This is a genomic window from Pseudoflavonifractor capillosus (assembly GCF_016902575.1).
Taxonomy (GTDB): domain Bacteria; phylum Bacillota; class Clostridia; order Oscillospirales; family Oscillospiraceae; genus Enterenecus; species Enterenecus capillosus_A.
The window spans coordinates 111886-169556 of record NZ_JACSNZ010000001.1 but is presented as its reverse complement, the minus strand read 5'-3'; the positions used below and the strand labels follow the sequence as shown (position 1 = coordinate 169556).

Below are 57671 nucleotides of genomic sequence, written 5' to 3'. Positions count from 1 at the left end.
GCGCAGCTCCTCTTTCAGCAGCCCCACCGCATTCTCCAGCTGGTCGGAGCGCAGGGAATTGGAGCACACCAGCTCGGCAAAGCCTGTGCTGTGGTGGGCGGGGGTCATCTTGTGGGGCTTCATCTCATGCAGGGTCACCCCGATCCCCCGCTGGGCCAACTGCCAGGCCGCTTCGCAGCCGGCCAGACCGGCGCCAATGATGGTCACATTCATATATCGCGTTCCTTTATCTTCCCTCAGGCCTCTTCCGCCTGCTTGGCAGCCTTGGTCAAGGTTTTCTTCGTGGTGGTCTTTTTGGCGGTGGTGGACTTGGCCGTCGTTTTCTTGGTAGTGCTCTTCTTGGCCGTAGTCTTCTTGGCCGCCGTCTTTTTCTTGGGGGTCTCCTGCTCTGCTTGGGACTCAGCGGTGGCAGTGCCCTCCCCTTCCTCCGTCTTTTTGCGGAAGCCACCCCGCTTCTCCTCGGGCAGGAAGTTGGGACATTTCTCGTTGATACAGAAAGGTCGCTTGTAACCCCGCCCTGCCTTTTTGAACATGGTATGGCCACACTCGGGGCAGTAGTCCTTCACCGGCACATCCCAGGTGCGGAACTCACAGCGCCGACTCTCGTCCTTGCTGTTGAGGTGCTCGCAGCAGTAGTATGTGTACTGCTTGTGGGTCTTTTTGCTGGTGCCGGTGCGCTTGACCAGACGGCCGCCGCACAGGGGGCACTTGCCCGGCATCTCCACCACCAAAGGCATGGTGAAGTTGCACTCCGGCCAGCCGGGGCAGGCCAGGAAGCGGCCAAATCGGCCGGACTTCACCACCAGGTTACGTCCGCACTCGGGGCAGATCTCCTCAGAGACCTCGTCGGGCACCTTGATGCGCTCACCATCCAGCTCCGTCTCCGCCTTCTTCATCTCCTCATCGAAGTCGGTGTAGAAGTCGGACAGTACCTGCTTCCAGTTCACCTCACCCGTCTCCACCTTGTCCAGCCGTTGCTCCATCTGGGCGGTAAAGGCAGGATCTACGATGTCGGAAAACTTGTCCTTCATCAGACCTGTCACCACTTCTCCCAGAGGAGTGGGGCGCAGGTGCTTGCCCTCCTTAACCACGTACTCCCGGTCGGTGATGGTGGAAATGGTGGGGGCGTAGGTGGAAGGACGGCCAATGCCTTTCTCCTCCAGGGCCCGGATGAGGGTGGCCTCGGTAAACCGGGCGGGGGGCTGGGTGAAGTGCTGGGCGGGGCTGAGCTCGTCCAGACGCAGCGCCTCCCCCTCCTTCAAATCAGGCAGCGGAGACTGGGGTGCCTCGTCCTCGTCATCCCGGCTCTCCTCGTACACCGCAGTGAAGCCGGAGAACTTGATGGAGGAGTGGCTGGCCCGGAACTGATACCCGGCACTCTCCACCTCGATGGACACACTGTCATAAACGGCCTGTGCCATCTGGCAGGCCAGAAAACGGCTCCAGATCAGCTTGTAGAGCCGGTATTGCTCGCTGGTCAAATCCTTCTTCAGCTGCTCCGGGGTGAGGTTCACATCGGAGGGACGAATGGCCTCGTGGGCGTCCTGGGCAGAGTCCTTGGCCTTGAAGTGACGGGTCTTTTCCGGATAGTACTCCTTGCCGTACCGGGCCTGGATGAAGGTTTTGGCTGCTGCCAGCGCCTCCTCAGACAGGCGCAGAGAGTCAGTTCTCATATAGGTAATCAGACCCACAGTACCCTCTCCGGCGATGTCCACGCCTTCGTACAGCTGTTGGGCCACAGACATGGTGCGCCGAGGGGTCATGTTCAGCTTGCGGGAAGCCTCCTGCTGCAAAGTGGAGGTGATAAAGGGCGGGGCAGGATTGCGTTTCTTGTCCTGCCGCTTCACTGCACGAACAGTAAAGGTATCAGCCTTTACAGCATTTATAACCTCCTGAACCTCCTGCTCACTGCACAACTCCATCTTCTTGTCCCGGCCATAGAACTCGGCCCGGAATGCACCGATGTTGGGGGCGATACGGCCCAGGTCGGCAGTGATAGACCAGTACTCCTTGGGCACAAACGCACGGATCTCCTCCTCCCGCTCCACCACCAGGCGGGTAGCCACCGACTGCACACGGCCAGCGGACAGTCCCCGGCGAATCTTCTTCCACAGCAGCGGAGAGAGCTGGTAGCCCACAATGCGGTCCAAAATGCGCCGGGCCTGCTGGGCATCCACCAGGTTCTGGTCGATCTCTCGGGGGGAGGCGATGGACTCGGTGACCACCTTGCGGGTGATCTCATTGAAGGTCACCCGGCAGGTCTTCTCCTTGGGTACCCCCAGCACGGACTGCAAGTGCCAAGAAATAGCTTCACCTTCCCGGTCAGGGTCGGTGGCCAGATAGACACGCTGGCTGGCCTTGGCGGCCTTTCTCAGGTCAGAAATGGTCTCCTCTTTGTCCTTGATGTCCTGGTAGTCCGGCTCAAAGGTAGTCACATCCACCCCCAGCTTGCTCTTGGGCAGATCCCGCACATGGCCCATGGACGCCTTCACCTGGTAGTCCGGGCCAAGATATTTTCCAATGGTTTTCGCCTTAGCTGGTGACTCTACAATCACCAAATTCGTTTTTCCCATAGATAATTACTCCGTTTTCAGTCTCACCGTGGCCCGGAACTTCTTGTCCTTTTCCTGGGTCACGTATCCCTGCAGTTGCAGCATGGTCAGTGCCGCCAACACACGTCTGGCAGGCCGTTGCGTCTGTTCCACCAGCCCGTCCGTGGCTCTGGCACCCTCTTGCAGGGCCAGAAGCATCTCCTGCTCATCATCGGTGAGGTTTTTTCGGCACTCCTTCCAGTCAATATATTCCAAGCTTTCCCGATTGTCAACCTCTTTTTCCTGACTGGAAGACGATTTCACCGGCTGATCCAGCTGCTGCTCCTGCTCCAGATTGTGCAGCCGCTGCTCCACAACCTGGGGGTCCAGCGGGGGGTGTACCCCTAATTTGACCGGGAATCGGTCTCGCCATTCACACAAAATATCCTCCCCGCAGGTCACCAGCTTGGCCGCTCCCTCCTGGATCAAACGGTTGGTGCCCTCACTGGCCGGGGCATCTATGGCGCCGGGCACCGCATACACATCCCGGTTTTGATCCAGGGCATGGTTGGCGGTGATGAGAGCGCCCCCTTTCCGGGGACTTTCCACCACCACCACACCCAGAGACAGCCCGCTGAGTATGCGATTGCGGGCGGGAAAGTGTCCGGCCTTATGTTCCGTCCCTGGGGGATATTCCGAGAGGAGCAGTCCACTGGCCGCCACATCCTCATACAGATGACGGTGATAGCGGGGGTAGACCACGTCCATACCTCCCGCCACTACGCTGACCACAGTGCCGCCTGCCATCAGTGCTCCCCGCACGGCAGCCGCATCAATACCTTGGGCCATGCCGGACACCACCAGGGCGCCCCCATGGGTCAGCTCCATCGCCAATTTTCCCGCTACCCGCTCCCCGTAGGGGGTGCAGCTGCGGGTGCCCACCATGGCAATGGCCACCTCGTCGTCCAGGGCGATGGGACGTCCCTTGGCGTAGAGTACCAGAGGAGGCTGGGCAATGGCTTCCAACCGCTGGGGGTAGGCTGCGTCCTGCCGGGTCATCACCCGGATGTCCAGCTGGTCGCACCGATCCAAGATCCGATCCACACCCGCCATGGATTTGTCACGCAGGGAAGCCTTGACATACCCTTGCAGCCATGTCAGCTCATCCAGCTCTCGCCCTTGGGCAAAGTATACCCGTTCCACTCCGCCGAAATGATCCAACACCCGCTGCATGGACACACCGGCCAGCCCCTTCCGGGTGGATAGCCACAGCCAATATTTCAAGTGGGACACCCCACTTCCCCCTCTCTTTCTTCATAAAACAGGCCTCGCCATCTCCCACAGCACCACCGATGCCGCCACAGCGGCATTGAGGGACTCACACCGCTCCAGCATGGGGATTTTCACCGTCTGGCGGCACAGCTCCAGGGCCAGCTGGGACACGCCCTGCCCTTCGCTGCCGATGATGACTCCGCTGCGCCCCAAGGGCAGCTCCCGCACATCCCGGGTATCCTCCCGCAGGGCGGTGGCGTAGAGGGGAATGTCTGCCTCCCTCAGCCGTGCTGCCGCCTCCTCCAAGGTTGTCTCCCACACAGGCAGGCGGAATGCAGCCCCCATGGTGGCGCGCACGGTCTTGGGCCCCCAGGGATCTGCACAGCCCTGGCACAAAATCAGCCCGTCCGCCCCAAAGGCGTCGGCTGTGCGCCAGATGGTGCCCACATTGCCCGGGTCCTGCACCCCATCCAGGATGAGGTAACGGCTTCCTGTCAGCTTCTTGGGCAGTTCCATAGGGGGCGTCTGCCCGATGAAGACCACACCTTGGGGGGTCTGGGTCTGAGCCACTGCCTGGAGCAGCGAGTCGGGCACCTCCACCATTCGCACGGAATCAGGCAGGGCAGGCAGCTGGGTTCCGGTGGCGTAGATCACCGTCTCCAACGGCACCTGCCAGCGTACCGCCTCGCCCAGCAGCTTGGGTCCCTCACCCACAAAGACCCCTTCTTCCCGCCGGACTGCACGACGGGCATTGAGCTTGCGCAGTCGTGAAACCAGGGGATTGGAACGGCTGGATATGATCTCATGTCTCATTTGTCGCAGATCTTGGCAATGTCGTCGTCCCGGCCCAGTACCATGAGCTTGTCGTGGGTCATGAGCACATAGTCTGCACCCGGAGAGACATTGACGTCCTGGCCACGGCGCACGGCAATGACGTTCAGGGCGTACTTGGCACGGATGTCCAAACTCCGGATGGTCTTACCCTCCCAGTGGTCGGGCAAATCCACCTCCACAAGGCCGTAGTCATCGGACAGTTCAATGTAGTTGAGAATGTTGGAACGGGCCAGACCCTGGGCCACCTTGATTCCCATCTCGTGTTCTGGAAACACCACATGATCCGCCCCCACCTTTTCCAGCAGGCGCTGGTGGACATGACTCATGGCCTTGCACACCACCTTGGGCACTCCGGCCTCCTTGAGGCGCATGGTAATCAAAGCGCTGCTGCCCACATCGTTGCCCACGGCCACCACAGCACAGTCGTACTCCCCGATGCCCAGGGCGTTGAGCACCGCCGGGTCTCGGGCGTCGCCGGCCACCGCATGGGTCACCAGGTCAGCCACACTTTGCACCCGCTCCGGATCCACATCCACAGCCAGCACATCGTGGCCCACTTCAAACAATTCTCTGGCCACTGCCGTACCAAAACGGCCCAGCCCAAACACTGCAAAGTTTTTCACAAAAGCACCTCCATCAGCCGATCATAACATCACTTTCCGGGTAGATCACACGGCTCTGTTTCCCGCCCTGGGACAAAAATGCCACCGAGAAGGAGAGCACCCCCACCCGACCCAAATACATCATAGCCACCAGCAACAGGTGGGAGAACGTGGACAGCGTGGGGGTAATTCCGGTGGTCAAGCCCACCGTCCCCAAAGCCGAAGCGGTCTCATAGGCCGCCGCCAAATAGGACACCCCGTCCACCAGAGAGATGGCAATGGACGAGAACAGGAACATAGCAGACACCACAAGCACCAGAGTCACCGCCGAGAGCACCTTGGTCAGCGGAATGGTGCGTCCCCGGATGGTGACGTTGCTGCGTCCATGCAGGCCCGCCCGCATGGCCAGCACCAGCACGCCCAAGGTCACCGTCTTGATGCCGCCTGCGGTGGAGCCCGACGAGCCGCCCACCAGCATCAAGAGAATACACACAAGCTGGGACACCTCCCGGAGCCCGCCCTGAGAAATGCTCAAAAATCCTGCCGTGCGCAGGGTGATAGCTTGGAACAGCGCATTGAGTCCCTGCTGCCACCAAGGCATATTGCCCAGAGTCTGAGGATTTTTATGTTCCACCGCCAGGAAAAACAGGGCACCGCCCACAATCAGGGCAGCCGTGATCACCAGCACCATCTTACTGTACAGTGTCAATCTGCGGAAGGATCTCTTCCTCAACAATTCCTCCCACACAAAAAAGCCCAGACCACCGCTGACAATGAGGGTCGCCACGGTGAGCAACACCACCGGATTGTTGTCATAGGTGGAAAGGCTGCCCAGCTTGTCCGGCCCCAGAAGGTCAAAGCCAGCGTTACAAAAGGCGGACACCGCTGTAAAAATGCCCTTCCAAATGGCCTGTAACCCGTACCGGGGAAAGAAGCAGGCCGTGAGGATCACGGCACCAATGGCTTCCATGGTAAAGGTGAACCGAAAAGCATGTCCCACCATCTTGGCCACGTCGTGCATATCATTGAGGTTGAAGGCTGACACCATCATCAGCCGCTGGCTCAGGGACATGCGCTTTCTCACCAGGCTGGCCAAGAGGAACATCACACTCATAAATCCCAAGCCGCCCAGTTGGATGAGCACCAATATCACAACTTCTCCGAAAAAAGTAAACTGGGTCAGAGTGTCCACCAGAACCAATCCTGTCACACAGGTGGCAGACGTGGCGGTAAACAGCGCCGTTATAAACCCACAGCTCTCCCCTGACGCCGAGGAGATGGGCAGCATCAGCAGCAACGCTCCCATCAAAATGACCCCGGCAAACGAAAAGGCGATGACTCTGGTGGAGTTGACCACCCGTCTTCGCCGTCCTCCCCCGCTCATTGACGACACCTCTCAATTTCAGATACAAAAACATACCGACAGGCAGTTCTATCGGTATGAATTTGGGCCGATGTTTTCACCGTGCAGCTGTGGAAAATCCCTCGACGGACTCCCCACACGCTGGCACCGACGTGTCTCTGGCCACATTTGTGTATGCAGATACATTATACCTATTTCCCCTGATTTTTCAATACCCTATCTTTTCCCGGCCTATGCTGGCCGCTATCTCACATCAGAATCTCCACATGGCTGCCCTCTACGCTGTCCTTGCGCACCACGATTTGCTTGTCGATCCGTTCCTTGAGTTGGGCCACATGAGAGATGATCCCCACCAGGCGATCCCCCTGAGCCAGGTCACTGAGGGCCCCCATGGCCTGGGCAAGAGACTCCTCATCCAGGGAGCCAAAGCCCTCGTCCACAAACATGGTGTCCAGACGAATACCCCCAGCGGAGGACTGCACCTCGTCTGCCAGTCCCAGGGCCAGAGACAGGGATGCCTGAAAGGACTCTCCCCCGGACAGTGACTTGACGCTGCGCTCAGAGCCGTTGTAGTGATCCACCACGTCCAGTTCCAAGCCGCTCTGGCTGCGGTTATTCTCCGCCGACCTGCGGCGCCTGAGTTCATACTGTCCCCCGGTCATGGCCAGCAGCCGCAGATTGGCCCTTCGGAGAATGCGGTCAAAGTAAGTCATTTGAATGTAGGTCTCCAGGGCGACCTTCTCCTTGCCGGACAGGTTGCCGTTGGCGGTGTTGGACAGGGCACACACCCAGGTGTACCGCCCTTCCAACTCTCCCAGCGCCGCCGACTTTTCCTGAATATGCGCCAAAACTCCAGCATTGGTGGACATCCGGGTGTGCAGCTCCCGCTGGACGTTTTCGGCCAACTCCCGCTGCCGGGTCAGTTCCTCCCGGCGGGCCTGCTGGGCCTGCACATCTATGGCCAGTCCATGCTCCAGCAGCTGGGATAGCTCCTGGATGGCAGCATCCGCACCAGCCACCTCCAGTTTACAGCTGTTGACCCGCTCTTGGGCGGCCTTTTGTGCCTGATCCATGGCCTTGAGCTGCTGGGTGAGCTGGCTCAGCCGCTGTCTGGCCTGGGATGCCTCCGGATACCCCAGCTGCGTTGTCAAGGCTCTCAGCTGCCCCTCCAGCTCCTCTCTGCGGCTTTGCGCTCCGGCCAGGGACTCCCGAGCCAAGCCAATGGCCACCTCCAAGGCGCTGAGGCTCTCCTCTCTCTGGGGCAGGCAGCGCTCCAGCTCTGCTTTCCGCTTCAGGGCCTGATCCGCCTGGACCAGCTGGTTGTGTATCTGCTCCAGCCGCTGATGAGCCTGTTTCACTGCCTCCCGGATGGGCTGGGCCGCAGCCTCCAACAGGTGATCCGCCCCCAGTTTTTTGGCATCCACAAGCTCTGCCATCTGGGGCAACAGCTGCTGCTGACGCTCCTCCAGGGCAGTCTTCTTCTCCCCTGCCTCCACACTGCGCTGGGTGGCCATCTGTCGGGCAGATTCCCATACCCCTTGCGCCTGATGAAGCTGCGCCTCTGTGGGGGCCTCCAGAGAGAGGGGCGCAGGGGCAGGATGGTGGACAGAGCCGCACACCGGGCAGGGCTGCCCCTCCTCCAGGTTTTGAGCCAACAGGCCCGCCTGCTCGTCCAAAAATGCCCGATTTTTCCTCTCATAGTCCTCTTTGGCCTGCTCTGCCCGGTCTCTGGCTGCCCGATACTCCGTCTGGGCCTGCTCCAGCTCACTCTGGGCCTGGGTACAGCGCTGCAACAGCTCCTCCAGCCCCTCCAGTTTCCGCTGCCTGTCCAATTCCTGGGTCTGCTCTCCCAGCAGCCGTTGGCGCAGGGCCGGGGTCTGGGCCAGTTGGAAAAGTTCCTCCCTCCACTGTGCAAGCTCCCGGGCCTGGGCGTCCCGGGTACGTTGCTGCTGTGCCAAGGCCTGCTCCTGGCTGTGGATGTCCTGGGTCAGTTGGCCCAGGGTCGTCCACAGCTGCTCCAATCTCTCATAGCTGGGCAGCTGTGCCTCCAGGGCGGCTCGTTCCGATTCCACGGCCTCCCGGTGGGAGTTCTGTTCCACCTCTGCCTCCAGCTGCTTTTGGGCTAGCTCCAGCTTGGTCTGGGCCTCTTCCCGTTTCTCCCGGGCTGTTTTCAGCTTGTTTTGGGTCTTTTGTGCCTCCTCCGCCTTGCTCAGCAGCGCAGTCACCTCTTGCATCTCCTGCTCCAGCTTGTCCCACGTCTCACTCCAGTGCGCCTTGCTGCGTCCATCCCGCTCCAGCAGGGTCTGGAGCAGCGCCTCTGTGTCTGCTATGAGCATTTGCCCCTCTCTTGCCTGTTGGACCTGCTCAAAGCACTCGTCCTCAGAACCACAAAGGATTCCGCTCATATACTGCCGGAGGCTGGCCCGGGCCGCCTCACACTGCTTTTGCAAGGCCCCGGACTCACTTTTTAACTTCTCTTGAAACACCAGATAGGGACGGGTCTGGAACAGCTTGCGGAAGATCTCCTGACGGCTTTTGGTGTCCGCCAGCAGCAGCTTGAGAAAGTCACCCTGGGCGATCATGGCGATTTGACAGAACTGACTGCGATCCACCCCTATGATCTCCACAATTTCCGCTGTGACCTCCCGAGGTCTGGTCACCAGCCGTCCATCCGGAAGCTGCAATTCCGCCTCCGCCCGCTGCACCGTGGTGCCGGAGCCCCGCTTGGCCGGGCGCTCATATTCAGGGCTGCGCCGCACCCGATACACCTGATGTCCATAGGAGAACACCAGTTCCACCTGGGTGGGGGTATCCGGCCGGGCGTACTTGGAGCGAAACATGGAGGGATCCCGGTTATCTCCGCTGGGCTCCCCGTACAGCGCATAGGTGATGGCGTCAAAGATGGTGGTCTTCCCCGCCCCGGTGTCCCCGGTGATGAGGTACAGTCCCCGTCGGCCCAGCTGCTCCAGGTCCAGCTCCACCTGCCCGGCGTAGGGGCCAAAGGCGCTCATGGTGAGTTTCAGCGGTCTCATCTCTCGTCCTCCCAGATGGACTCCACGAGGCCACGGGCAAACTCCCGCTGTTGCTCCCCCATGGGCTGTCCATTTTGTACTTGATAAAACTCCTCCAGCAGCTCCAGAGGGGATTTTCTCTCCACATTCTCTGTCCCCTCCACCTGCTGCTGACTGCGGGTACGCTGATTGTCATAGTCCAGCTTCATCAGATAGGGATAGATGATACGCAGCTTTCCCAGACCGTCCGGAATGTCCTCCTCGTCGGTGAGGGTGATGTGGACATAGTCCTGCTGATAGCCGCCCTTCTGGTAAAATTCCCGCAGGCTCAGCTGGTCATAGCTGCCCCGCAGCTCTACCAAATCCCGCATGGGGGTGAGGGGCACTGTTCGGATGTGTATTGTCCCCTTCGCCTCCATCTCCACCACCGTGACGGATTTTTCATGCTTGGCCTCAGAGAAGGAGTATTTCAGCGGGGTGCCACAGTAGCGCACCTCCGCCCGCCCCACGCTCTGGGGACCGTGGAGATGGCCCAGAGCCACATAGTCAAAGGAGTCAAATACCGACACATCCACATTGTCTGATCCCCCCACCGAGCACTCCTCGGAGTCACACCGGGTGGCCCCGGTGACAAACTGATGGGTCACCAGCACATTGCGGACGTCTTCATCCACTCCCATGGCCTCAATGGCCGTGCGTACCCCATCCGTATAGCTGTCGATCTCCCGCTGAGGAAAATACCGACGCACATGGGCGGGCTTGACGAAGGGAAGCAAGTATACCCGCACAGGGCCGTAGGCATCCTCCAGGGTGTACACGGCGGTGTGTCCGTCGTACACCGGGGAGATGTGAATGCCGCTATGCTCCATCAGTCGCCCACCAAAGGCCAGCCGCTCCGGAGAGTCATGGTTGCCGCTGATGAGAAATACCTGAAGCCGCTCTTGCGCCAGTCGGACAAGAAACTCGTCCAGCAGCCCCACCGCCTCCGCCGTGGGCACAGCCTTGTCGTACACGTCCCCGGCAATGAGCACCCCCTGGGGCTGCTCGGCACGGATGATGGAGAGTATTTGCTCCAGCATATACCGCTGATCCTGGATCATAGAGAACTCATTGACCCGCTTTCCCAGATGCAGGTCGGATAGATGGATGAATTTCATATATGAATGTTACTCCTAACGTCTTTTGTCCCAATACTCTTTCTCCTATGATACACATCTTCCCGGCAAACATCAACAAAAAAGAGACCCATGAACTGCCGTTCATGGGTCTCTTGGTAGCCAATCAGCCTTAGTACAGCTTGGCGCCGGCGGGAATGTGGTCATCCACCATCAGCAGATGCAGCTTCTCCACGCCTTCCTCGTGGTGGACAGCGGAAATCAGCATGCCGCAGGAGTCGATGCCCATCATGGGACGGGGAGGCAGGTTGGTGATGGCGATGCAGGTCTTGCCCACCAACTCCTCGGGCTCATAATACTCATGAATTCCGCTCAAAATCACCCGATCGGTGTCGGTTCCGTCGTCCAGAGTGAACTTCAGCAGCTTCTTGGACTTCTTCACAGCCTCGCAGGAGAGCACCTTCACGGCACGGAAATCAGACTTGGAGAAGGTCTCAAAGTCCACGAAATCGGAGAACAGAGGCTCGATCTCCACCTTGGAGAAGTCGATCTTCTCCTCCACCTTCTCAGAGGCAGCAGGAGCGGCCACAGCGGTGCTCTCGGACTTCTTGGGCATGTCCAAGGGTTTCATTGTGGGGAAAAGTTTTCCCAACAATTCGTACATCGTCATATTCATTCAAATCCTTTGTTTTGCTTACTTTCCCGAACTTCATAATCTCATAAAAGAGGCCAGACAAACAACCGCTTGGGTTTATTCTGTAATCCGAAAAATTTGTGAGGCGAAGTAAATGTATTCAATAGCGAGATTACCTGAAGATGAGCGCAGAATTCTTTTTAGAAATACATAATTGTTGATATAGGGATTATACCGTCTAATTTTGTAGATTTTTCCGAGATTTTCCGTAGAATTTTCGTAGTCGGTCGCAAGTTTAGACAAGAACAAACAACAAAATGCTGTATAATGTCAAATTTTACCGCCCTTTGAATACTGCACCGTAAGAAAAGACTTTATGGCTCAAATAAATAGGGGAAACGACCTGCTATCAGGTCGTTTCCCCTATTTATTCCGTAATATCCTCAAAACAAAAGCCAACTTCTCGAACACAACGGATAGCAGAAGGTAAGCTGAGTGCTATCTCACGAAATTTTCTGCGCAGGCCGTATACATGACAGCTTACCGCATTGGCTTCATTTCCCATTGGATCTTCTCCCCATACAGCCTCATAAAGCTGCCTGTATGACAACACCCGCCCTTCATACAAGGCCAGTCGGTAAAGTAGTTCATACTCTTTTGTTGTCAGTAATACCTCCTGCTGATTATAGTATACCTTTCTTTTTCCTGTGTCAATTATGAGGTGGTTAAAAATCAATGTCGGTTCAACTACCATTTCAATCAGCTTCAAATCAGGATGACGCTCCAAAATCTTTGAAATTTCCTCTAAAGCAACGTTATCCTGGTCTGATAGTTCCAAAATCACAATTCGTTTGATAGTCCCACCTTCCTTCTAAAACGGCCGCCATCTGTCTGATGGCGGCCGTAAAATGTTAGATATTCTGTTCCTTTTTCTTTCTGCTGTAAAGCGTCATGCCATAGACGCCGGCTCCGGATGCAGCCAGAAGACCAATCCACAGCATCATGTTGCTGCCGTCCCCGGTCTGCGGAATAGTTGTATCGGAAGACTGATCGCCCGCGCCGGTCTGCTCTCCGTCCTGAACCGTACTGGTTTCAAACGGTGTGTTGGAGCCAAGGATAGCATACTGGCTCAGATGGGTAGTCTCAAACACCAGGAAGTCGCCTTCCGCCACCGCGTCAAAGCGTTCCAGCTCTTCGCCCAGATATACCGCCTGGTAGTATTTGTAGCCCTTCAGGTGGTCGTTCATCGGGATTTTGACCGTCATGGGGTTATCCTTGATTTCCAGAGCTTTACCGTCTTTTCTAACGCTGATCTCGTAAATGGACAGCAGGCCCGGCAGCTCCTCTTTCAGTTCCGGACGGCTTCCCAGCACGCTTTCCTGTGCAATGGTGTCGGCATAAAGCTCTGCACCCTCTGGCACTCCATCGGTCAGGGAGATGGAAACACCGGTTTCGGAAGCAGTCAGATCTTTGGCGCCAGTATCCTCACCAGGTTTTGTTCCAGGATCAGTGCCCGGATCCTCACCAGGTTTTGTTCCAGGATCAGTGCCCGGATCCTCACCAGGTTTTGTTCCAGGATCAGTGCCCGGATCGGTAGAAGTCCCGGACGGGGATACTTTGATCACATCATTGGTGCAGTAGTAGCTATACATGCCGGTCTTTACCACGTTGGTGGTATAGCCTGCCGGAATATCTTCTTCGGTCGCACCGCTGACGCCTTCTCCAGCCACAGGCACTACAATTTTTGTCAGGGTTGTCTGACCCCAATCCTCCGCAGTTACGTCATCAACGGCGGTCTGATAGACCAACCACTGGGAATGATTCGGGTCTACTCCCCAATAAAACCTCTGCCCGTCCTTGATCAGCACTGTCATAGAGCTGATATCGCCTATTTTGGCGCTGATGGTTTCCCCTGAGTCGGTATATCCCTCAGGCAGAGCGTCCTTTTCAAGTCCGTCAACGGTAGCAATTTGAACGGCAAGATATTCTTTTTGGCTAGGAAGTCCTTCCACCTTCACCAGCTCGTGGATATAGCCCACAGGCTTGCCGTTTGTTAAATCGCTGCCGGTGTAGATTGTTCCGTAACTAACGCCGTATTTCTTTCCGTCCTCGCCCTTGGTGAGAACCTTCCAGTCTTGAGCAACATAGTTACTTTCATATATGACATTTTCCCATTCGGTGGTCTCCCCCTCGATGCCGGAATTGGCGGTCAGGGCAAGCTCTGTTTCCAGATTACCTGTGAAGGGAAGGGTTGAGGATGTTGTCGATACAAAGGCCGCAGAATAAGTGTTTTCACCTGCGCTCTTATACGCTGTCACAGAAGCGTTTGAGCCGACCTTGAGCAGACCCTGTGTTCCCTCGGCCATAAAGCGGATCGCCGCAGTCTGAGACGTTTTGTTTTCATTAATGGTCAGGGAGCCGTCTCCGGTAATTTCCAGATTGCCGCCCCAGCCGAAGCCCCATACAACCAGTTCGGCGATATGATTGTCACCCACCAGATGAAGCTTCAAATCGTCGCCCATCTCGTTGGTGGCAAGGGTCATTTCCGGGTGGTTGTAGTTTGTCAGGGTGATGGTGTTGGTAGCCTTGTCATAGACAGCGCCCTCCACCGTGTCAGCCTCGCCGCCGTTGCTATAAAGTACATAACCAAAATAGCTGCCATCGGGTTCTTCTACACTGCTATCATACAGCTGCACCCATGCGGCGCTCATGTCCCCGGACGAGGGGCCGTTCTCCGCAAACGCCGGCACAGCCATTCCAACAGCCATACAAAGCGTCAGCAGTCCTGCAAGAAGTTTGCGCTTTAGTTTCATGATTGATTTTTCTCCTTTCAAGATAACATTTATGTGAATACACGGGTTTGATCATTCTTTTTGGTGTGTCACCCCCCTTTTTCTCGGTGTTCTATGCCATCCGTTCCCCGGTGCGCCGGTTCAGGCAGCCAGGGCGGAACGAATAACCTTCTTTGCCGCAGTTAAAGTTCTTTATGCTTTGGTGAATACCAAAGCATAAAGAAGGGATATTCCTTCTGCGTTTTCAGCTTTCCTGCGTCTCCCATTTGGCGTAGAGATCCATCGGCGCATAGGGCGCTTCCCTGACAGGGCGCTCTTTCAGCTCTTCAAGGATTTTAAGCCCTGTTACCGGGCCGGCGGTGCAGGCTTTATCCCTGTACCAGCCGGTGAATACCTTGCCGCTGCTCGTCGGTTTCAGGCAGGTAGCCTCCACATAGAAAAGCTCCTGGTCTGCAAATTCCAGCGACCGCGGCTTCATATACAACAGATCGGTCCCGTCCGCTTCAAAAGCCCCGCCGTTAGCATGCAGCCTGACGGCGTATCGGGGGTTCCCGTTCTCGTCATTCAGGGCATACTCATCTGCCATTTCCGAACGGAACGCCGCCGTGATGAGAACCTTACGCCGCTTGACTTTCTCCGTCTCCACGGCAGGCTTTACCGCTTTGGATGTGACGGGATCTTCCAGGGCCTTGTAGCCGCCGTTTCCGTCCTTTACCATCCATGCGGCAAAGCTTACGGTGACCGGCTCGGCACCCTCGCCGCCAGGGAAGTGATAGTCCACACCATCCGGCAGGGGGACAGAAAACTTATGCATATGCGCTTTTGCAAAGGCCATGGAGTCGACCACACCAATATCGGATGCCTTTGTCCGATGAAACACTGGACTCAGTTGATACAAATTACTCATCATAAAAACTTACCAGTAGATGTCCCTCGGGGCAGTGCTGATAGGCAGACTATAGGTAAAAGGCTGGCCGGAGAGGGTCATGTGGACGGCGCAGCTCAGGGCGGACTCCGCAGCCAGAGGCTGGGGCAGGGAGGCGGTGGCCACGGTGATGTAGGTGTATCTCGTCAGAAGCACATCTGGATTGTCCGAGGTGGAGTACTGGGATTCCTCGCGCACCTGGCTCAGGGCATAGGCCTCCGGCGGCAGGGGCTCCCCGTCCACATAGACGGTGACGCTTAGGGTGTCGCCCTCGGCCTGCTCCGGCGCGACGGGCACCACCTGTGGGAAGTCCTCCCCGTCGTCCCACCAGACCTTCATCGTCACGGTGTTGGTTGTTTCATCATACTCTCCCCGCAGCTGGGGGCATCGGCCCAAGTCGGCAGCGGTGTAGGTCTCCGTTTCCCCATTTACCCGTTCCACCGTCAGACGCATCTCAAAGGTGGGGTAGGTGTCCGCCCCCGCCTCTGCCCAGTAGTCGTCGAAATCCGGGGGATAAACCACATAGAAAGCGGTATACAGCCCGGCATCGATGTCCGCCCGGGGGATGCCCTCACCGAAAGTATCCTCATAAAAAGGACGCTGGGTGATGGTGTCAAACTGGGTGACCTTGGCCGAGGCAATGGTCTCTGGCTCCGGGAAGGCCACCTGCAAAAAACCCTCGGATCCGTTCATCATGGCCGAGAAAAAAGTGATGGGTTCCGGCGTCTGGACTGGGCCGGGGCTTTCCTCTCCGCCCGGAGGCGTGGTCTCCGGCGGCACCGTGGGGAGCGGGTCCCCGGCTGACGTCGGCGGCTCGGGAGAGGGGAGCTCCGCTGCCGGGACGGCGGCCGCTACTGTCAACAGAAGGGCCATGGCGACGGAGGCCAGTATCCGCCAGCCCCGCCGGCGCTCCCGATTCCGGGGCGCACCCCTGCCGCCGCCCTGAAACTCCGGGGGAAGCGGGGCCGCCTCCGCCCCGGGGCGGGGCTCCTCCGGGACGCCAGGCTCCCAGGGCAGGATGAACTCCGGGGGAAGTTTCCATTCCTTTGGCGGTGCGCTCCGCTCCATCGGCGGCGCGTTCCGCAGATTCTGCCCGCCCATGGCTCACATAGAGTGGACGTCCAGCTGGGGGAAGGGGCACTCCACACCCAGCTGGCGCAGGCCCAAGAGCAGATCCCGATTGAGGATCCGCGCACCGCCATAGATGTCCTTTTCTTTCACGCCCACGCAGAAACGCAGCACCACGGCGCTGTCAGCCAGCTGCTGCACCCCCAGGTAGACCGGCGTGTCCAACATGACGTCCGCACGCTTCTGCCGGATCTCCTCCAGCAGGGACGGGAATTTCTCCTCCAGTGCCTCCAGATCACAGGTATAGGGGATGGAGATGTCGCAAAAGGACTTGGACACGTGGTCGGAACGGTTGAGGATGTTCCGCATATCCGCATTGTTTACAATCTTGATGTTCTCGCTGGCGTCGGTGATAGAGGTGGTGCGGATGCCGATGTCCGTCACCACGCCCCGGAAGCCGTCCACCTCTATGATGTCCCCCACATTGTACTGGCTATCAAAGAGGATGAACACGCCCGTGACCAGGTCGGCGATGATGCTGTCGGCGGCAAAGCCGACGATTAAGGCCAAAACACCCAGGCTGGCCACAATAGCCAGAATATTCACACCCAGGAGGTGTAGACCCCAGCAGAGGATGACAATGGCTGCGGCATAGCGCAGGAGGCTACGGGTGATGGAGAGGATGGACCGGGCCCGGTGGGTCCTGGGCTTGCAGAGGGTCAAGAAGAACTCCGCCACCCACTCCGCCAGCAGCATCCCTGCCGCCATGGCCGCCAGACGCAGGATAGCCCTCAGGCTGAGGGTCCAGTCGGCGGTCAGGGCCGCCGTTTTCATGGCACCAGTGGCAAAGCCGGCGGTCAGGGCCACTGCCAGGATGACCGCCAGAATCAGGAACTTAATAATGCTTTGTTTTTCTTTCATCGTTTGTTTCCTTCCTTTCTGACAATGCTGTGTGCTTGTGTGGGACGGCCCCGATGGATGGTCAGGCGGAGTGACCAGCAGTCGCTGGTGATCTGGACCACGCTGCTGTGTATCAAAAGCTCGTTTTCCAGATACCGTACGATCCGCCACGGCGGTTATGGCTCACTCTTTTCCCTGTTTGGACAAGCCCTCGCAGGGCTGCAGCAGGGTGACCTTCAGCTCGGTACCCATCTCCTGCTCCTCAGCAGAGATGGAAAAGGTGCTGGGATTACCGTATGCCTCCGCTTTGGCCACAATGGTCTCCTCTCCCTTTTGGTAAGTCACCCTCTCGCCGTCCAGCACATCATAAATCACCAGGAGCACATACCGCCGGGCATATCATTCATTTTTCCTAAACAATCTACTAATCCAACTTTCCTTTCGTTCCTCCTGCTCAGTGCCGCTCCCATCAGATAGCTGTTGTTTAATAGTTCCCGCGTGAAGAGCCTAGCCTTCTGTGGTTTCGGCGCTCTGTACCTCCATCCCTTTGGCGGAGGACAGGAACGACGATACGGCGTTCGCCACTACCTGGGTACTCATACCGGCGGGCAGCCGGAATACTCTCGATTCATTTGCCATAGATATCCCTCCAGATATTCAGATTCATTGTCTGTTTATTCGCTCTGCCGGGAGAGCGGCGCCCCGCATTCCGGACAGAATTTCACGCCCGGGGCAGCGGACGCGCCGCACGAGGGGCATACCGTACCGTCAGGCGCGGCCGGAGTTTGTGCAGCAGTCTGCGCAGCCTTGGCCGCTTCCGCTTCCGCACGGATCCGGCCGATTTCCGCCTGTGCCTGCGCCGCTGTTCCCTATACGGCATAATGCCGGTCCGGCACGAAACAGCGGCGGTTGATCATCAGCTCGTTCTCAAGGTACTGGGCAACCTTATCGGCTACGGCGGTCACCGCCCGTTCCTCTCCCTGGGCCGACAGGCCGGGACAGGGTTCACGCATGGAAACCGTCAGTCCGGTCCCCACATCCTGTATCTCTGTCGAAAGGCTGAAGGTGCTGACGTTCCCGTAAACCGAAAGCCGGGCGACCACCGCGCCGCTTTCATTCTTCCAGTATTCCGCCCCCTCCGCGTCCAGCACATCGTAAACAGCCATCTGCACATACCGCCGGACATAGGGAAGGAGCCTTTTCACCTGACGCATTCCGTTTCCCTCCTTGTCATGTATTCCTTGTTTGCGGTTTTCCGCCGCTTCCCTATTCGATGTAACCGCTGATGGGCTCTGCATACATTTTGTTTTCAGTCACCGGCTTGTAGCGGTCACTGCCGGTGCTTTCATACCATCCGGCCTCCGCCCGGTAGATTTCGCCGGTCTGCGTGTCGTACACGCGCTCGTAGCCGCCGGTTTCGTCGCTCTGCATCTGGCTGGTGATGTCCTGCTCGACGTTCCGGTCCTCCCAGGCCGCCATGATGATTTCCAGCCTCTCGTTGGTGATGCGGCTGATTTCCTTTGACATCGCCACCTTTTCTTCACCGGCCTGCTCAGTGGCTTTTACGAAACTCTCAGAATAGGCGAGCGTTCCAAGGCATTTGGTGAGGACGCTCTCCCATTCGATGAAGGTATCCTTCGCGGCGGTGACCGCCATGACGTTGTATGCCATGTAGTAGCCGCCGTCCGCCCGGGGGATGATATATCCTACCGGCAGTCCTGCGGCAATATCAACGCTTCCGAAGTCCACCACCGACGCGGCGAACATCCCCTCGCCTTCCTTGCCGTTTTCGGTAAAGGACGCCCGCAGCGTCTCTTCTCCCAGAGCATACGAGGACAGGAGGCTGGCCGAGGCAAAGCGGTCGGTGACGGTAAAGCCGTCAAACCGGGGGAAGGTATAGCCGGCATAGCTCGGCTCCCACTGCTCTGCAAACACCGCGTATTCCGAAAACAGCTTGAAAAAGTTTTCGGTGGAGGGGGTTGTCAGCACCGGCGCCTGGGAAAGCATCTGCGCCCATGTGTTCCCCATGGTGACGTTATACGCATAGGCGTCCTTTCCCTCCTGGCTGTGCAGCAGGCCCTCCGCCTTCAGCAGGACAAACATCTGGTTGAGGGGCTGGCTGGGATCCTGCACCCGGATGGAATGGTACATGGCCGTACCGCCGCTGGTGACTGTCCAGCCCTTGGGGATCTGCAGGCTGAAATCCGCCGTTTCATACAGCTCGGTTTCGATGGACCTGGCCGCTGTCTCAGTGATTTTTACGTCGTTTTCTTCTTTCGTGATGGTCCCGTCGCTGTTGACGACAGGCTCCTTTCCGCCCGGCTGCCCCTGCCCGGCGCAACCGGCGAGGGAGAGCGCCAGCGCCGCCGCCAGCAGCAGGGATAATACGCTTTTCTTTTTCATAGCAGAATGCCTCCTGATCGATTTTTATTAATTTCAATAGTCATCCAGAGCGAGGAGCTTCTCCATCACATCCGGCGGGTATGCGATGTAGCCCGATTCATAGTCCTCGCCTATCGCCTCCGTGGCGGGGAGAAGCTTGTAGTCCGCCGTGATGATATAATCATGGGCGATGGTGAGCACGTCGCTGTAATACCGGCTCAGCAGCTCCAGCTTTACAAGCCGGTAGCGGTTGCCGCCGCCGAATTTTGGGAGATAGGCGGCGGGGGTGCCGTCGGCGTTGGTGGTCTTTTCCTCATAGCTCAGATCATTCTCGGAGATATCGTCGTACATGATCTGGTAAAACGCCTGATCGGTCGCCAGGATGTTCTCATTTAAGATGGCAACCGCTTTTTCTCCGTCCCCCACGGCCTCGTCCGCCACCTCGTAAACAATATAGCCGTCCTCACCGTCGTCAAAATAAATCCCTTCAAAGTTCTCGGAGGGGAGCTGTCGTTCTGCCGCCGCCTCCAGCTTCCCGTCTGCGATCAGCAGATAGCTGCCTCCGACGTGCACAATCCGCTGGGCTCTGTCCCGCAGCCCGACGTCCTCGGTCAGCGTTTTTCCGTCTGCGTTGTAGCGCCAGGCGTGCGTCAGGACAGGATGGAGATACTTGCTCTCCGTCGCAGTGTACGGGCCGTTGTTGCTGGCAGACTTGACCGAATACCGTTTGCCGCCCCGGTAGACCACCTCCAGGTCGGCGCCGTTGAAATCGTTGGCCTGGAGGTAGACGGGCTGTTCCGCAAGGGGCAGGGTTCCCACCTCCCGGCAGTTCTGTCCCCCCGGCAGGGTCGCGTCGCAGCGGTACTGATAGATTTTTCCGCCGGACAGGAAGACGCTGGACAGATTGCCGCCGGCCTTTTTGGGGTTGAGATCCGAAAAGACGGTTTGCAGGCTCAGCACGCCTTCTGCGCCGGTAAAGGTTTTGTAATCCGACTGGTCAAAGGCGACGCCCCGCTTTTTCAAAAGCTCCTGCTCCAGCGTTTCCGGCTCAGGTTCCGGCTCAGGCGCCGAAGCGGCAGGCGTGCTGCTGGCGGACGCTGTGGAGCTGCCTGTATCGGAAGACGGCTCCGAAGGCTCCGTCCCGCCGGAGCAGCCGACAAGCAGCAACCCCATCGCCAGCAGAAGCGGCAGCAGCCGCCTGCAGAGGCTTCGCTTTTTGGTATATTGAATCAAATCGGTTTGTTCGTTCATTCTCTTTCCTCCTGAAGCTGGTGTGCGGACAGCAGGGCTTTCTCAGCCCTCCAGTTTCAAAACCCCGCGGTTCACCTTCATGGCAAGGATCCGGCGCACACTTTGGTTGATCCGCTCTTCGCTGATTTCTCCCAACGCGACCGCTTCCTCCAAAGCGGAGACGGCCGCCTGCGGGTTTGACGGGCAAAGCAGGATATCTACCGCCTGCCGTGTGGTTTCTCCGGCCGCTGTTACACCGGAAACGCCGGTGAGCAGTTCCGGGCTGAGAACCAGCATCTGGCATATCTTATCGCGCAGAGACATCCCTGCCAAAATATCGTCTATACTGCTCCAGGCGACAGAGGGCCTGCCGCTCTCCGGCGGCTTGCTCTGACTTTCAGGAACGCTTGACGACGGGGCGGACGGTTCGTACGCACTCTCCGCCATCTGAGATGGAGCCTGTGTCTCAGACGTTTCCTGCGACGCCGGTATGCCGGATTCCTGGGAAACAGAACTGCCCGAAGAAGTGCTGGGATTTGCACACCCGCCGGATATGGCGATGAAAGCGCAGCACAAGGCGGCGAGCATTCTCTTCCATTTTATCCCCGTCATTTCTCACACCTCCTGTCCCCTGAAGCGGCGTTTTTTAAGCGTCTTCCTCCCCTTTCGTCATCAGGGTATTTTCCAAATGCCGGACGATCTGGTCCAGCATCTCCTGCAGAAGCCGGTACGCTCTCTGCTCCGGTATCCCGTCGCAGGGGCGGCGCAGCGAAACCGTCAGTTCGGTTCCAAACGCTTTTTCCTCCGCCGTTATGGAAAGGGAGACGTCTGTTCCGTCCTCTCTCCATTCGGCAATAACCCTTCCCGGCGCTTCCTCCCCAAAAGCAATCCCTTCCTGCCGCAGCATACCATACACCGAGCGCAGGACATAGGAGCGCACATAGGGAAGTTCTCTTTGAACGTATTCCATCATTTCTTTTCCTCCTGAATTTTTGGGGAATCGTGGCGGACGCCGGGAAGAAGTAGATTCCTACGCCCTCATTTTAGGTGAAAAGAGGCCGGATTGTCTGTGCGTAAACCCCGCCAATCGTATCAAAACAGGTGGCGGTGAACCGCCATTTTTCAAAAAACCGATGGCGGTCAACCGCCACTTGTGCATATTATATAAATCAAAGCAACTATTTCGAGGCTTTATATATGCATAACTTCTAATCGTTCCAAGTAGGGGATGAGGTGTGCTTTTCTTTCCTGATTTTTCCTTTCGCGAATGCCGAATGGCGTAAATTTCATTTTTCAGATGGGGAAAACGATATTTTTCATCAGGACAATTCGTTACCGCACACAAAAACACCCTGCCTCTCCGGAGAGAAAGCAGGGTGTCAGCCAGTATGTTAATCGTTGCGGTAAAGCAGGTACATAGTGATGCGGGATTTTGCGCCTGTCTTTTCGTACAGGGCGGAGATATGCCGTTCCACCGTCCGCTTGGACAGGAACAGGCAGTCGGCTATCTCCTGGGCGCTGCTGTCCGAGGAAATCATCTTGGAGAACACATCCCATTCCCGTTCGGTCAGCCCGTATTTTGCGATGAACGCCTCCCTTCGCTCTTCGTCCGACTTTTGGGAAGCAGGCGGCTCCTTGGGTTCTTTGACGGCGTTCATGCGGGCGGTATACACAGCCATAACAACGCTGACCGCCACGAACAGCACCAGGGCGATGACAATGGCGGCCAGGCTGTTGCCGGTGGACAGCAGCGCCACCGATCCGCTGGCGATCAGGGCGGCGCTCACGTTATTCATGGCGCGGCCCATGCCCGCCCACAGCGACGGCAGGCGCATATGCCGGGAAAGCTCCATAAAGCTCGCTGTAAAGAAGACAACGAAAAAGCCCGAGGACAGGTAAAAGACCACCAGTCCAATCAGGAACGGAGCGCCCAGGTTCAGTACCACAATGGACAGAACCGACATCATCATCACGCAGTACATGATAAGCCCCATATACTTCCGCTTTCGGATATCGAAGACAAAGCCTGCGGCGAGGCCGCTGAGCGCCAGCAGCAGGCGGGGCCACTGCCCGATATCCGTCCCGCTCGCATGGCGGAGAGTCACGGCATTGTCCAGTGTGCTGAACACGCAGGCCATCAGCACTACCAGCAGCGCCAGCATAACGCCCGCCGTCCGTTTTTTCCGGGTGAGGGAAATGTCTTCCGCAGGTTCCGAAGAGGCGCCCGCAGTCTCCGTCATTTCGATGCGGCTTTGGGCGGCCTGTCTCGTTCGGATGACCAGCAGGCTCAAAGCCGCCAGAAATACCGAAAGAAACGCCGCCTCCGCAACCTCCAGGTTGACAAGGTTGTTGTTTGCATACTGGAGCAGAATTCCCAGAGCGTAGGCGATCCCCGCCAGCCGTGCCAATGCATTGTCGCCGTCTATGGTGACGGCAGCCAGATAGTGGACGGCGCTGCCGAAAACGCCCAGCAGCAGGAAGAGCACCATCCCTGCCGTCATGGTCGCCGCATAGGAGATATGCTGCTGGACAATGAAGGTACAGATAATCGCACCCAGCGCCAGGATAAAGGTCAGCGCGCTTTTATAGCGCCTCCCGCCCCAGCGTTCCATGGCCGGATACAAGAAAAAGCCGACGGCGCTGGCGCCCAGCGCATAGTTCTGGGCAATGACAGTTCTCCCTTCCGTCACCGACAGAGAAATCATATTGACAAACAGATATTCCGCCCCTAAAAAGACAAAAGTAAAAATACCGATCAGCAGAATGGCGTTGACAGACGCCGGCTTTCTCAGTTCCCCTTTCATCGTACCACCCTTTCCACAGAAGCCGCTGCAGGCGTCCCGTTATTTCTCCGATTCTTCCGTCAGCTCCACTACATCCCCGATGTCACAGCGGAGCGCCCGGCAGATCCGCTCCAAAACCTCCAGGCTCACATATTCGTCCCGGTTCAGCTTTGCTATCGTAGAGGAGGACACATCTGCCAACTCTGTCAGGGCGGATTTTTTCATCTTTTTATCAATCAGCAATTTCCACAGCCGGTTGTACTGGACAGCCATACGCTTCATCTCCCGCCTTGTTTATGGAAAACAGTATAGCACGAAAATCGTGAAAAATCAATGGATTTTATGAGATGTCACATATTTTTACGAATGTTAAGCCAAAAGAAAGCAGCCGCTCCTTTTACAGGCTCCTTTTACAGCCATAGACATTTACCGCTTTTTATTTCCAACGAGGTGAAGAAGCTAAAATACAGGGGAAAGGAGTACGATTATTTTCTGTTTACTCTGCAATGTTTATTACCTCGACACCTTTGCTCTTAGCGTAGTTCACTGTATAAAAAGTTCCGCCCTTGTTTTCTGTGAGATAAGAAATACAAGCAGAACTGTTATCAACCAGATGGCGATTGCGTTTATGCATACAGCCCCTCGTGTACTCCTGAGAAGTATATACAACTTTATCGGCCTTCTGTTTGATGTCATCGTATATCTCTATATCTTCCTGCGACCATCCTCTCGTTTGAGAGAAGCAAGGAAGCACGAGGATCAGACGAATATCAGGATAACGTTCCTTCAATTTGAGAACCGCAAAGGCATTCGGTTTTAATTTTGTCATGACACAAGCAGACCTAACAAAAAAAGAGAACACCTTCTGAAATTACTTTCAAAAAGTGTTCTCTATACAGCAAGTACTGTATTGTGTTTTATCCTTACAACAATTCATTCTGCTTCACAATTCTTCAAAATTATATGAAAAATTGTTGTCAATTTGTTGTCAACTCGGATTTGAGATGCCGAAAACCCTTGATTTTACTGGATTTTTTAGTCCAGAGGCTTCATTGTGGGGAACACCCTTCTACCCTCTTCATCCGGTTTCATCACGCCTCGTACGGTCGAAAAAGTGCCGTTTTCACGAGGTTTTTCTAACTTTTTGGATTCCATAGTGTGTCCTCCTGTGCCGTCTGGTTCGGGGCAAAAGTTGTAAAAAAGTTGTAGAAAGTTGTAGGCCGATTTTCCGTCCTTTTTTTGAGCATTTTTACAAAAAGTCCCAAACAAAATTTTTTGCAAAATATTTCCAAAAAATCGACTGATACATTGTAGAGCAATGGAGAACATCCCAAATGCTGTGTGCCTTAGAACAACGAAAGCCATTCAGAGCAATCAGCTGAACCCAATCGACAAAGCCCCCAGCCGATTCTTTTTACAATACAATAATAACATAAGCCCCCAAGATGTTCAAGTCAACGATTTTTTCGTTGGCCCTTCCAATTTCATACCTTATATATAAAAAGGAGAAAGCCATGCCAACCTATCAATTACAAATTAAACAGGTGGTGGACTACCCACGCTGCCGGATCTACCGGCAGTTCGTCCGCTTTCTGATGGAGGACCGGAGCATTCGCGTAAGCGGAGGCTCCGGCCTTTTTTATTTTACGGTACTTTGCAGCTACGCAAACTTCCGCACCTCATATCGCCGCATCGACGGCATCAGCTATACCGTCTACCCTGGCGAATGGGTCTGCACCCTCAAGGAGCTGTCCCAATGGTTCCGTACCCGGTTCCAGTGCCAGGCGCTGGCCGTACTGGAACGGCTGCAGAAGCAGAACCTTATTTCCTTTCAGACACTGGGCCGCGGGAATGTAGTCCGCTATAAGATCTGCGACTGGGCGCGGCATAATACGGTCCTGGAGTACAATGCCCCCTGCCAGAAGGACACCGGCTTTTTCTTCCTGCCGGTTTCCGTTGCCACCGACCTCATCAGTTCAGACCGCTGCTCCGAGATGGACATTGTGCTGGACCTGTGGGTATCCGCCATCTACAACGACAATCAGGTGCAGGGGTCAGACCTGGGGCCAGTGGTCTATTTCCGCAACGGCACCGGCAATCCCCTTGTGACCTACACGGAGCTGGCTGCCCGCTGGGGGCTGTCCCGGGCGACAGTCGGCCGTATCCTGAAAAAGCTGGCTGCGCTGGACTACCTCTCCCTCATGTCCTTCCCGGGCCGGCATGGCAGCGTAATCTATCTGCAAAAATATCTGTCCACCATGTTCGAGATCTCTGACGTGATGGTGGACAAAGAGGAGGTCGCTATGACGCTTAACATTCGCCTGGAACTCCCGAAGGAGGACAGCGCAGGCCACGACGCCCCTGCCTTGGAGCATGAGGTCATCGTTTCAGATGAACTCGCCAGCGTTTCAAAATCGCACATTGAAATTATCCTTCAGAAAATGGCGCAAATCCTGATGGCACAAGGGATTTCGTGCTTTGGCTGCCCGCTCTCTCGCTACAAGTTATATCCCTTATCGGGCGACTGCCGGGAAGATTTACTACCCCGCGCGCGAGAGCAATCTCTGCTGCGTTTTGGCCTTGCTGTTCTGTGCGGGAACAAGCAGGTCGCCACTTTTGAACTTACACTCTCTCCCTCGGTGGAGAATTGAACAGGAGGTCTTACTATGAAGAAATTTGTTGAAAAAGATGTCGCAGAGAACCCTCTGTACCATGATACCTGGAAACTGCTGAAAAAATACCGCGACGTGATTTGGAGCTTGGAGATTTCCGTCCAGCATGTGCGGGCCAAGTTCGAGATTGAATACGGCACCTCCATCGAAGAATTTCTGGATTCCGTCTACCTGGCCGGCGCAGACCTGAACGGGAGCGACATTGAGCACCATGCCAAGTGCATTGAGCGCAGCCACAAGATGCTGAAGCTTCTGGATTCGGCCGTCGAATTGCTCCGCACCCGTCATAAGAACGGCGAGGCGTATTACTGGCTGCTGTACTACTCCTTCCTCTCTCCCCAGCAGCTGAAGAATGTGGAGGAAATCATCGAGAACCTGCGCCCGCACATCCGGGACATCTCCTTCCGCACCTACTACCGCAAGCGGCGGGATGCCATTGACGCCCTCAGTTCAGTGCTGTGGGGCTACACCTCCAAGGACAGTCTGGATATGCTGGAACAGTTCTTCCCGGAGCCGAAATCCACCGAGAAAAAGGCAGGCAAATAATTGGCACACTTCGGGATTGAAATTGGCGCGTTCCTGCCCTTGAGCCGTAAATCCCTATGTGTTAGACTGAATATGCTCAAACTTGTATCCAAAACTGAACGGGCAGCGAACAGCACCTTTTTCGAGGTGCTTTTTTGCTGCCCAAATGGTCTTTGGCCGGAGAAGGAGTCCACATCTGCACGACGGATGCGGGCTCCTTCTTTGCTTCTTTGAGCGACGAACATCACATTTGGATTGGAGGTCCGCAAATTGAAAAAACTGAAAATTCCTCAACAGCAGCGGCGGGAAGATGACAGCAGCCCGCCTCGTCGCGTTTCCATCGGCAGGATCGCCTACACGGCGTTCCTCTGTGTAACGATGGCGATGATGTTCTGCCAGCCGGCCTTTGCCGCAACCGATGTTTGGACGAAGGCCAAGGAAATCATGCAGGATGTCTACACGCAGATCCTCGCCATCTCCACCATTGCGGCCATCGTGACAGCCTCGGTGGCGCTTCTGCTTATGAACTTTTCGCGCTCCGGCCGGACAGTCGATGAGAGCCGGGCGTGGCTGAAGCGCATCTGCATTACCTGGGCCGTCCTCAATGGTCTCGGATTCATCATGGCTTATGTGACGCCTCTGTTCTCTGGTGGTCAGTGGACAGGCTGATGGCCGCCGCAATATACCCACTGGAAGGAGGCGTAAGCTATGGGTATCCTGGATGGCATCGTTGAATGGATCGCGGAGCAGGTAATGGCCGGCCTTGACCTGGTGACCACTTCGGTTTTGGGCGCTCTGGGCTGTGACATGGCTGTTTTTCTGCGGTACTTTCCCGCTGCCGAAACGATGTATAGCGTCTTTGTGGCGCTGGCTGTTGGCATTATCCTGCTGAATTGGGTCTGGCAGCTGTTCAAAAACTTCGGCCTGGGTGCAGGAATCGAGGCGGAAGATCCGGTCAAGTTGAGCATCCGGTCGGTCATTTTCATCCTGCTGGCGCTCTTTTCCGATGAAATCGTCAACATCGTCCTGACCATCGGCGGCACGCCGTACCGCTGGATCATGGATTCGGAGCTGCCGCCCCTCAGCTTTGCCGATTTTAACTCGGTCATGCTGGTGATCATCGGCGTCTGTGCCAATGGCGCTGTTGCGCTGATCACCCTAATCCTCGTCATCATCCTGGCCTGGAATTATCTGAAATTACTGCTGGAAGCGGCGGAACGGTATGTTCTGCTGGGCGTGCTGGTCTATACGGCGCCGGTCGCTTTTTCGATGGGCGCAAGCCAGACCACATCGAACATTTGGAAATCCTGGTGCCGGATGCTGGGCGGGCAGATTTTTCTGCTGATTATGAATGCCTGGTGCCTGCGCCTGTTTACGAGCATGGTTGGCTCCTTTATTGCCAATCCGCTCTCTTTGTAAGGAGGGGCGTTTTGAAAAAATTCAAGAAAATTTTGTTCCTTGCGCTGATGGTTGCTGCCCTCTCCTGCCTGTTTTGTCAGCCTGCTTTTGCCATCTCCGAGGAAGAGGTGCAGGCTCAAGTGGACGCTGTAGGTAAGGAGACGGTTTCCGGCAATGTCCTGATCTGGTTCATGTGCGCCATCGGATTCCTGAAAGTGTCGCAAAAGATTGATTCATTTATGGCGAGCTTGGGGGTCAATGTGGGCCACACCGGCGGCAGTATGCTGGCGGAGGCCATGATTGCGGCCAAGGGCATCGGCGGCTTTAAGAACTTCTCCAGCCACCACTTTGGCGGCGGGCGCAGCAGCAGCTTCACCCATGTCAATGCCAATGGCGGCGGTGGAAAAAGCGGTGCCGCCGGATTCGGCGCAGGCTTTGCCAGCGGCGGTCTGGCCGGCGTGATTAAGCGGAATGTCACGAACAACGCCGTCAAGACGGCCACAACGCCCTCGGACGCCAAGCCTTCCGGCCTCGGCGGTCTTGTGGGCGGCGCTGCTGGCGGCGTCGGCGGCCACATTTATTCTTCCTCGGTAAGCAAGGGCGGCGATTTCGCCAATCATGTCGTCGGCTCTGTGGCTACCGGGAACATCACTCAAATGGGCACGATCACCGGCGAAAAGGCGGTGGAAGCCCTGCACTCCTATATGGGCCACACGGCACTGGGGGCTGGGGCAGAGAATATCCCCACCTATCAGAATGTCGAGATCGGCGGCGGTCGCATCACCGGCACGGAGGTCACGCCGGAACACCCGGAGGGCATTGCCTTCGGTATGTACCATGCGGACCAGTATGTAGCGCCGGAGGGCCAGTACACGACGGTTCACGCCGCAGACGGCACCGCCTGGTATAAGCAGTATGCGGTGGACGCAGTGGACAAGACGCCCTACATGGCGCCGGACGGTTCGATTGCCTACAATGAGTCCATCGTAAAGAAGCTGCCGCCCACCCCCAAACGAAAGGATAAGATCTGATGGCTGAAGAACGCAAGGACAGCTTTGCTGAAACGGTAGACACTGCGGCCTCCACAGCGCACACGGTCAAAGGCGCCATCAAGGCCGGCAAGGCGATTTCCGGTGCGGCCAAGGGCGCTGCCGCCGGAGGCCCCTATGGGGCTGTGGCCGGGGCGGTCTGGGCCGGGCGCAAGCATATCGGCAAGATCATCGCCGTCATCATCATTCTGCTTTTGCTGCCGGTCCTGTTTATTTTGATGCTGCCCGGGCTGATTTTTGGCGGTTTGATCAATGCTTTTTCGCCGGCAGACACGGAGCAGCCTGTCCTCAACAGCGAAACTGCAATCGTGGAGAACGCCAACGACATCACTTTTACCATCAACTCCATCTTGGGCGAGGCACTGGACGATGTGATGGCCCGCATTGAAGCGGACTTTGCTTCTTCCGGCGCTGACCAGATGGAGGTTAAAAATCCCTATTCCTCCGGCCCTGTCTACAACGCCAACCTCATCGTCTCGCAGTATTGCGCTGCCCGGGATGAGGATTTTGAGAGCATTTCGCTGGATGATCTGGCCGCTGTCCTGCGGGAGAACAAAGAGCATCTCTACTCTTATACCAGCGTGCGGGAGAGCCGCGAGGTCACATCGGAAGACCCGGAGACCGGGGAAGAAACTACAACCACCGAGATCTGGATGGTCTACACCATCCGCTACAACGGCGAGTCCTATCTTGCCGACCATGTTTTCGCGCTTACGGATGAGCAGAAAGAGCTTGCCTCCGATTATGCCTCTAACCTGAGCATGTTCCTGGGGGACGGCCTGCTGCAGAACCTGACAGAATGGACTGGAAACAGCATCCCCTCCCTGGGCGATGTTACCTTTACAGACGGCGTGACGCCGGTGGTCTATTTCAACCAGCTGGACGAGCGTTATGCCAGCCAGCCCTACGGCACCGACAATATCGGCGGCTACGGGTGCGGGCCTACCGCTATGTCCATTGTGGTGTCCTCCCTCACGGACGAAACTGTGGACCCGGTGGCGATGGCCCAGTGGTCCTACGAAAACGGCTACTGGTGCAAGAGCAGCGGCTCCTATCACGCATTGATCCCCGCCGCCGCTGAAGCATGGGGCCTGCCGGTATCCGGCTGTACGACTTCCGAGCCCCAGCGGATATTGGACGCCCTGGCTGAAGGAAAGCTGGTGGTGGCGATTATGGCAGAGGGCCATTTTACTTCATCCGGGCATTTTATCGTTCTCCGTGGCGTGAAAGACGGTCAGATCATGGTGGCGGACCCGGCCAGCTACAAGCGCAGCGAACAGCTCTGGGATCTATCCATCATCCTAAACGAAGCAAGCCGCCGTGCTGGAGCAGGCGGTCCTTTCTGGATCATAGGCTGACCTGCCCCTCGGCTGCGGAAACGAGGTAATACATGAGCAACAAAAACGACCATGATACTTATATCATACCGCCGAATTTTATAGAAACAGGCACTTTTTTCGGCGGTATGTTCCGTGCGCGGAATGTAATCGAGGCCGGCATCCTGGTGTTTGCCATCGGGGCGCCGGTTTTTCTGTTCCTTCCGTTTGGGCTGACCACCCGCATCATCATTTTGTGCCTGACTGCTCTTCCGGTGGGGCTGGTCGCTTTGATCGGCATATCCGGGGAGAGCCTTTCGCAATTCCTGGTCATTTTTTTGAAATACCTGCGGAACCGCCGCGTTGTCGGCGGTGACGGTGCGCAGCCGGCGGAAAAAGCGGCGCCCTCCAAATCGGCAGGCAAGCATCTCAAACAGCGGCCTCCCAAGGAGAAAAAGCCCAAGGCCCCGAAACGCCGGCGGTCCGGTGAAGCGGATTTCCCGGCCGAGTTTGACGAAGTACGCGGCTATGAGATCCGTGAAAAGCTCCGGCCCAAGAAAAAAGCCAAAAAGGAGCGCCCCGCCAAGGCCAATAAGGCGAAAAAGAAAGCAAAGAAGCGCCCTGAAAAGGAACGCCTGCCCAGACGCCCTGCCCATGTCAAGGAGCAGAGGCCCGCCTGCCTCAATCCGGTGGCGGATTATCTGCCCATTGAGAAGGTGGAGAACGGCATTATCTACACCAAAGACCATCGGTTTGTCAAGGTGGTCGAGGTCGTCCCCATCAATTTCATGCTGCGGAGCGCAAGAGAGCAGAGGAATATCATCTACTCCTTCGTTTCGTACTTGAAAATCTCGCCCATCAAGCTGCAAATCAAGGTCCTGACCCGCCGCGCGGATATTAACCGCCACCTGGACACGGTTCGTCAGGAGATGGCCCATGAGGAAAACGAACAGTGCCGCTTGATGCAGGAGGATTACCTGAACTTTGTGCAGCAGGTCGGTTCCCGAGAAGCTGTGACTCGGCGGTTCTTCCTGATTTTTGAGTATGAGCCCTGGGCCAATACCCGGCGGTCAGAGCAGGAAGATGAAGCGATCCAGTCCCTCCAGAGCGCCGTCCATACGGCCTCCAACTACCTGCGCCAGTGTGGGAATGAGGTCATCGTCCCTGAAAATGAGGATGAGTTTACCGTTGATGTCCTCTACAATCTGCTGTGCCGGAACGAGAGCGCCGTCAAGCCGCTGTCGGTGCGGGCGCAGGAGGTGGTGGCGCAGTATATGGAGCATGGCCGGGAAAGTGAGATCGACCATATCCCGGCGGCGGAGTTTGCCGCCCCCCGAAGCATTGATTTTTCCCATGGGCGCTATATCTGCATGGATGGACTGTACTATGCCTATCTGCTGATCCCCTCGGACGGGTACAAAACGCAGGTGCCGGCGGGCTGGCTGAGCCTGATCGTCAATGCCGGTGACGGCATCGACATGGATATGTTCCTCGCCCGCCAGCCTAAAGAGCGCATCATCCAGCGAGTGGGCCAGCAGCTCCGTATCAACCGTTCTAAAATCAAAGACGCCAGCGACACAAACACCGATTTTGACGACATCGACGGCGCCATCCGGAGCGGATATTTCTTAAAGGAGGGTCTTGCCAACAACGAAGATTTTTATTACCTGAACCTGCTGATTACTGTGACGGCCCCCTCTGTGGAGGATTTGGAGTGGAAAGTCAGCGAAATGAAAAAGCTCCTGCTTTCGCAGGATATGAATGTCAGCGCCTGCCACTTCCGTGAAGAGCAGGCGTTTCTTTCTGCCCTCCCGCTGGTCTCTATGGAGAAAGGGCTTTATGAGCGCGGCAAGCGCAACCTGCTGACGGGCGGCGCGGCCAGCTGCTATCCCTTCACCTCGTTTGAGATGTGCGATGACAACGGCATCTTGCTGGGAGTCAACAAATATAACAGTTCCCTGATTATCGTGGATATTTTCAATTCCGCGATTTATAAGAACGCCAATATGGCGATCCTGGGCACCAGCGGCGCAGGCAAGACCTTTACCATGCAGTTGATGGCGCTCAGGATGCGGCGCAAAAACATTCCCGTTTTCATCATCGCTCCTTTGAAGGGGCATGAGTTCCACCGGGCCTGCGCCAATGTGGGCGGTGAGTTCATCCAGATCTCCCCGGCCAGCCCGCACTGCATCAATGTTATGGAAATCCGCAAGGTGGATCGGTCGGTCAATGAAATGCTGGACGGCCCCGGCATCCAGCTCTCGGAACTGGCGGCGAAGATCCAGCAGCTGCACATTTTCTTCAGCTTGCTCATTCCCGATATGAGCCATGAGGAACGGCAGCTTCTGGATGAGGCCCTGATCCGCACCTACAATGCCAAAGGCATCACCCACGACAACGCCTCTCTGGAAGACCCGGCCAATCCGGGCTGCTACCGGGAGATGCCGGTGCTGGGCGACTTGTATGAGATTTTGAAGGCCGCCCCGGAAACCACCCGCATGGCCCATATCCTTAACCGCCTGGTGAACGGCTCCGCCAGCACCTTCAACAAGCAGACCAATGTGCGACTGGACAACAAATACACTGTGCTGGATATTTCCTCCCTCACCGGCGACTTGCTGACTGTGGGAATGTTTGTTGCCCTCGATTTTGTGTGGGACCGCGCCAAAGCCGACCGCACTGAGGAAAAAGCCATTTTTATTGACGAGTGCTGGCAGCTCCTTTCCGGCGCCGGCGCCACGGGCACACGCCTGGCTGGTGATTTCGTGTTGGAGATTTTCAAAACCATCCGCGGCTATGGCGGATCAGCGGTCTGCGCCAGCCAGGACCTGAACGACTTTTTCAATCTGGACGAGGGCCGTTTTGGGAAAGGCATCATCAACAACAGCAAGACCAAGATTATCCTCAATCTGGAGGATGACGAGGCAGAACGGGTCCAAGAGACCCTGCACCTGTCCGACGCGGAAACGATGGAGGTCACCCACTTTGAGCGCGGCAACGGCTTGATTTCCACCAATAACAACAACATCATGGTGGAATTCAAGGCCAGCCCGCTGGAAAAGGACCTGATTACCACCGACCGCCGCGAGCTGCGTGAAATTTTGGAGCGCAAGCGCCGTGAGCAGGAATCTGCATAGGTTCAAATGATATATGCGAGGTGAATCCCATGTTTTGATGTGCTGCGCTGGGTGTGCGTCAATATGACGCCTTCCATGAAGAAAACGCCGCTTTGACGCCCGGATGGCGTCTTTCCGGCGTTCCAATATTTGATAAGGCGTTCCAATGACGCCTTGATGACGCCATTTGATAAAGGAGGTGAGCCACCATGAAGACCAGGGCTGAAATCTATGGAAATGAGGCTGCGGACTTGCTGCGGACAGTCACAATGTACCCTGGCCTCAGTGAACAGCAGCTTCTTTGTTTTCACCCTGGCAAAGAAGAAACGGCCAAGGCCCTGCTCTCCCACCTGGAGAGGCAGGGCCGCATTTTTCAAGCAGAGAGCGGCGGCTATTTCCCGGCCGGCCAGCCGGCAAAACTTGACCGGGCGCTTGTCCGGGCAGTATGGGTCCTGCTGGACTTCATTCAGCGGGCCGATTACCATGCTCCCGCTGATTTTCCTGTCAAGCTCGTTTTCTTTGCCGATGGCGAACTCTACGAAGTGGCCTGCGTTGAGGACGGGCAGGAGGCGCTTGTCTGCCATGCCCTGCGGGGCAATAAAGGTGACAGCCGCCGCATTATTCTGGTCGATTCACCGGCGCAGATCGCCAAAATCAACTGCCCCGGCATTTCCGGGTTCTGTACCGTAGAGGAAAACGGCCAGACACACTATTTCAAGAAAGCAGGAGGCACATGATTGGACCGAAAACTTATATCCCGCCGGATCGGGAGCATCCTTGACGATATATCCCGGCTGAGCAATGCGCTGTATGCGATGGATACCACCGACATCCAGCGTTATCCCGATAACTATGAGACCCTTTCCACCGATGCCGCGTTGCGGGCGGAACGGATCGCCTGCCGGCTGCGGCATTTGATTTATTCCAGTACGACCATCCGCAAGGGTGACTACCTCAAATCTGCCAGTGTGATGCACGGTATCAACATCACCTATGAGAACGAGGTGCTTGCGGTGACGCTGCCCAGCCTGCTGCCAAAACGCAGGCAGCGGCAGAGCGCCGAGTTCCTGCTGGACCCCCTCTATTTCGCCCTGGAGCAGTACGCCAAAGAGAACACTTTGCCCCACTACCGGGAATGTGTTGTCTGCTTCGCCCAGGTGTATGACCAGACGCTCCCCACCAGACGGGTGCGCGACTATGACAACCTGGAGGAAAAACAGATTTTAGATCTGCTGTCCTCTTTTGTAATGGCTGATGATACCGGGCTGTTGTGCGATGCCTATAACACCGCCGAACTGGGCGAGCAGGACTGCACGATGATTTTCGTCATGGAGAAGCACCGCTTTCCCGGGTGGCTTGCAGAGCATAAACCGGACCTGAAATCCATCTCGGATTTTTGAGCATTTTGGGCCCCTCACGGCCCGACATCCCGCGAAGCCGCTGAAAGCCCCGGATTTTCGGGGCTTGCGGCCATTTGGGTGAGGCTTTATTTTACCGAAGTTCTCAGTCATTACGGTAAAAATCCAGCACCGACAAAGGAGGTGATCCCTTGGGAAAAGCAGCCGCACTTTTCCACAGCCGGATACGCTCCCGTTCCGGCTTTTATCGCTGACCGCCATCTCTGGAGAGTTCCCAACCAGCCAGCTGAACCGTCTCCCGGCCAGCCCTTACTATTTGGAGGCGGTCGTGACCTCGCTCAAAAAAAGCGGGCTGCTGCGTACCTACTACCGCGACAGGCTCCGGGGCTATCGGCTGGGGGCAAAAGCCAAGGCCGCCCTGCTGGACGGCTGGCCGGAGCGTTTCTCTCCCTACCTGACCGGCGACACCGACACCAACCGCCTCAAGAGCGAGGTGAACCGGCGGCTCCGGCTCCACCGCCTTGCGGAAACCTATATCACAATGGACAATGCGGGGGCCGGGCTCTTTCAGGATGAAAAGCCGAAGGTTTTCTCGCCGCAGGGCTATTGTGGCGAAGCTGTCGAATATCCCGCCTTTTACAGTTCCCGTGAAGTCAAGGAAATGGGGATCGACACCACGCAGGTGCGAAGTTCCCGGTTTACGGGGGTGCTTCTGGCGCCCACCGGCATTTTTGTCACCTACAACAGCGGCGCAGCCCTGATGAAATGGCGCTGCAAGTCTGAGATGCGGGTAAAGGCGCTGATGTGGAGTGTCCTGTGCCAACAGCGTCTGGCCGGGCAGTACCGCGCCGAAGATGTGCATGGGCTGGTGCTGGGTGAGAGCATGGAACTGGCCTACCAGATGCTCACCAGTACCGGCGGGGCCAAGCACGACTATTTCATGCTGGACGGCAGCTACGACCATTTTTATTTTCTCACAAATAACCACCAGGGGGAGGTGATCCTTGCTTTACTGTGTGACCCCTTGAAAACCGCAGAGCTGAACTGCATTCTGTCCCAGGGCTTGATTACCGGAAATGCCGGAAGGGCCATAGAGCAGGATGCCGCGGAGCAGGACGGCACGCCGGTGCTGTTCGGCTACTCCTGCGACTTGCCCCGGATCGCACGCTTTAACACCTCCCTCGACCTGATGGAGCGCCCTGGCACACTGATCTGTTTTGACTTCCAGGCAGATGTGCTGCGCCGCTACTGCGGCGGCCGGGTCCGCTTTCAAACCATTGATTTCACAAAATTCGAGGGGAGGTTGTTCCCATAGACAAGAAGAAACTCATTGCAGGCCTGATCGCTGCGCCGTTCGCCATCCTTGCGGTTCTCTATGCAGGCGGCTTTCTGGGGCAGATATTGGGCAACTACGCAGCATGGAAACAGGGTGGCGGCATCCCCGGAGACGGCACATCTCCGGCGGCAGCGTCGCCCAATTTTTTTACCTGCCTGACCTCTGTTCTCCATCCGCCCTATGGGGTGTATGGGGTGCTGATCTGCATTGGCCTGCTGGCGATCCTGCTGCTCATGGTCATGCGGATGGGCTACAGTGATACCGGCGAGTATGACACGGACCGGAACTTTGTCTATTCGGCCAAGGGCACCTATGGCACCTCCGGCTGGATGGGCCGCAAGGAAATGAAGGGGGTGCTGGATCTGGTGCCGGATCTGCGCAAGCACAAGGGCATTGTGCTGGGGATGCTGGACGGGAAAGCCGTCTGTATTCCCGAGAATCCCCGTATCAACGGCAACCTGGCCGTGTACGGCTCCAGCGGAAGCATGAAGACCCGGTCGTTCTGTATGAACCGCATCCTTCAGGCGGTAATCCGTGGGGAATCGCTGATCATTTCAGATCCGAAAAGCGAACTCTATGAAAAATCCAGCGAATACCTGCGGGAGCAGGGCTATTGCGTCAAGGTTTTCAACTTGGTGCTGCCGGAAAATTCAGACAGCTGGAACTGCCTTTCCGAAGTGGAAGGGCAGGAACTGATGGCGCAGCTTTTTGTGGATGTCATTATCAAGAACACCAACAGCACCGGCAAGGGCGACCACTTCTGGGACTCCTGCGAGATGAATCTGCTGAAAGCCCTTGTCCTCTATGTGGACCAGAGCTATGCGAAAGAAAACCGAAATATCGGTGAGGTGTACCGGCTGCTGACGCTGAACGGGGAATCCGACTTGGATAGCCTGTTTGATGTTCTGCCGCCCACCCATCCGGCCAAAGCGCCCTACAGCCTGTTCAAGCAGGCCAGCGACACGGTGCGCAGCGGCGTCATCATCGGCCTTGGCTCCCGGCTGCAGGTGTTCCAGTCGGAACTGATCAAGAAGATCACCACCCGGGATGAGATCGACCTGGAACTGCCCGGCCAGGAGCGGTGCGCCTACTTCCTCGTTACCAGCGACCAGGACAGCACCTTTGATTTTCTGGCAAGCCTGTTCCTGTCCTTCTGCTTCATTAAGCTGGTGCGTTATGCAGACAAAAACTGTGAGGGCGGCAAACTGCCGGTCCCCGTCCATATCCTGGGGGAAGAGCTCACTGCCTGCGGAACCATTCCGGACCTCTCCCGCCGTCTCAGTGTGATTCGATCCAGAAACATATCCATGAGCTGCGTCTTCCAAAACCTTGCGGGTCTCCAAAACCGGTACCCGCTCAATCTTTGGCAGGAAATACTTGGAAATTGCGACGCGCAGCTGTTTTTGGGCTGCACAGACAGCCTGACGGCAGAATTCATCTCCGAGCGCACTGGTCTGGCCTCTGTGTCAGTGTCCAGTAAATCCAAGCAACTGGGCACCTGGCGCATCTCCAATTATACGCCGGAATACCGGGAGACCTCCGGCGTCGGCAAACGGCCTGTCCTCACCCCGGATGAAGTGCTTCGTCTCCCGATTACACAGGCGCTGGTTATTATCCGCGGCCAAAAGGCCCTGAAGGTAGAGAAGATGGACTACTCCAAGCATCCGGAATCCTCCAAGCTCCGCGACTGCAAAGCCTCGGCGCACATTCCTGAATGGCGCGAGTTGGAGGAACAAGCGCAGCCGAAACCTGCCGCCGCGCCGCCCCCGGCCCCCAAGCCGAAGGAAAGCACCCCCAAGAAGCCGGCGGCAAAGAGAAAACCGAAATCTTCCGGTACGCCGGCTGCCCCGAAATCGCCCCCGTCATCGCCTGCTTCCGAGGCCCCGGACGGGATCATCACCACAGACAAGGACTCGATCCTTTCTTAAATTCACAACATAAGGAGGTTTTTACTTATGGCAACCAAGAAAAAAGAATTGCTGGAGCAGGAAAATTCCGTTCCTGAAACCACGGTTCCCGTGGAGAACACTCCGCCCCCTGATGAAGCGCAGGCTGATATGGCGGCGCCCGCTGATGGCGGCGATTTGAATGAGCTGCTGGCCTCTATGGACCAGCCGGATGAAGATGCTGCCCCCACGGAGGATGGCGGCAACCTCCCGGAACTCACCGAAAGCGAGATGTTTGGTGAGGCAGACGCCGATACTGCGGCGGCAGACGCCCTCCCCGGCGAGAACGACACCGCTGCTCTGATGGACGCCCCCGACAGTGATGATGGCGAAGATGCCTCTGCTGTTCCCGCTGACGATGGTGCGGCCGATGTCCCCGGTGAGCCTGTTTCTGAAGCGGCTGAGGAACCGGAACCGCCCAAGCCCAAGCGGGCCACCCGCAGGAAAAAGACCGCGCCGGCCGAGAATACGGCGCCGGCGGAAGGAGTTCCCGCAGGAGCAGAGCCTCCTGCGCCGATGGCTCCCGCTGAGGAAGATGTGCCGTCTGATGATAGTGAAGCGGCTGCGGCAGAAGCTCCTGCCTCTCTGGCCGAACCGCTGGCAGAGGCCGCCCCTGCTCCCACTTCTACTCCCAGACGCACCGCCGCTCCCCGCCGCGGCGAGCCCTCGATCCTGACCATCCGCAGCCGGGAAGATGTGGAGACGCAGGAAGACCGTGAGGACATCATCTGGCATGAGATCCACAACGCCTACCGCACCCGCCGCATCCTCACCGGCAAGCTGGGCGGCATTGAGCAGCTGGACAACCGCAAGACGGTGGCTGTGGTGGACTACAAGGGATTCCGCATCATCATCCCCCTGAAGGAAATGATGATCAATCTGGGCCGCAGCCCCTCCGGCCAGGAATACACTGACCTGATGCTGCGCCAGAACAAGATTCTGGGGAATATGCTGGGCGCCGACATTGACTTTGTGGTGCGGGGCATCGACTCCAAGACCCGCAGCGTGGTAGCCAGCCGCCGGGAGGCCATGATGCGCAAGCGCCAGACCTTCTATTTCGATCTGGACCCGGATGGGATGTACCGCGTCTACGAGGGCCGGATTGTCCAGGCCAGGGTCATCGCTGTGGCGGAAAAGGTCGTCCGTGTGGAGGTGTTCGGCGTGGAATGCTCCATTCTGGCCCGCGACCTTGCCTGGGACTGGATCGGAGACGCCCATGAGCGGTTTGCTGTTGGAGATGAAGTGCTGGTCCGCATCCTCAGTGTGCGGCGCAACAGCCTGGAGGACTTGGGCATCCGGGCCGACATCAAGAGCACTTCGGAAAACACTGACCGGGACAACCTGCAGAAGTGCCGCATCCAGGGTAAGTATGCAGGAAAGGTCACCGATGTTCATAAAGGTGTGGTCTATGTCCGGCTCGCCAATGGCGTCAATGCGGTAGCCCACTCCTGCTACGACTACCGGATGCCCGGAAAGAAGGATGATGTGTCCTTTGCTGTCACCCGCCTGGATATGGAGCGGGGCGTGGCCGTGGGCATCATCACGCGGATCATCCGGCAGAACCTGTAAAAGCAAAAGTGCCTGGGAGTAGTGACGAACTGCTCTCCAGGTTTCTTTTTTGTCATTATCAGATCCACCACTGTATATCTTTATCACATAGGCTTCCTTTCAAATCCCTATTTCAAAGAATTTATTTTGTGTTTGCGTTGATTTTTCACAAAATCCGAGTTATAATATATAAAAATAAAGGTTTAGGAGGTCGCTTATGCTGATTCAATTTAGTGTAGAGAATTTTCTATCTATCAAAGATAAAGTTGTATTATCCCTGCTGGCCAGCAAGGATAATGAGCATCCAGAGCATCTTATCATGGATGGAAATAAAAGCTATTTGAAGTCTGCTGTCATTTACGGAGCCAATGCTTCGGGGAAGTCTAATGTCCTAAACGCGTTCTGGTTCATGGTAAACTATGTGCTGACCTCACATAACCAGCAGCTTCATAAGACCATTGACCGTTCGCCTTTCAAGTTTGATCCGGAAACGCCAACGCGCCCCAGCAGCTTTGAGGTCATCTTTACCACTGAAGGTATCCGATATGCGTATGGTTTTTCTGTGACAGATAAGGCTGTTACAGAAGAATACCTATATTACTATCCCAACGGCAGACAGGCGCTTATTTTTGAGAGAAAAAATACCAAAGATTTTCGTTTTACGGTGGATATAGATGAACAAAACACGCTCAAGGAGCGCACTTCTGCGAACAAACTCTACTTGTCAGTTGCATCAAACTGGAGTTACTCTAAAGTGATTCCGGTTTTGGAGTGGTTCGCTTCTTGTCAGATTATCACGAAGAATTCCGTGGCGGACGCTTATGGGCTTGAGGCAGAGCAGCTGAAAGATGATGATTACCGGCGCGTGATCGCATCTATGCTGCGTGTTGCAGATTTGGGAATACAGGCTTTGCAAATGCGCGATGCAGAGCCTGCTCCTTCGCAGCACGGTGACAGCTTTGCAAATATTGAGGCCATTCACACGGTACAGGATACCAATGGAAATGCATTATCCTATGCGTTAAATATGGCAGAGGAATCTGACGGCACCAACAGTTATTTCAAACTGATCGGCGTTGTGAAAAAGGCTTTAGACCAGGGAACGCTTCTTGTGGCTGATGAGATGGACGCACATCTGCATCCTCTATTGACCAGGCATCTGGTATCCCTGTTTGACAGCACAGAATTCAATCCAAAGGGTGCTCAGTTGATCTTCACATCTCACAGCACCAATCTTCTTGATCTGGATTTGTTGAGAAGAGATCAAATTTGGTTCACAGAAAAAGACGAGCAGACAGCAGCCACCGATCTGTTCTCCCTTTACGATTTTTCTGTTCGCAAAGACACTAAAGTAGAAAAGGGTTATTTGATCGGCCGTTTTGGTGCGATTCCCTTTATCAAGGGAGGGCTGTAAAATGGCACGCGGACAAATTGAAAAGCGTGGGCAGCGGCGCAGAAAACTAAAACCTGTCATTCTGATTGTGACGGAGGGTTCTCAAACTGAACCGAAATATTTTGAACATTATCGCAGCCGCCAGACCAATATTGACATTCGTGTAGTCGGCAGCCGCACCAAAGGAGGTGAAACCGATTACCTTGGCCTGATTCGGAAAGCCGTGGAATATCAAAGTAAAAATCAGATTTCTGCATCAAATGGGGATGCGGTGTGGGTCGTTGCTGACGGTGATGTAAACTATAATAATCCTGATCCTATCGCCGCCAAAGACAACTTACTCTCCAGAGCAAGGAAACTGGCAGATGCAAAGGGAATTCACATTGCGATCTCGAATCCTTGCTTTGAGTTTTGGTATCTGCTGCATTTCCAGTACACAACAAAATTTTTCAAAGATTACCCTGCAGTGAAGACAGCCTTGACCGCCTACCTCCCGGATTATGAAAAAGCCGGCGATGTGTATGCGCAGTTATCTGAACATACAACTGATGCGATCCAGAACGCCAAGCGTGTAGAACAATACCATATTCAAAATGACTGCAATAAACCGTTTGGGATCGCCGTTAATCCATTCACCGACATCTATCAACTGGTTGAATCACTGCTGTAATTGTGCGTAGGATTTCTCGTGAGCATCATGCAGACCGTATAGAACTCGTCTCCGTTGCTTCGACAATCACACATTATTTTTAAATAAGATGATGTGTGATTGTCATTCCTGCTTTTAACAACACATTGAATTGGCACAGGATTGCCCATACATTGGCGCAGTCCTGCCCTTTCGCCGTAAATCCAAATCTGCTATACTTGGTACAGTCAAAACTTTGTAATGCAGCCGTTCCGGTCGGGACGGCTGTTTTCATTTGTAAGTAAAGGTGGTGGTTCACATTCATACTTTCCTGCAAAAAGTCCGCAGGACATTGAAGAGCGAACGGGGCGAGGCCAACTATTTCTCTACGGTGGTGTTCATCTTTATCGCCGTCATCCTGCTGGCCTTTATCATCGACCTGTTCGGCATCATCTCCACAAAACAGGAGTTAGACCATGCGGCAGATCAGATGGTCAAGCAGATCCAGCTGTCCGGCGGCATCAACAGCGAGACCGACTCGCTCTTTGACTTCCTGTGCTCGGAGATCGAGGGCGCGGAGAATATCACATACTCCATCGACGCCACATACAAGACGCCTACGCCGTCCGGGATGTCCCGGGCCATCCAGCTGGGGACGCCCTTCTACATCACCATTGAGGGCGAGGCCAAGCTGGGCGGCTTCTGGAACCTGGATCTGGTCAACATCACGGTGGTGGCACGCGGCTCCGGCGTCAGCGAGCACTACTGGAAGTGAGGTGGCCTATGAAGCGTTTTCTTTCACGGCTGCGCCGGCCGCTTTGCAACGAGCGGGGCGAGATCACTTTCTTTGCTTGCTTTTTTGTAGTCGGGGTCGTCATGCTCATCTCTTTCCTGCTCCTGTACGCCTCGGTGCGGATCACCTGCATCAACATCCGCAACGGCGCCAAAATGGAGCTGAACAACCTGAGCGCCACCATCTATGCGGACACCTACCGCTCCCAGCGGGAAACCAACTTCGAGGAGTACCTGCGCACCCTCTATTCCAGCAATGACTATACGGAAATGCTGGAGGCCACTGTCGCCGGCGGCCTGGCGGAGAAGATCCCGCTTTCCACCGAGGACTATGAGGTATCCGACATCAGCCTGGAGTTCAATGTGGTGGGCGACCGGGTGGAATATGTTTTCTATTGTGATGTAGATTTTTACATCCGAATGTTCGGCCATAGCTACCCCACCATCACACAGCGGGTGGAGCTGACCGGCTACCACAACACCAAATTTTAGCGGCGCTGTTGAAATTCCAGTCAGCTCCGCAGTATAGGCTTTATATAACAGCAAAAAGGAGTGTGGACACACATGAAGAAGTTTTTCCAATCCAAAGGCTTTATTGTTTCGGCCCTGGCTGTCCTCTGCGTCGCCATCCTGGGCGTCTGCTGGTTCGTGAGCCGGGACCGCACGGATGAATTCCGTCCGGATGAATCTCCTCCCAGCAGTACCAGCAGCGACTGGTCGGATGGCGGTGTGCAGTCTGGCGACGGAGGCGGGGGCGCAGATGCCTATGCGCCCGGTCAGTCTTCCAGCGCCGAAGAGGAATATCCCAAGGTGACCTCAGAATCTGAGGGCGAGGTTGAAATCGACTTTACCGATACGGAGAAGCCGGAAGAAACGCCTCCCCCTGTGCCGGAAGGCAAGACGGAGATCGAAGACCCCGGCGAAGAGCATGAGGTCAATCCCGACCCGGCAGTACCGGAAGTCACTGCTCCTCCCGCAGAGGAATCCACTTCCAGCAATGAGCCGGCCCCCGGCTCCAGCAATGGCAGCGGCGCTGTCTATGATCCGGTATTTGGCTGGGTAGTCCCCGGCGATGTGCAGCAGTCCACCGGCGACAGCGACGGCGATCTGAACAAGCAGGTCGGCAACATGGGCGGCTGACCACCTACAACTGAATATGGACCTGAAGGGCCGTCACAGGATTGTGGCGGCCTTCTTATTTTCAAGAAGAACGGAGCGTGATGTATTTGAAACGACTTCTCGCCCTCTTATGCAGCCTCGCCCTGGTGTTCTGTCTCGTCCCTTCCACGGCATTTGCATCAGGAGGCAACGGGAACATTGACGGTGGCGGCGGCGGGATGGGGCAAGGCACATCCTCAAACTTCTGGAATCCCGGCAACGATGGCGTGCGCATCACGGTTGTGGATGCGGAAAGCGGCGCTGCCGTGTCCTCACCGCTGGACTTTTCCAACCGGACACAGAAAAGCAGTATCCTCCATTTCGGCAAGGTCAACAAGCTGCAGTACCTGAGCGGCTCCGGCCTCTCCCTCCAGTCCGGGGTGGCCTATTCCTGCATCAAGCCCGCACAGTCCATGCCCACCATCGTCAGCAGCAAGGGCCAGAGCAACATTGACGCCATCAAGCGGTACTTCTGCTCGGAATATGCCTGCATGATGGTCGCCCAGGCTGCGGGTGTGGACTATGAGCGGATGATCGCTGGAGAATATAAGCTGCTGATCGAGCCCATCGCCTACTTTACCCACAACGGCCAATATTACTGCATGACGGCCACCGAGGCCGGCCTTTACGATCAGATGTCCGGCGGCAACCTGCGCCGAACCATGACCTCGCTGACCCATAAGAACCTGCCGCTTTCCATGTTTCTGGAGTTCAGCGACCTTGGTATTTCCGCCTGGACCGGCAACACCACCGGGACGCAGAACAATTCCGACATCATCAATACACTGGGCGTCGGCATCGTCTGGTTTGATGAAGCCCCGCCCGAGGGGGATATTGAGGCCCCCGATGTGGAGTACCGGGTAGATACCGATGTCATTACCTCTGTCACCTTGCGGACAGATACCGACCTGACGCCGGATAATCCCGCTTCGGTGACCTTCCACATCCTTGGCACCACCTACCGAGTCAACGATGTGGTGATTCCCGCAGGTGACAGCCAGGTGGTCTGGGTCAAGTGGCACACCCCTTCCACACCGCAGACAGTCACCATTACCATATCCGTCAGCGGGGCCTATACCGCCCAGGATACCTTTGTGGCGGAGATCGTGGACCTGAATGAGCATATTCCGCCTGACCCGGTGGCGACTGATACCAACCCCGGTTATACGGTACCGTCCCTGCCCAACGAAACGCAGAAGCTCACCGCCAACTGGGGCGTCTGGAGCTGCTATTGGGTGCCGGTATGGGTCTGGTGCGACCATGGGGAAGACGGCGGGCACTGGGTCGATGAAGGCTACTGGGAATATGAGTACACCGGCTATTCCGCCTCCATCAGCGGCGTTATGTCCCTGATGCCGGACGATATTGTGCCGACGGCCTCCGGAAAGTCCATGAAGAGCGGGTACGGCGTCAAACAGGATGTGACAGCCACGCTCTCCACCGACGCGCCCACCAGCCACATCACCCACCCGCAGACGGCCTTTTCCGTGTTCCCCGAATTCCAGTACGAAACATACTTACGCCTCCTGCAGCGGGTGTCCAGCGGCCGGAGCGCCAAATTCACCTTCCAGCCCAATGAGTTCTCGACTTACAGCCGGGAAGTGCATTTTACCCCCATCTGGTTCCCGGATGCGACAAACTTCACCGTCTTCACCCAGGTCTGGGACACCTGGACGCCGGACGGGATGCTGAGTATCAACCTGAACGACTATGTTTCCATTGATGGGAGCCTCTATGATGACTGGTACACCAATCGAGAGTAATGTGTGGATGGCCTACCTGCTCACTGTTTTTCTGGTGGTGACGGGCTTTGCCGTCTACGACATCCTATACAGGCGGGTGCCCGACCGGGCGCTCGTCTTTTTTATCCCCCTGGCCGCGCTGGCCCCGCTGATCCAGGTCTACTTCATTCTGGAGTATGGCCGGACGCCCATTTTCATCTGGCCAGTTGTGGCCGAGGCGCTGGTGGGTGCGCTGCTGGGCTTCTGCATCCCACTGGCCGCTGCTATGGCGACCGGCGGCAGCGGCATGGGCGGCGGGGACATCAAATTCTGCGGGGTGTTGGGCCTGGTCTATGGCCCCTCCGGCATGGCGCTGGTATTCCTGGTAGCCGCCGGCTTTGCCATGCCGGTGGTGCTGCTGTTCCGGCGGCTCTTGCGGGACAAACAGCCCACCGCGATCCCGTTTTTACCTTTTCTGGCCTGCGGCTGCTCTGTGGCGACGCTGGCTGAACTATTTTTATGACAGGAGAGATGCTTATGAAACTCAACAACCGATTTATCTTCGGCATTCTGTCCCTGGTTCTGGCGGCGGTCATCGCATTTGTGGCACTGCCCACCATTGCCCGGCAGACCAACGGCAAGACAGAAATCGTCCGCATCACTCAGCCGGTGCTGAAGGGCGAAAAGATCACCAGCGACAATGCCGAAGTCGTAGAAGTGGGCGGGTACAATCTCCCGTCCAATGTGGCCCACAGCATGGAGGATGTGGAGGGCCTGTATGTAACAGCCGACCTGGCCGCAGGCGACTATATCCTCACCAGCAAGGTCAGCACCGTACCTGTTTCCTCGGATGTGGCGCTCAACGATATCCCCTCCGGCAAGGTCGCCATCTCGCTGACTGTAAAAACGCTGGCCTCCGGCCTGTCGGATAAGCTGCAGCCGGGCGACATCATCCGCATTTATCACTTCCTGGAGACGGCGGAAGAGGTGCCGGAGCTGCGCTTTGTCAAGGTGCTGTCGGTCACCGACTCTGACGGTATCAATGTGGACAACACCAAGGAGCCTACCGAGGACGAAGAGCCGCAGCAGTCTGCCACCATCACTGTGCTGGCAAGCCCGGAGCAGGCCCGTATCATTACCGAGATGGAAAATGACGGCGTGGCCCATGTGGCGCTGATCTCCCGCAACAACGACCAGCTGGCCGAGGAACTGCTGGCTGAGCAGGACAAGACGCTTCAGGAGATCTACTTCCCCGAAACACTGGTTGAAGAAAATGCTGAAAGCCAGGATGGCGGAGAAACTGCTGAAGGCGCCGCAGATAGCGAGTCCACAGGCGAAGCGGGCACCGAAAATACGGAAGGCGGTGTGGAAACAACTCCTGCGGACAGCATCCCGGAAGACGGCGAATAAAAATGGGCGGTGAACAGATTCACCGCCCGATTCCTCACTGCTGGGTAGAAAGATGATCCTCGTTAATCAGGAAAAGCTGTGGATTTTCTTTGCCCAAGTCAACAAGACGCTGGGTAAAACCGCTTTTAGAAAATATCCCAAAAATAGGCTGATAGCCTTTCCATACCTTTTGGATTTCGCCAGAAGCCTGCACCTTATCGCGGAGAGCAAAAAAGACAGGCGCATCCACCGGCTTATTGTGGTATTTGCACTCGCCGGCAAAGAATCGCTTGTTTTGATGGTCCACCGCCATCACATCAATTTCCGTATCGCTGTCCAAATCATTCAGCCAGTAAGCTCCGATCCGCGAGGGAACAAAGTCAATGGCACCTTCCCTGCAAAGGTCTGCAAAAATGGATCTGCAGATATCTTCATAGGCGAAGGCCACAAACTTCTGTACGAAGTCTTTTCGGATTTCATCCAGAACAATCTGCGTATTGTCCAGTTCCAGTTCCCCTTTATATGGATAGACATACCGGAACCAGAAACGCACAAAGTTATCAGAGATGAAATAAAGGCCTTTACGGGACTTCTCCGGATTTTTCTCCGTAACCGGCGTTTCCTTCACGACAAAGCCAAGGTCGCTGAGCGTGGAAAGATATGGCGTCAGCGCGGAAGTTTCTGTCCCCAGAGCTCCCGCAATTTTCCCCAGCTTGTGGTTTCCATCCGCCATCACGCGGATAATGGAAAAATAGTTGACAGCGGATACCACTTCATCTTTCAGCAGAAAGTTTGGTTCTTCATACAGAAAACCGTTCTTCGAGAGAACCGCAGACTCCACCTGTTCCAGCAGTCCTTCCTGATCGTTGAAAAACTCCAGATATTTGGGTACGCCGCCGGTAATCGCATATTGCTCCACCGCACGCTCAAAAGAAAGATGCTGAGCGGCATACACATCCGGGAACGACAAAGGCGCCAACCGGATCTGTGCAGTCCGGCGGCCATACAGGGGGCTGTCATAAGACAGCGCGTGTTTTTGCATCATTCCAATCAAGGAGCCGCAAAGAATCAGCATCACATTGCTGTCCTTGAGGATCTCGTCCCATGCGTTTTGCAGAATAGACGGGAACGCCGGATTGGATTTAACCAGATAAGGAAATTCATCAATAATCAAGACTTTCTTTTCCTCCGGCCGGAATTCCGCAATGATATGGAACAAATCTAGCCAGTCGGAAAAGGCTGCACGCTGCAGCAACGGATTCTGTGTTACCCGGGACACAACACCAGACAGCCGTTTTATGCTTTGTGATTCCACTTCCTCCGTTGCGAGAAAGTAGAATGCCAGCTTACCCTTGATAAATTCTTTAATCAGCGTTGTTTTTCCTACACGCCGCCTGCCGTAAATCACAACAAAGCTGCTGTCTTTTTGGTATTCCCTTTCAAGAGACTCCAGTTCCCGTTGTCTGCCGATAAACTTCATGTTAACGCCTCCTTTATCATAATTCATTTTATGATAATCTATCTTATATTATACATTTGTTTTGCAAAAAGTCAAGGGCATTCCACCCTTGGGAAAGGAGTTTCCTATGGGAAAAGTCATTACTGTCTGGGGCAGCCCGGGGAGCGGGAAAAGTATGTTTTCCTGCATCCTGGCAAAAGCCCTGACCCGCGACAAGCGGAAAGCCATCATCATCAATGCGGAGATCAGCGTCCCCATGCTCCCGGTCTGGCTGCCGGAGCAGATCATTCAGACCAACGCCTCGGTGGGGCAGGTCCTGAGCAGCGTAGAGATCGACACCACGCTGGTGGCAAGCCATGTCACGGTGCTCAAAAGCTATCCTTTCATCGGCCTGATGGGCTATTCCGCCGGTGAGAATCCGCTGAGCTATCCGGAAGTCAAGTATGCTATGGTACTCCAGCTGGTCAACGCTGCCGCAAAGCTGGTGGATTTCGTCATCCTGGACTGCAGTTCCAACATGACCAATGTGTTTACCCCGGCGGCGATTGAGTCCGGCGATCTGGTCATCCGCCTGCTCACCCCCGACCTGAAAGGCGTCAACTACCTGAAAGCCCATCAGCCCCTGCTGGTGGATGGCCGTTTCCACTATGACCAGCACATGACCTTCGCCGGCATGGCCCGCCCCTTCCACGCCCTGGATGAAATGGGCTATATCATCGGCGGCTTTGACGGCCTTCTGCCCTATGGTAAGGAGATCGACCGCTGCGCCACTGAGGGCGGGATGTTCCAGGCCATCAAATACTGCAATCCCAAGTACACCGCCTCACTTAGCAAGGTGCTGGACGCTTTGGAGCAGATGGAACTGGCCGAGCAGGCGGCAGAGGATGCGGACGACGTGGACGAGTTCGAGGAGGATGACGCCGATGAATAATCTCAACGACATATTCTTCGCGCCGGCGGCCAACCAGGACCTGACCTATGACCAGGTGCTGGAGGATGTGCAGCGGTATTTTGCTGAAAATCACGCCTCCACCATTGCTGAGGCCGGCGAGGGCAACGCCGAGCGGGCCACCACACTGCTCAAAGAGCTGATGGTACAGTACATCGTCAAGCGGAAATACGCCATCGAAGGGCTGACTACCGAAGAACTGTGTGAAAAGCTCTATGAGGATATGGCCGGGTACTCCTTCCTCAAGAAGTGGATCTACAAGCCCGGCATTGAGGAAGTCAACATCAACGCCTACAACGACATCGAAGTGATCGAGGCCGGCGGGCGCAGCATCAAGATCCCGGATAAGTTTTCCTCCCCGCAGCACGCCATTGATGTGGTGCGCCGTATGCTCAATGCCTGCGGCATGGTCATTGACGACACCATGCCCAGTGTGGTGGGCTTTCTGGACAAAAACATCCGTATCTCTGTGGACAAGACGCCCATTGTAGACCCGGATGTGGGGATCAACGCCTCCATCCGTATCGTCAACCAGCAGACAGTCTCCGAGCAGAAGCTGCTGGATTCCGGCAGCGCCACCGCAGAGATGCTTCACTTCCTGATGGCCTGCATCCGGTATGGCGTCAGCGTGTGCATTGCGGGCTCCACCGGCTCCGGCAAGACCACCATCATGGCCTGGCTGCTCTCCAATGTACCCAACAACCAGCGCCTTATCACCATAGAGGAAGGCAGCCGTGAGTTTGATCTGGTCAAGCGGGATGAAAACGGGAATATCTTAAACTCCGTCATTCACCTGCTGACCCGGCCCAGCGAAAATCCGGCACTGAACATCAACCAGGACTTTCTTTTGGAGCGGGTGCTGCGCAAACATCCCAATGTCATCGGCGTCGGCGAGATGCGGTCCGCCGCAGAGAGCCTGTCGGCCGCCGAGAGCTCCCGCACCGGCCATACCGTCTGCACCACCATCCACTCCAATTCCTGCAACAGCACTTACCGCAGGATGATGACCCTCGCCAAGCGCAAATACAGCATGGACGACGCCGTGCTCATGGAGATCATGGTGGAGGCCTATCCCATCGTGGTATTTACCAAGCAGCTGGAAGACCGTTCCCGTAAGATCATGGAGATTCTGGAGGGCGAGGACTACCGGGACGGACAGCTCATTTCCCACACGCTCTACAAGTTTGAGGTGGAGGACAATGTGACCGATGAAAAGGGAGAGATCCATGTAGTGGGCCATCACCGGAAGGTGGGCCTGATCTCGGATACTTTGAAAAAACGGCTCCTTGACAACGGCATCTCCAATAAGGAGCTGGCGGAGTTCATGGACGCCCCGAAGGAGGTGGATTAAAGGTTGCAGTGGATCTACATCATTTGCTTTGCGCTGATCAGCGCGGGCCTCCTGGCCCTGTTCGGCGTGCGGCCGGGGGATTTCATCGACGCCCTGTTCCGCTCCCAGCGCAAGGCAGCTACTCTGTCTGACGAACTCAATGTCCTGATGGGTACGCCCGCCAAGGGCTTCTTCAACCAGGACTATGAGCTGAAGCAGATTTTGAAAGGCACCGGCCGCTCCGACCGCTATGAGGCGGTCAAGCGGCTGTCGCTGATCCTGTTTGCGGTGGGCGCTGTACTGGCGCTGCTTATCAACAATGTGTATATGGTGCCGATCCTGGGCATTGGCTTTTCGCTGGCACCCATCTGGTATCTGCGCAGCACAGCTGCCAGCTACAAGAAGCATCTGAATGAGGAGCTGGAGACCGCTATCTCCATCATCACCACCTCCTACCTTCGCACGGAGGACCTGATCCGGGCGGTCAAGGAAAACCTGCCCTACATCAATGAGCCGGTGAAGGCCAACTTCGAGGCATTTGTGTACGAGGCGGAACTGATCAACGCCAACCTGACCAGCGCCATCAACTCGCTGAAGATGAAGGTCCCCAACCGGGTATTTCATGAGTGGTGCAACATCCTCATTCAGTGCCAGTCTGACCGCTCCATGAAAAACACGCTGCCCACCATCGCCCAGAAGTTCAGCGATGTGCGCGTGGTGCAGTCTGAGCTGGAGGCCATGATGCAGGGCCCGCGCCGTGAGGCCATCACGATGATGTTCCTGGTGGTCGCCAATGTGCCGCTGCTTTACTTCCTCAACGAAGACTGGTTCCATACGCTCATCTTCACCACACCCGGCAAAATTGCCCTGGCGATCTGCGCGGCCATTATTCTCTTTGCCCTGACGCAGATCATGAAGCTGAGCAAGCCCATTGAATACGGAGGTGACGGCGCATGACCCTTTTGGCACTTGTGGCAATCATCTTCTTTAGTTTTGCCACCTACAATCTGACCTGCGCCTTTGTGGATATTCCCACAAAGAAGACCTCCCGCATGATGATGCTGGCCCGCAAGCAGCAGGGCGTAAAGGCCGAGAAACTGCTGGATGTCTACATCACCAAAATCGCCGGACTGATCGCCCCGTACCTGAAGCTGGATAAGCTCAAGCGGAACAAGCTGCAGCGGGCGCTGGATATTGCCGGCCTGGAACTGACGCCGGAGATCTACACGGCCCGGGCCTGGGTCACGGCGGGCGCCGTCGGCCTTTGTTCTATCCTGATGGTGTTTCTGGTGCCGCTGATGGTTCCCGTACTGATCGGGCTTGCGGTGGCGCTGTGGTTCTCGACCTATTACAGCGTCTTCGATTTCGTTAAGAAGCGCCGCAAGCTCATTGAAAGCGAGATCCCCCGGTTCGCCCTGACCATTGGGCAGAACCTGGAGAACGACCGGGATGTGCTGAAGATCCTTACCTCTTACCGCCGGGTAGCGGGCAAGGACTTCGGCGCAGAGCTGGACCAGACCATTGCCGACATGAAAACCGGCAACTATGAGAATGCCCTGATCCGTTTTGAAACCCGCATTGGCAGCCCCATGCTGTCCGATGTAATCCGCGGCCTGATCGGCGTGCTTCGCGGCGACGACCAGCGGATGTATTTCAAGATGATCTGCTTTGACATGAGGCAGATCGAGCAGAACAATCTGAAAAAGGAAGCGGCCAAGCGCCCCAAGAAGATCCAGCGTTACTCCATGATGATGCTCATTTGCATTATGATCATCTATCTGGTGGTCCTCTGCACCGAGGTCATGAGTTCCCTGGGCGCTTTCTTCGGCTGACAGGTATCCGCCCACGCCTCTGGTGTGGGCTTTCCATATACCCGCTCCCACCCGGGAGCGAATCTACGATGGAGGTGATGCTTTGTACCGCAGTGGGTTCCCATAGCAGCCGTTATACCGGCTGCCTTTCATCCATTCCTCCAGGGCCGGCCTGCTCCCAGGCCGGCCTTGAACCTACCGTCTGAACAGGAGAAATCCATGTCGAAGAAAAAGTATATTCCGCCTGACGGCGAAGATGGGCGGCGGCGCCGGTTCCGGTTGCTTTTGCGCCAGAAGCCGAAAGCGTATCCGGACAGGCCCCGCTCCAACAAAAACAGCCTGCTCAAGCCTATCCGCCGGTCCTGACCGGCCATAACCATACCCAAATCCAATATCACATTTACAGGAGGTATTTCCATGAAGAAGTTTACCAGCTGCATCCGCAGCAAAGCGAACGGCCTCGCGCTTCGGGCCCGTATGGCGCTCTCCAACCAGCGCGGCGATTTCTACATCTCTGATGCGGTCAAAATCATCATCGCCGTTGTGCTGGGCGCCCTGCTGCTGGCGGCCCTGACCCTCATCTTCAACGATACGGTCATCCCCCGGATCACGCAGGAGATCGAGGGCCTGTTTGGCGCGGCCAACTAAGGGCTTGTTCGCTTAAATGCCGTCAGCGGGGATCAGCCTGTGGACATCCACAGCTGGTCCCCGCTTTTTTATTTTCTCAAAAAACGACTATTGGAGGTAGAGGATGAAAACATCCTGCAAATTTTATTCCTTTCTGCGGGCCGTTCGTGGGAACTGGCGCAATGCCATCTTTGTCAGCTGTGGCTGCGATGCCTGTATGTATGGCCGGGAGAAGCCCTGTTCCGGATTCCTGCTGACAGTGGATGAGTGCGGGCAGGTCATGCTTCTGCCTGCGGAAACCGTACATGAGCTAACCGGCGAGGAGGTAGAACCTACCGAGTGCAGTGCCGTCCTGTCGCGCCGCTCCTTTGACGCCGCTTTTTCCAAGTACATCGAATGGCATGCGCCGGACCCTGCCGCTTGTACGCTCAGGCAGCTTTGTCTGGACTCCAGCTGCAGCCAGAACAGCTGATTTTTACACAGAAAGACGTCATCGCGCCGTCTTTGGCGCGTCTTTGGAGGTGATGATTTTATGATGAAGCAAAAACAGATCAAATGTCCTTATTGCCATGCCAATGCCTCTCTCCGCCCGGCCAGCGTGGTTTACGGCTTGAACCGCCGCTCCCAGGGGAAATTTCTCTATCTCTGCGACCGCTGGCCCGCCTGCGATGCCTATGTGAGCGCCCATGACAGGACGCACCGGCCTATGGGCACTTTGGCAAATGGAGATCTCCGGCACAAGCGCATTTTGGCGCACCGGGCATTGGAGCAGCTGCAGCAGAGCCGGCACATGGAAAAATGGGAGGTCTACATCTGGCTCCAGGCAAAGCTGGGGCTGGATGAACGGCAGGCCCATATCGGCCAGTTTTCCGAATGGATGTGCGATGAGGTCGTCCGCCTCTGTAGGCAGGCCTCAGCTCCTCCCGCCGCCGGACAGGCGGCAGCCTGACGGGAGGTGAGCAAATGACCAGCCTGACGAAACAGCAGCAGGAACTCGTTGCTCAAAACCTGCCGGTGGTGCATTGGGTGATCTGCGATTATATCCATGTGAATCCGACTATCTGCGGCCTGGAGTACAGCGATCTGTTCCAGGAGGGGTGCGTCTGGCTCTGCAAAGCCGCGGCCACCTATAAGGACGATGGGCGGGCACAGTTTGCCACCTACGCCAAAACAGTCGTAAAAAACGGGCTTCTGTCCTATTGCCGGACGATCTGCAACAGGGGCAAGATGTTCAGCCGGCTCATTATTGGGGAGCATGGGGAACTGGCCGCTGACGGCGAGGCCCTGGAGCCGCAGTCCGACGCTTTTGACGCCCAAGTGTCCCTGATGGAAACGCTGTCGCTTCTGGAGACCAGCAAGCAGGACTATGACGGTGTGGCCCGGCTTGGGATTGAGGCTCTGGCGCTCAAGCTCCAGGGGATGCGGGTCACGGATATTGCGGAACTCTACCAGGTTCCGCCCTCCCATGTGGGTGCATGGATCTCGCGCTCGGTCGCCAAGTTGCGCAGTGACCCCCGCTTTCTGGCAAGCCTGCTTTGATTTTGTTGAAAACCACGGCCTTCCCGCAGTAAAGGATATATATAAGGAGGCATTGATCGATGGAACAGAAAAACTTATATACTGCAATCGGCCGTCTGGAGCGGGAAACAAATGGCTGCGGCCGGTCCTGCCCGGTCATCCGCCTTGGCGGTCAGCCCTACATGGTGGATATGCAGGAGCTGGTCGTTTGGACTGCCCTGAATTGGCGGATCTCCAAGTGGGAGGATATTTCTTTTCAGTGCGATAAGCTAGCTTCATCTATGGGCGGTGCTGTCAGCCGGCCCTGGGATGACTGCGTGAACCGCCTGCTTACCCGCGGCCTGCTGGTTTCCGGCTGCGGGGAGACCGAATATGATGCGCTGTATGATCTGTTGAGTTCCCTGGGCATCATCCCCACCAGCGGCTCTGCCCTGGTGCGCGGCGTATCGTTTATGAAGCTGGTATTCAGCCGTCGCGTTTCAGTCGGGCAGGCGCTGAAGCTGTTTCGCAAAGACCGCCGAACCGACTATGAATCCCGCGTCATGCGGCTTTCCCGGCAGGCCCTGCTTTCCACTGCGGAGATCATCAAATGTGTGGAGCAGGATATCTTCTCCCTCCCCAGCGAGCGGGTCCTGATGGAGAAGGTGTACGGCGACAGCGAAACCACCTGCCAGAATATCGCCAGCCTGATGAAGAACAGCCGGAGCAGCCAGGCGGTAACGCTGGCCGTTGCCAACCTGTATCTGCGCCAGCAAATCATTTTTGAAAGGATCAGCACATGAAAAACCAATGGAGCCAATTTCCCTTTGTCCTGCGGCGCAAAATCCTGCTGACATTCCTGGCCGGGATCGCCAGCATAGCAGTCAGCCTTGTGATCTTCACTGTCACCGCAGACCGCATCCTTCTGGTGCTGGGTGGACTTATTTTTGCCGCTTCTCTGGTGCTGGGCAGCAGCCTATGGCGCACCGCCGCCCGGGGCCAGTACGAAGTGGTGGAAGGGGTCTGCGCCGGTGTCAGCACCCCTATGCTGCGTCGTTACCGCAAGATCCAGCTGATTGATGAACAGGGGTCGGAGCGCACTTTGCTGTTGAGCAAAACCGCCAAGTTCCAGATCGGCGCCCGCTACCGCTTTTATTTTCAAAAAGGGAGCCGGCCTGCCGTCGGAAACGACTATCTGGACGCCGCTCTCTCCACCAATAGTTTTCTTGGATACGAGGCGCTGGAGGACGCAGCCTCCTGTGATGAAGATATGGAAAGCAGGGAGTAAACACCCCATGAGTAAAGAAAAGGGATACGGCACCAAAGCCATAGCTTCAGTGCCGTATCCCTCTATTTTTCTATTCTCATCCAGCGAATAGTTTCGATTTTGCTTGGCATGGTTTGCCCAATAACAATTTTGACTTGATTTCAACTTTACCTATATTTTTCTACATCTATTACTCTGGAAAAATAGTCGCATAAGTTCATGTTGTGAGTCACCATGATTATAGTGACCCCTCTTTCATTTAATTTTTGTAACAGCGACATAACTATTGCTTCATTATTCTTATCAAGGCCCGATGTAGGTTCATCCGCTAATATAATTTTGCTTCCTTGTAAAATCAATTTGATAATGGCAATCCTCTGTTGCTCTCCTCCACTCAACTGATATATTTTTTTGTTCAGCATATCATCCAAGCCAAACTGCTTTAAATACTTGTTGATCTTTCTTAATTTCTCCCCTTTGCCTATTTTTTTATATTCAAGGGCCAGTTTCAAATTCCATAATACACTTTCATCTTCAACCAGCCCATAATTTTGAAAAAGATAACCTATTGTATGCCGTCTAAGGAGCATAGCATTTTTGCTTTTCATAGACAAATTTTTGTAATTGCCAATCGTTATTGTTCCCGCCGATATATCGGTAATCAGTCCGATTATATTTAGAAGTGTTGTTTTGCCTGCGCCGCTTTTTCCAATGAGGCCAACAAATTCTCCTTGCTCTATCTTTAAAGATAAATCATTGAATAATATTTGGTTTTTTCCATATTCCTTTTTAATGTTTTTCAATACGATCAATGACATACTTATGCCCCCTTTTCGATTTCATATAAAGCCTTTTGGATATAAGTCCGGTATATCAATTCGCAAAACAGGTAGTCCAGTAGCACGATTGCAAAAAAGCAAGCAAAGTAATAATTGATAGCAGTCAAGATTACTGATGCGATTATTTCCATTGCCCAAACAATATAACGGCTCTTTAGTATTTTAAAATGAGAAAAGCCCATAATCTCTTTTAAAGCGTATCGTTTCCGGTTAACAAAAACATCTACATAATTTGAGATGTATAGAATAAACACCAGTGAGACCACAAATACGATAGCGAACATCGTAAGGGTTTTAAGGACAAACGTCACGCTTTCTAATTGTGTTAAGTAAGGAGTCAGCAATGTTCCTGCCACGACTAACTGTGCCAGATCATATTTCGTTAACAGGGCAGAAAATTCTTCTCTTGACTCTACTGAAAAGAACAAACTTCTATTATTTAAAGCATCTAAATAATAAAGCCCTCCAAAATCTCCTGTATCAACAATGATAATACCACCAGTTATATCCGAAAAACCTTTCTCTGTATTAACCTTTATAGTGGAACTATCATCAATATAAACAATATTAAATTCATTTGCGCGTGTTTCTTCTTGTATCCCGTAATTTTGGTTATAGTTCAGCAGCAAATCATATTCTCCGGCAAGATGTTCTTTTATAACGCTTTCGTCATCCTTATACATATTAGGAATTAAGACCGTTGGTGTACTAAAAACACTTTCATCCAAAGGAGTTCCGTTTACTTGAATATTGGAAAATTCCTTTATATAATTAAGATTTGCAATAATAGTTTGTTGGACATAATATGGGCGCGAAGCTCCCATTGGGCCTTGAGCTTCATCACTACCTGTATAATCGCATAACAATGAATGATGGTTCCTATATAGCTCTAAAATTGAGTTTGAATAACGCTCCGATACATCCGGGTTTGATATGGCATAATTATATTCTGCTGAATTAAAGCCATTAGATGTATAATAGCCATCAAGGTATTTATAGTCTAAAACCGCCTGTTGACTTTTCGTAAATTCTCCACTTTGCTCAAGCAAAGAAATGATAGTAATAGCAATTACAACAGAAAACGCAACCTTTATAACTTGTACGA

The 57671-nt window shown here is 55.5% G+C and carries 58 protein-coding genes and 1 pseudogene (2 of these 59 only partly in view); 31 read left to right on the top strand and 28 right to left on the bottom strand.

The window, feature by feature from the left end; all coding sequences use genetic code 11:
* The 25 genes and pseudogenes from trmFO to H9X86_RS00800 all read right to left on the bottom strand — a co-directional run.
* Positions 1–213, bottom strand: partial view of a methylenetetrahydrofolate--tRNA-(uracil(54)-C(5))-methyltransferase (FADH(2)-oxidizing) TrmFO gene (gene trmFO, locus H9X86_RS00915; RefSeq protein ID WP_204899706.1) — the 5' end (the start) only. Its footprint begins 1089 nt before the window's first position; 213 of the gene's 1302 nt are visible here — the first part of the coding sequence; its start codon is at positions 211–213; the stop codon falls past the left edge of the window.
* A gap of 23 nt (positions 214–236) precedes the next feature.
* The gene (gene topA / locus H9X86_RS00910) at positions 237–2573 is read right to left on the bottom strand and encodes a type I DNA topoisomerase (protein WP_204899705.1); all 2337 of its coding nucleotides are present in this window, start codon (positions 2571–2573) and stop codon (positions 237–239) included.
* Positions 2574–2579: 6 nt separating this feature from the next.
* Positions 2580–3824: a DNA-processing protein DprA gene (gene dprA, locus H9X86_RS00905; RefSeq protein ID WP_204899704.1), complete on the bottom strand. Its 1245-nt coding sequence runs from the start codon at positions 3822–3824 to the stop codon at positions 2580–2582.
* A 21-nt stretch (positions 3825–3845) separates the two neighbouring features.
* A complete protein-coding gene (locus H9X86_RS00900) occupies positions 3846–4616 on the bottom strand; it encodes a TrmH family RNA methyltransferase (RefSeq protein ID WP_204899703.1) in 771 nt (256 codons plus the stop codon).
* Positions 4613–5260 carry an NAD-binding protein gene (locus tag H9X86_RS12835; protein WP_204899702.1) on the bottom strand — a complete coding sequence of 216 codons (648 nt, stop codon included), beginning with the start codon at positions 5258–5260 and terminating at the stop codon, positions 4613–4615. Before H9X86_RS12835 ends, H9X86_RS00900 begins: the two co-directional genes overlap by 4 nt.
* A gap of 13 nt (positions 5261–5273) precedes the next feature.
* Complete coding sequence (locus tag H9X86_RS00890; RefSeq protein WP_204899701.1) at positions 5274–6623, bottom strand: TrkH family potassium uptake protein; 1350 nt, start codon at positions 6621–6623, stop codon at positions 5274–5276.
* A gap of 227 nt (positions 6624–6850) precedes the next feature.
* Complete coding sequence (locus H9X86_RS00885) at positions 6851–9634, bottom strand: AAA family ATPase (protein ID WP_204899700.1); 2784 nt, start codon at positions 9632–9634, stop codon at positions 6851–6853.
* Positions 9631–10770, bottom strand: coding sequence for an exonuclease SbcCD subunit D (locus H9X86_RS00880; RefSeq protein ID WP_204899699.1), 1140 nt, complete (start codon positions 10768–10770; stop codon positions 9631–9633). Before H9X86_RS00880 ends, H9X86_RS00885 begins: the two co-directional genes overlap by 4 nt.
* 130 nt (positions 10771–10900) lie before the next feature.
* Positions 10901–11371, bottom strand: a pseudogene (locus tag H9X86_RS00875) (lysine--tRNA ligase); the annotation flags it as partial.
* 418 nt (positions 11372–11789) lie between these two features.
* Positions 11790–12200, bottom strand: a complete 411-nt coding sequence (locus H9X86_RS00870) for a winged helix-turn-helix domain-containing protein (RefSeq protein WP_143052378.1) — start codon at positions 12198–12200, stop codon at positions 11790–11792.
* Between the two features lie 73 nt (positions 12201–12273).
* Positions 12274–14175, bottom strand: coding sequence for an LPXTG cell wall anchor domain-containing protein (locus H9X86_RS00865; RefSeq protein ID WP_204899697.1), 1902 nt, complete (start codon positions 14173–14175; stop codon positions 12274–12276).
* A gap of 223 nt (positions 14176–14398) precedes the next feature.
* Positions 14399–15052 (bottom strand): hypothetical protein, encoded by a 654-nt coding sequence (locus H9X86_RS00860; protein ID WP_204899696.1) that lies wholly within the window; start codon positions 15050–15052, stop codon positions 14399–14401.
* Between the two features lie 18 nt (positions 15053–15070).
* Positions 15071–16147 carry a hypothetical protein gene (locus H9X86_RS00855; protein ID WP_058962743.1) on the bottom strand — a complete coding sequence of 359 codons (1077 nt, stop codon included), beginning with the start codon at positions 16145–16147 and terminating at the stop codon, positions 15071–15073.
* A 36-nt stretch (positions 16148–16183) separates the two neighbouring features.
* Positions 16184–17068, bottom strand: a complete 885-nt coding sequence (locus H9X86_RS00850) for a mechanosensitive ion channel family protein (RefSeq protein ID WP_204899695.1) — start codon at positions 17066–17068, stop codon at positions 16184–16186.
* A 162-nt stretch (positions 17069–17230) separates the two neighbouring features.
* A complete protein-coding gene (locus H9X86_RS00845) occupies positions 17231–17392 on the bottom strand; it encodes a hypothetical protein (RefSeq protein WP_158099320.1) in 162 nt (53 codons plus the stop codon).
* Between the two features lie 162 nt (positions 17393–17554).
* Complete coding sequence (locus H9X86_RS12660; RefSeq protein ID WP_275532969.1) at positions 17555–17686, bottom strand: hypothetical protein; 132 nt, start codon at positions 17684–17686, stop codon at positions 17555–17557.
* Between the two features lie 35 nt (positions 17687–17721).
* Positions 17722–17880, bottom strand: coding sequence for a zinc-ribbon domain-containing protein (locus tag H9X86_RS12970; RefSeq protein WP_430736082.1), 159 nt, complete (start codon positions 17878–17880; stop codon positions 17722–17724).
* Between the two features lie 36 nt (positions 17881–17916).
* Positions 17917–18261, bottom strand: coding sequence for a hypothetical protein (locus tag H9X86_RS00835; RefSeq protein WP_087229379.1), 345 nt, complete (start codon positions 18259–18261; stop codon positions 17917–17919).
* Between the two features lie 52 nt (positions 18262–18313).
* On the bottom strand, positions 18314–19450 hold the full coding sequence (locus H9X86_RS00830; protein ID WP_204899694.1) for a hypothetical protein: 1137 nt from the start codon (positions 19448–19450) through the stop codon (positions 18314–18316).
* Positions 19451–19483: 33 nt separating this feature from the next.
* On the bottom strand, positions 19484–20680 hold the full coding sequence (locus tag H9X86_RS00825; protein ID WP_204899693.1) for a hypothetical protein: 1197 nt from the start codon (positions 20678–20680) through the stop codon (positions 19484–19486).
* A gap of 42 nt (positions 20681–20722) precedes the next feature.
* Positions 20723–21271 (bottom strand): glycoside hydrolase family 3 N-terminal domain-containing protein, encoded by a 549-nt coding sequence (locus tag H9X86_RS00820; RefSeq protein WP_204899692.1) that lies wholly within the window; start codon positions 21269–21271, stop codon positions 20723–20725.
* Between the two features lie 34 nt (positions 21272–21305).
* A complete protein-coding gene (locus tag H9X86_RS00815; RefSeq protein ID WP_087252958.1) occupies positions 21306–21632 on the bottom strand; it encodes a hypothetical protein in 327 nt (108 codons plus the stop codon).
* Positions 21633–22050: 418 nt separating this feature from the next.
* A complete protein-coding gene (locus H9X86_RS00810) occupies positions 22051–23463 on the bottom strand; it encodes a helix-turn-helix domain-containing protein (RefSeq protein WP_204899691.1) in 1413 nt (470 codons plus the stop codon).
* Positions 23464–23502: 39 nt separating this feature from the next.
* Complete coding sequence (locus H9X86_RS00805) at positions 23503–23715, bottom strand: helix-turn-helix domain-containing protein (RefSeq protein ID WP_071442138.1); 213 nt, start codon at positions 23713–23715, stop codon at positions 23503–23505.
* 223 nt (positions 23716–23938) lie between these two features.
* Positions 23939–24271: an SLOG family protein gene (locus H9X86_RS00800; RefSeq protein ID WP_204899690.1), complete on the bottom strand. Its 333-nt coding sequence runs from the start codon at positions 24269–24271 to the stop codon at positions 23939–23941.
* 685 nt (positions 24272–24956) lie between these two features.
* On the opposite strand from H9X86_RS00800, the gene H9X86_RS00795 reads away from it, so the two are divergent.
* The 20 genes from H9X86_RS00795 to cpaB all read left to right on the top strand — a co-directional run bounded on the left by H9X86_RS00795 (position 24957) and on the right by cpaB (position 46808).
* Positions 24957–26093 carry a MarR family transcriptional regulator gene (locus H9X86_RS00795; protein WP_204899689.1) on the top strand — a complete coding sequence of 379 codons (1137 nt, stop codon included), beginning with the start codon at positions 24957–24959 and terminating at the stop codon, positions 26091–26093.
* 15 nt (positions 26094–26108) lie between these two features.
* The gene (locus tag H9X86_RS00790) at positions 26109–26660 is read left to right on the top strand and encodes a hypothetical protein (RefSeq protein ID WP_204899688.1); all 552 of its coding nucleotides are present in this window, start codon (positions 26109–26111) and stop codon (positions 26658–26660) included.
* Between the two features lie 249 nt (positions 26661–26909).
* The gene (locus H9X86_RS00785) at positions 26910–27308 is read left to right on the top strand and encodes a fimbrial protein (RefSeq protein ID WP_204899687.1); all 399 of its coding nucleotides are present in this window, start codon (positions 26910–26912) and stop codon (positions 27306–27308) included.
* A 39-nt stretch (positions 27309–27347) separates the two neighbouring features.
* Complete coding sequence (locus H9X86_RS00780) at positions 27348–28058, top strand: hypothetical protein (RefSeq protein WP_006573828.1); 711 nt, start codon at positions 27348–27350, stop codon at positions 28056–28058.
* A gap of 11 nt (positions 28059–28069) precedes the next feature.
* Complete coding sequence (locus tag H9X86_RS00775; protein WP_204899686.1) at positions 28070–29068, top strand: hypothetical protein; 999 nt, start codon at positions 28070–28072, stop codon at positions 29066–29068.
* Positions 29068–30444 (top strand): C39 family peptidase, encoded by a 1377-nt coding sequence (locus H9X86_RS00770; RefSeq protein WP_204899685.1) that lies wholly within the window; start codon positions 29068–29070, stop codon positions 30442–30444. The genes H9X86_RS00775 and H9X86_RS00770 overlap by 1 nt, the downstream gene beginning before the upstream one ends.
* Positions 30445–30476: 32 nt before the next feature.
* Positions 30477–33539: a PrgI family protein gene (locus H9X86_RS00765; RefSeq protein ID WP_204899684.1), complete on the top strand. Its 3063-nt coding sequence runs from the start codon at positions 30477–30479 to the stop codon at positions 33537–33539.
* 188 nt (positions 33540–33727) lie between these two features.
* Complete coding sequence (locus tag H9X86_RS00760; RefSeq protein WP_204899683.1) at positions 33728–34255, top strand: DUF5697 family protein; 528 nt, start codon at positions 33728–33730, stop codon at positions 34253–34255.
* Complete coding sequence (locus H9X86_RS00755; protein ID WP_204899682.1) at positions 34256–34918, top strand: DUF6100 family protein; 663 nt, start codon at positions 34256–34258, stop codon at positions 34916–34918.
* A 286-nt stretch (positions 34919–35204) separates the two neighbouring features.
* Positions 35205–36191: a hypothetical protein gene (locus tag H9X86_RS00750; protein ID WP_430736079.1), complete on the top strand. Its 987-nt coding sequence runs from the start codon at positions 35205–35207 to the stop codon at positions 36189–36191.
* A 14-nt stretch (positions 36192–36205) separates the two neighbouring features.
* On the top strand, positions 36206–38140 hold the full coding sequence (locus H9X86_RS00745) for a VirD4-like conjugal transfer protein, CD1115 family (RefSeq protein WP_430736081.1): 1935 nt from the start codon (positions 36206–36208) through the stop codon (positions 38138–38140).
* Positions 38141–38167: 27 nt separating this feature from the next.
* Positions 38168–39727, top strand: a complete 1560-nt coding sequence (locus tag H9X86_RS00740) for a S1 RNA-binding domain-containing protein (protein WP_204899681.1) — start codon at positions 38168–38170, stop codon at positions 39725–39727.
* Between the two features lie 196 nt (positions 39728–39923).
* Complete coding sequence (locus tag H9X86_RS00735) at positions 39924–41120, top strand: AAA family ATPase (RefSeq protein WP_118428683.1); 1197 nt, start codon at positions 39924–39926, stop codon at positions 41118–41120.
* A 1-nt stretch (position 41121) separates the two neighbouring features.
* Positions 41122–41769, top strand: a complete 648-nt coding sequence (locus H9X86_RS00730; RefSeq protein WP_204899680.1) for an RloB family protein — start codon at positions 41122–41124, stop codon at positions 41767–41769.
* Positions 41770–42079: 310 nt separating this feature from the next.
* Positions 42080–42502 (top strand): DUF4320 family protein, encoded by a 423-nt coding sequence (locus H9X86_RS00725; RefSeq protein ID WP_227603392.1) that lies wholly within the window; start codon positions 42080–42082, stop codon positions 42500–42502.
* An 8-nt stretch (positions 42503–42510) separates the two neighbouring features.
* The gene (locus H9X86_RS00720) at positions 42511–43011 is read left to right on the top strand and encodes a hypothetical protein (RefSeq protein ID WP_204899679.1); all 501 of its coding nucleotides are present in this window, start codon (positions 42511–42513) and stop codon (positions 43009–43011) included.
* A 72-nt stretch (positions 43012–43083) separates the two neighbouring features.
* Complete coding sequence (locus tag H9X86_RS00715) at positions 43084–43659, top strand: DUF6550 family protein (protein WP_204899678.1); 576 nt, start codon at positions 43084–43086, stop codon at positions 43657–43659.
* An 80-nt stretch (positions 43660–43739) separates the two neighbouring features.
* Positions 43740–45440: a DUF8193 domain-containing protein gene (locus tag H9X86_RS00710; RefSeq protein WP_204899677.1), complete on the top strand. Its 1701-nt coding sequence runs from the start codon at positions 43740–43742 to the stop codon at positions 45438–45440.
* Entirely contained in the window at positions 45415–45921 is a 507-nt protein-coding gene (locus H9X86_RS00705) for a prepilin peptidase (protein WP_243416763.1), read from the top strand. The genes H9X86_RS00710 and H9X86_RS00705 overlap by 26 nt, the downstream gene beginning before the upstream one ends.
* A 14-nt stretch (positions 45922–45935) precedes the next feature.
* A complete protein-coding gene (cpaB, locus tag H9X86_RS00700) occupies positions 45936–46808 on the top strand; it encodes a Flp pilus assembly protein CpaB (RefSeq protein ID WP_242959222.1) in 873 nt (290 codons plus the stop codon).
* Positions 46809–46842: 34 nt separating this feature from the next.
* Here cpaB and H9X86_RS00695 read toward each other — a convergent pair whose 3' ends face one another.
* Entirely contained in the window at positions 46843–48267 is a 1425-nt protein-coding gene (locus H9X86_RS00695) for an ATP-binding protein (RefSeq protein ID WP_204899675.1), read from the bottom strand.
* Between the two features lie 106 nt (positions 48268–48373).
* On the opposite strand from H9X86_RS00695, the gene H9X86_RS00690 reads away from it, so the two are divergent.
* The 11 genes from H9X86_RS00690 (at position 48374) to H9X86_RS00640 (ending at position 55748) form a co-directional block, all read left to right on the top strand.
* Positions 48374–49177 carry a CpaE/TadZ family protein gene (locus tag H9X86_RS00690; protein WP_204899674.1) on the top strand — a complete coding sequence of 268 codons (804 nt, stop codon included), beginning with the start codon at positions 48374–48376 and terminating at the stop codon, positions 49175–49177.
* Positions 49170–50546 (top strand): CpaF/VirB11 family protein, encoded by a 1377-nt coding sequence (locus H9X86_RS00685; RefSeq protein ID WP_087221774.1) that lies wholly within the window; start codon positions 49170–49172, stop codon positions 50544–50546. The genes H9X86_RS00690 and H9X86_RS00685 overlap by 8 nt, the downstream gene beginning before the upstream one ends.
* 3 nt (positions 50547–50549) lie before the next feature.
* A complete protein-coding gene (locus tag H9X86_RS00680; RefSeq protein WP_058963712.1) occupies positions 50550–51482 on the top strand; it encodes a type II secretion system F family protein in 933 nt (310 codons plus the stop codon).
* Entirely contained in the window at positions 51479–52357 is an 879-nt protein-coding gene (locus H9X86_RS00675; RefSeq protein ID WP_204899673.1) for a type II secretion system F family protein, read from the top strand. Before H9X86_RS00680 ends, H9X86_RS00675 begins: the two co-directional genes overlap by 4 nt.
* Before the next feature lie 198 nt (positions 52358–52555).
* Entirely contained in the window at positions 52556–52702 is a 147-nt protein-coding gene (locus H9X86_RS00670) for a hypothetical protein (protein WP_204899672.1), read from the top strand.
* A gap of 51 nt (positions 52703–52753) precedes the next feature.
* Positions 52754–52984 carry a DUF6133 family protein gene (locus tag H9X86_RS00665; RefSeq protein ID WP_058963714.1) on the top strand — a complete coding sequence of 77 codons (231 nt, stop codon included), beginning with the start codon at positions 52754–52756 and terminating at the stop codon, positions 52982–52984.
* Positions 52985–53087: 103 nt separating this feature from the next.
* Complete coding sequence (locus H9X86_RS00660) at positions 53088–53435, top strand: hypothetical protein (RefSeq protein WP_243416762.1); 348 nt, start codon at positions 53088–53090, stop codon at positions 53433–53435.
* 60 nt (positions 53436–53495) lie between these two features.
* A complete protein-coding gene (locus tag H9X86_RS00655) occupies positions 53496–53912 on the top strand; it encodes a zinc-finger-containing protein (RefSeq protein WP_087235924.1) in 417 nt (138 codons plus the stop codon).
* Positions 53913–53926: 14 nt separating this feature from the next.
* Positions 53927–54502 carry a sigma-70 family RNA polymerase sigma factor gene (locus tag H9X86_RS00650; protein WP_087235922.1) on the top strand — a complete coding sequence of 192 codons (576 nt, stop codon included), beginning with the start codon at positions 53927–53929 and terminating at the stop codon, positions 54500–54502.
* 59 nt (positions 54503–54561) lie between these two features.
* Positions 54562–55263 carry a hypothetical protein gene (locus H9X86_RS00645; RefSeq protein WP_204899671.1) on the top strand — a complete coding sequence of 234 codons (702 nt, stop codon included), beginning with the start codon at positions 54562–54564 and terminating at the stop codon, positions 55261–55263.
* A complete protein-coding gene (locus H9X86_RS00640) occupies positions 55260–55748 on the top strand; it encodes a hypothetical protein (protein WP_204899670.1) in 489 nt (162 codons plus the stop codon). Before H9X86_RS00645 ends, H9X86_RS00640 begins: the two co-directional genes overlap by 4 nt.
* 146 nt (positions 55749–55894) lie before the next feature.
* Here the strand turns inward: H9X86_RS00640 and H9X86_RS00635 are convergent, their stop codons facing one another.
* Positions 55895–56545, bottom strand: coding sequence for an ATP-binding cassette domain-containing protein (locus H9X86_RS00635; protein WP_204899669.1), 651 nt, complete (start codon positions 56543–56545; stop codon positions 55895–55897).
* 2 nt (positions 56546–56547) lie between these two features.
* On the bottom strand, positions 56548–57671 hold the 3' portion of the coding sequence (locus H9X86_RS00630; RefSeq protein ID WP_204899668.1) for a bacteriocin-associated integral membrane family protein. The gene runs 841 nt beyond the window's last position; 1124 of the gene's 1965 nt are visible here — the last part of the coding sequence; its start codon lies beyond the right edge, outside the window — the gene reads right to left on this strand; its stop codon occupies positions 56548–56550.

Coding starts and splice junctions, on each gene's coding strand:
- H9X86_RS00885 (WP_204899700.1), bottom strand. CDS start 9,634: ATGAGACCGCTGAAACTCACCATGAGCGCCTTTGGCCCCTACGCCGGG.
- H9X86_RS00640 (WP_204899670.1), top strand. CDS start 55,260: ATGAAAAACCAATGGAGCCAATTTCCCTTTGTCCTGCGGCGCAAAATC.
- H9X86_RS00695 (WP_204899675.1), bottom strand. CDS start 48,267: ATGAAGTTTATCGGCAGACAACGGGAACTGGAGTCTCTTGAAAGGGAA.
- H9X86_RS00850 (WP_204899695.1), bottom strand. CDS start 17,068: ATGAAAGAAAAACAAAGCATTATTAAGTTCCTGATTCTGGCGGTCATC.
- H9X86_RS00795 (WP_204899689.1), top strand. CDS start 24,957: ATGCCAACCTATCAATTACAAATTAAACAGGTGGTGGACTACCCACGC.
- H9X86_RS00740 (WP_204899681.1), top strand. CDS start 38,168: ATGGCAACCAAGAAAAAAGAATTGCTGGAGCAGGAAAATTCCGTTCCT.
- H9X86_RS00735 (WP_118428683.1), top strand. CDS start 39,924: ATGCTGATTCAATTTAGTGTAGAGAATTTTCTATCTATCAAAGATAAA.
- H9X86_RS00710 (WP_204899677.1), top strand. CDS start 43,740: ATGTATTTGAAACGACTTCTCGCCCTCTTATGCAGCCTCGCCCTGGTG.
- H9X86_RS00865 (WP_204899697.1), bottom strand. CDS start 14,175: ATGAAACTAAAGCGCAAACTTCTTGCAGGACTGCTGACGCTTTGTATG.
- H9X86_RS00880 (WP_204899699.1), bottom strand. CDS start 10,770: ATGAAATTCATCCATCTATCCGACCTGCATCTGGGAAAGCGGGTCAAT.
- H9X86_RS00760 (WP_204899683.1), top strand. CDS start 33,728: ATGAAGACCAGGGCTGAAATCTATGGAAATGAGGCTGCGGACTTGCTG.
- cpaB (WP_242959222.1), top strand. CDS start 45,936: ATGAAACTCAACAACCGATTTATCTTCGGCATTCTGTCCCTGGTTCTG.
- H9X86_RS00660 (WP_243416762.1), top strand. CDS start 53,088: ATGAAAACATCCTGCAAATTTTATTCCTTTCTGCGGGCCGTTCGTGGG.
- H9X86_RS00820 (WP_204899692.1), bottom strand. CDS start 21,271: ATGACGGGGATAAAATGGAAGAGAATGCTCGCCGCCTTGTGCTGCGCT.
- topA (WP_204899705.1), bottom strand. CDS start 2,573: ATGGGAAAAACGAATTTGGTGATTGTAGAGTCACCAGCTAAGGCGAAA.
- H9X86_RS00665 (WP_058963714.1), top strand. CDS start 52,754: ATGAAGAAGTTTACCAGCTGCATCCGCAGCAAAGCGAACGGCCTCGCG.
- H9X86_RS00790 (WP_204899688.1), top strand. CDS start 26,109: ATGAAGAAATTTGTTGAAAAAGATGTCGCAGAGAACCCTCTGTACCAT.
- H9X86_RS00650 (WP_087235922.1), top strand. CDS start 53,927: ATGACCAGCCTGACGAAACAGCAGCAGGAACTCGTTGCTCAAAACCTG.
- H9X86_RS00780 (WP_006573828.1), top strand. CDS start 27,348: ATGGGTATCCTGGATGGCATCGTTGAATGGATCGCGGAGCAGGTAATG.
- H9X86_RS00830 (WP_204899694.1), bottom strand. CDS start 19,450: ATGAAAAAGAAAAGCGTATTATCCCTGCTGCTGGCGGCGGCGCTGGCG.
- H9X86_RS00720 (WP_204899679.1), top strand. CDS start 42,511: ATGAAGCGTTTTCTTTCACGGCTGCGCCGGCCGCTTTGCAACGAGCGG.
- H9X86_RS00685 (WP_087221774.1), top strand. CDS start 49,170: ATGAATAATCTCAACGACATATTCTTCGCGCCGGCGGCCAACCAGGAC.
- H9X86_RS00770 (WP_204899685.1), top strand. CDS start 29,068: ATGGCTGAAGAACGCAAGGACAGCTTTGCTGAAACGGTAGACACTGCG.
- H9X86_RS00900 (WP_204899703.1), bottom strand. CDS start 4,616: ATGAGACATGAGATCATATCCAGCCGTTCCAATCCCCTGGTTTCACGA.
- H9X86_RS00705 (WP_243416763.1), top strand. CDS start 45,415: ATGACTGGTACACCAATCGAGAGTAATGTGTGGATGGCCTACCTGCTC.
- H9X86_RS00655 (WP_087235924.1), top strand. CDS start 53,496: ATGATGAAGCAAAAACAGATCAAATGTCCTTATTGCCATGCCAATGCC.
- H9X86_RS00730 (WP_204899680.1), top strand. CDS start 41,122: ATGGCACGCGGACAAATTGAAAAGCGTGGGCAGCGGCGCAGAAAACTA.
- H9X86_RS00890 (WP_204899701.1), bottom strand. CDS start 6,623: ATGAGCGGGGGAGGACGGCGAAGACGGGTGGTCAACTCCACCAGAGTC.
- H9X86_RS00825 (WP_204899693.1), bottom strand. CDS start 20,680: ATGAACGAACAAACCGATTTGATTCAATATACCAAAAAGCGAAGCCTC.
- H9X86_RS00815 (WP_087252958.1), bottom strand. CDS start 21,632: ATGATGGAATACGTTCAAAGAGAACTTCCCTATGTGCGCTCCTATGTC.
- H9X86_RS00805 (WP_071442138.1), bottom strand. CDS start 23,715: ATGGCTGTCCAGTACAACCGGCTGTGGAAATTGCTGATTGATAAAAAG.
- H9X86_RS00635 (WP_204899669.1), bottom strand. CDS start 56,545: ATGTCATTGATCGTATTGAAAAACATTAAAAAGGAATATGGAAAAAAC.
- H9X86_RS00670 (WP_204899672.1), top strand. CDS start 52,556: ATGTCGAAGAAAAAGTATATTCCGCCTGACGGCGAAGATGGGCGGCGG.
- H9X86_RS00855 (WP_058962743.1), bottom strand. CDS start 16,147: ATGGAGCGGAGCGCACCGCCAAAGGAATGGAAACTTCCCCCGGAGTTC.
- H9X86_RS00765 (WP_204899684.1), top strand. CDS start 30,477: ATGAGCAACAAAAACGACCATGATACTTATATCATACCGCCGAATTTT.
- H9X86_RS12660 (WP_275532969.1), bottom strand. CDS start 17,686: ATGGCAAATGAATCGAGAGTATTCCGGCTGCCCGCCGGTATGAGTACC.
- H9X86_RS00690 (WP_204899674.1), top strand. CDS start 48,374: ATGGGAAAAGTCATTACTGTCTGGGGCAGCCCGGGGAGCGGGAAAAGT.
- H9X86_RS00800 (WP_204899690.1), bottom strand. CDS start 24,271: ATGACAAAATTAAAACCGAATGCCTTTGCGGTTCTCAAATTGAAGGAA.
- H9X86_RS00675 (WP_204899673.1), top strand. CDS start 51,479: ATGACCCTTTTGGCACTTGTGGCAATCATCTTCTTTAGTTTTGCCACC.
- H9X86_RS00810 (WP_204899691.1), bottom strand. CDS start 23,463: ATGAAAGGGGAACTGAGAAAGCCGGCGTCTGTCAACGCCATTCTGCTG.
- H9X86_RS00715 (WP_204899678.1), top strand. CDS start 43,084: ATGAAGAAGTTTTTCCAATCCAAAGGCTTTATTGTTTCGGCCCTGGCT.
- H9X86_RS00645 (WP_204899671.1), top strand. CDS start 54,562: ATGGAACAGAAAAACTTATATACTGCAATCGGCCGTCTGGAGCGGGAA.
- H9X86_RS00835 (WP_087229379.1), bottom strand. CDS start 18,261: ATGCGTCAGGTGAAAAGGCTCCTTCCCTATGTCCGGCGGTATGTGCAG.